We start from the raw sequence: 57671 nt of genomic DNA on the forward strand, positions 1-57671 counted from the left end.
CCGTCCCCGGATATCCAGCAACACTAAAATTGCCATGGATCTCCAAGTGTCGCGGGGTGGAGCAGCCCGGTAGCTCGTCAGGCTCATAACCTGAAGGTCACAGGTTCAAATCCTGTCCCCGCAACCATTCCAAACATACGATCGGCGCCTTCGGGCGCCTTTTGTTGTTTCCGGCCGTTGCGCCCCCCCGCAACCAACCCGAACATACGTTATTCCCGGCTCTCAGACGGATCGTCGGCGATGTCGGTCGTCTTCGGGTCTAACCCTCTCGCGGGACCGCCCTGACTGATGCCAGGTCGACCGTTCGCGATGTGGAGGATCTGCGCCAGGCGGCCGTGAACAATTAGGTCGAGACCACCCCCTTCGCGACGCGGCTCGGCAGTGATCAACTCGATCAGGTTCCGAATGGCCTGCCGGGCGTCGCCAGCCTCCATGTCGGTTTCGGTTAATGCCTTGGTGAGGCGCTCTACGTTCCGCCTATACGCTTCTGCCAGGTTGGGATGCATGGCAGCCTCGAGAACGACCGCACCCTCTTCGGCTTCGCGGTCGATCTCGGCACGCTCCGCGAGCGCCGCCGCGAGCCGCGCCTTGATCTCCGCGTAGTCGCCCACGCCGCCCTCCATCATGCCGGTCAGTCCCGACACGCGCCATGACCTTGGAACGCCTGCTCGCCGCGATCGCGCGCGCCTTCGCGGTCGCCGCCCTCTGCGCCTCGCGCTCCCGACGGTACTCCTCCACGAAAGCCGCGACGAAATCTGGCTGCAGCAGCCGCTCTCGCAGCGCGCCCAACACCCGACTCTTTAGCCTTAAGGTACTGATCGTCCGGCTGTTGTCGCATGTCCCGGAGGAACGCGCGGTGCTGCATCTCCAGCGCTCTGCGCCGACCACCGTGAACGTCCCGCCGCATTCGCCGCACCTGATCAGTCCGGACAGCAGCCGCTTGCCCGGGACTCGGCGAACGCTGGCGATCCGCTTCGGTGCAGATTCCACGGCCGCCACCGTCGCCCACGTCGCCGCGTCGACGATGCGGAGTTCCGGGACGTCCTGCATCTTCCATTCGGACTCCGGGTTCGGACGCGACACGCGGCGCCGCGTCACCTGATCGCGAACGAACCGTTGCCGATGGAAGACGATGCGGCCGGCGTTGAGTTCGTCGTTAAGGATGCCGGTGCGCCCCTTGCGACGTCCGCAAATCAAAGAGATGCGCCAGACACCGCCAGTCGGGTCGGGACGCCTTCCACGTTCAGGCGCTTGAGGACCCAGGACGCGCTTCGGCCCTCGATCCGCCAGTCGAAGATCCGCCGTACAACCTCGGCCTGCGCGGGCACGACACGCCGGCGTCCCTGCTCGACCTGACCGCCCGTCGTGACCCGGACGTCCGGCTCGAGCCGTAGCAGAGGCCGCCCATGATGCGTTCCGCGGCGACGCGTTCCACCTGACCTCGCCGCGTCTTGTCGCCGAGGTTCTTGAGAAAGACGGCGGATATCGCACTCGTGAAGCCGATCTGGATTTCTCCGATGGCATCCCCGATACGGTGTGCAGCCGACTGCCGGCGAATCCCACCCGCTTCGATATCGCGGCGACGTCCTCCTAGTCGCGGCTGATTCGATCGAGCGCCTCCACCAGGATGACATCGAACTCGGCTGCGCGTGCCAACATGGCGTTCAGCCCTGGTCTATCGCGCGGGGCAGCGACAAGGCGAAGTCGGGAAAGACGTCCACGATAAGCCAGTCCTCGTGCTCGGCGCGCGTACGGCAAAGTCACACCTGGCCCTCGATCGAGTGCTGGGACTGCCGATCGGAACTGTAGCGAGCGTAGATCGCCACCTTGGTCACCGCGGCAGCGCGGCTCCCCCTTCACTCGGACTCCCCCCCTGAACAATTTCGCGGCGCGCTGCCGCCCAGCAGGCTCTTCGGCCAGCAGGTCGTGCCGAATCCATTCAGCAGCTCGGCGAATGACGTCGGTGATCAACGCGAGCGGCTCGGTGGTCATCGCATCACATCGCCGCTTTGGTGCCTCTAATGCAAGCATACCGCTCGCTGTGGTGCGGTAGCGGCCATCCCCCGGTGCCCGGCTGCAGGCGCGAACGCATCGACATTCTCGTGTTTTGGGGCGGGCGGGGCCGCCATAGTCCGTCGTCGGTGGGTGGTGATGCGCAAATCCGCTTAGCGTTGGAGCGTGATGACCAGATGATCACCCGAGGCGGGCGGGGTGGTATCCCCTTGTGGAGCCAGAGCCGGAGCATAGGCGTCCGGGCGAGCCGCCTGGGACGCGGTCGTCGGTGCCATACTGGTCGCAACGCTTGCAGAAGTGGCATGGGCACTGCCGTGCGCGCGCAAGGCGGTGTGTAGCGAAGGGGCAAACAATGCCGCAAGCATCAGGGTGCCGCAGGCGATCAATAGGCTGACTTTGAGCATCGATGGCTGAAACCAGGCTGAGTTCAAGGGGCAGGTGGCGCAAAGCGGCCAGGGCTGTTCAAGCGGTATGCTTGTCGCAGGTCGACGGCGTCGCGCTTGGTGATGGATTGTAGATCTGCACGAAGCTGCGGTTATCGCGTACCAGGAAGGAGGCGGTGTAGTGGATTATCCGCGGCGCGACGAAGAATGATCCGAACAGCGGTTTGTACAGATAGTTGATCTCGACGAACATGACGCCGGAACTGGCAGGCGCGGAGACCATACGGTTTGGATCGCCGATCCCATTGGGAGCAGTGATCCCGGCATTGCCCTGCGTTCCGTCGCTGCCGGCGGATGACGTCACCGTACCATAGCTTGAATCGTATCCAGCGCCGCTTGGCACGCCGAGGCACCGCTGCCAATGGATGCGTTGCACAGGTTGCGTATCGTAACTTTGCTGCACGTTCTCAAGGCTGGTGATAGTGATCCGGCCGCGCGTCGTCAGCGCAATACCTGCCCCTTCCAGCTTGGCACCACGAAGCACGTCATTCGCATCGTTCTCGCGAAAGTTGGTCACCCCGCTGGAGGTTTGACCCACCCGCGTCGCATGATCGGCGAGGTTGAGAGCATATTGACTGACTCGAAGGTGGCAGAGGGCGAGGTTCGACAATTCCACGCCCCAGGCGCCGATCGCCAAAACAATGGGCAGCGAATAGGCGAATTCGATCAATGCAACGCCTCGCATATCGCCGCGAAGCGCGCGCAGCTTGCCCGACAGCTGGGAAGCCATGACCATCAATGCGGGCATATCTGAGTCGCCGTTTGCGCCGCTTGGGTGGCGTAGGGTTGGTTCTTGAGCGTCGTGGAGCCGGTCAAAGTGGCAGTGCCTGGCATTCCGATCAGGCCCGCAACCGGAAACAATCGCCGATAGGTGATTGTCATCGTGTACACGCTGACGTCACTTGCCCCGCCACCGCCCGCCGACCCCGGATCGGTGTCCCACGTGCCATTGCCGTTGATGTCGGTGAAACAGTCCTGCGCCTGATTGTAGACGCCCGTGCCGGCGGTATCGACGAACGGCTCTGGCGCTACACTCGAAAAATTGGAGTAGCTTTTGCGGGTCGAAACATAGGTGGCGTTGCGCACCACCTTCCAAACCTGTTGCATGACAGCCTGATCTAATTGCGTCGTGTCGGCTGCCTGAATCGTAGAGTTGCGACCCGCGCGCTGGATCGCGCCGGTCAGCACTGACTGAACGTAACCCTGATACGCAAGTTCGCCTAAACCCATCATCAGGATCAGCATGACCGGACAGACGATGGCGAACTCAACCAGTGTCGCGGCTCGCCGGTCACTGGCCAACGATCTCGTTGTTTTCCTGATCATTGGCTGATCCTCAGCATCGACACGCGCTGGGCGATTGTCTGGAATGCCGCGGTCAGTTGCTGTGTGCTGTATGCCGAAAACGATTGGCCGGGTGACGCGCAATATTGCAGGTCGCTGGTAATCGCCGTGCCAAGCGCGACAGTGTAGATGGTTATGCCGCGTGCCTTGGCCGCGTCGCATTCGGCGCGGAATCGGGCGGCATGATAGGCGCTGTCCCAGCTCGGCGCGCTTCCCATGTTGGCGGTGCTTCCATCCACGCGCAGGTCGAGCCGCTCCACGCCATACTGACCGTAGATCGAAGGATTGGGCGCCATGGAACCATCGGTCATGAAGACAATGGAGCGGGAGGGGGCCGGCCGGCCTGGCCACGCCGCCGTGTCTGCGGCAAACACCCCGTTAGGCGACAGCATGCGCGTTCCCCAGATCATGCCGGTGTCGTGATACGTGCCGCCGTAGGGCTTGAAGTCATTGTCGTTGACGTAATCTTGCACCTGCTGCGCGGTCATCGTCTGCAAGCGCTGGGCGCGGAAGGGGCAGGGCGCATAACCATATTGGTCATACGGGTTTCCCGCCTTCATCGTCACGTCGGTATAATATTGCGGATTGTATTCGTTTACCTGATCGTCGTTGACGTCGACGGTATTCGTCGACGAGCGCAGCCAGATCGCGTCCGGCCACATCGGCCTCCACATGTCGGATGCCGAGGTCGGGACGAAATCCGGGTTCAGGTCGTCCGGAAGGTTGGTCGGCGAAAATGACGCGGCGGCGACCGTATTGACCTCTTCGATGCAGCCCCGCCATTTCGACTGCGAACCGTCCAGCCGGCTCGGATTGGTGACCGCATTGCCGGCGACATATTGCGACAGCGGCAGTGAATAGGGCTGGTACCGCCATACGGCGCGCAGGGGTTGCTGCGTACCGGAGCAGGTGCCGCCGTTTGCCGCGCTCCACGTCAGATTGTAATAGTATTCAGCTTGATAGTAGCTTGTGTTCCAACTCGGGCCGGTCTTCGAATAGCCCGTCGCCGGATAACGTTGCGCCACGCAATAGCTCTGCGGGATACCGGTCAGGCTGACCGAGGTGGCGCCGCCATAATTGTAGTCGCGGTTGACCTGCCGGCTCTGGTAGGTCCAGCTCGTACTCTGCAGATATTGTGACGGTATCGAACTGCCGACGTTGACAGCGGAATTGTACGGCACGAAACCATAGCGGAAATGGCTCGACGGATCGGCGCTCGACCGCATCGTCGTGTCGAACAGCATCACGGCTTGGCGTAGCGACTGGAGCTTCGATGACGTGCTCCCGCTAGGGGCCTTTTCGGGGTTGTAATAACCTGTCGTACCGTCATTGCGCGTGAACGAAGACGTGGAGGTGGCGCAGCTGTCCGGATCACTTGGATAGCAGGACATCGAGCCTGTCACGTCGAGCACGAACATGACGTCATTGTCACCCGTGTCGTACACCGCTTGGCACGTCACCGCGATGGTGACCGGCGCCAGACCGAAGAAGCGCATAAGGGTCATCGGCACTTGCGCGGATGCTGTACCGTTTACTTCATTGGCGTAGTTGGCGTTGCCCTGTACCCCCTTTGTCGGGGTGAACGTCGCGTTGGTATTCTGAAACCAGCCAGACCGAAAGTTGTTGTTAAAGAACGAATTAGCTGTTTGCGTGGCGGTCGCGTCGAGCGGCGTTGATGGGCTGGTATCGGTCATCGCCTTGCGTCCGGCGAGCGCTCCGGCGTCGCACGCCTGCTGCAGCCGTGCCTTGACGACATAGATCCGGGCGGCATCGACCGCCGAACCCGACAGGCCAATCAACGGCACAAGGAATGCCGCCATAATCGCCATGGTGTTGCCGCGCCGATCGCGCGCCAGACGCGCAAGGAAGCTCGAGCAGGGCTGTCGAGACGCTGTTGAACGACGAAACATATTCACCTCACTGCTCGCGCAGCGGCTATGGATAGCAAGGTAAATGACGCGTAAAATGCGCCGGTTCAGTGCGTTAGCGCACCATCCTCACGACAGCAGAACCCCGCCGGGGTTGTTTATTTGGGGCGATGGGTCGAGGCGATTGCTTGGTTCGCCCAATGCTACTCAGGTGAACGAACGGCAAAAAGTGGGAAGCAGACGAGGCGCTCTGAGCGACCAATCGTGGGTCTTTCTTGCCAGCCTCAGTTGATCACAGCATTGCGCAGCACTGGTCACGAACCAAGCCGATGTCACAGCGCCATGGCCGCTGCTGGCGCAGCGTCGAGCCGTTCGATATCGGCGCGCGGAGGCGCACCGAACAGTCGCCTGTATTCGCGGCTGAATTGCGATGGGCTCTCATAGCCGACGGCAAAGCCGGCCGTGCTCGCTGTGGCACCCTCCGCTAGCATCAGGCGTCTGGCCTCCTGCAACCGCAGCTGTTTTTGATACTCCAGCGGCGTCATGCGGGTGACGGCCTTGAAGTGTACGTGGAGCGAAGAGGAGCTCATGCCGGCCTCGGCAGCGACATCGTCGATGCGGATCGGCGCATCGAAACGTCGGCGGATGGCGGCGATCGCGCGGCTGACCTGATTGAGATGGCTGCCAGCGGTTGCGACGTGACGAAGCATCGGGCCGTGAGGTCCGGTGAGCAGGCGATAGAGGATCTCGCGTTCGATCAGCGGCGCCAGCGCGCGGATCGTGTCGGGTCGGTCGAGCAGACCGACTAGTCGGCATGCCGCGTCGATCAGGTCGGGATCGCCGGGGTAGACGCCTAGCACCGGCAGATCCGTACGGGCCACCGCGCCGCCTTCGCTCGCCATGAGATCGGCCAGCATCGCGGCATCGAGATCGATCTTGCAGCAGAGATAGGGGCGCTCGGGGCTCGCATCGAGCACATGACCGACCAGCGGCAAGTCGACCGAGACCAAGAGGTAACGGGCCGCGTCATAGACCACGCTGTGCTCGCCGAGCGACACCCGCTTCGACCCTTGGGCTATTATGCAAAGGGACGCCTCGTAGACGGCGGGCGTGGGGGTGCTCGGCGCGTCGGCGCGGATCAGCGACACATGCGGCATCGCCGTGCTGCAAATGCCTGTGCCGACGACGTATCGGTCGATGAGGGCGGAGAGTTCGGCGATCCGGTCCATGCCGACGATCCTTCCCCAATCGCGCGCGGTGGGCAAGCGCCCGGCGATAATTCTGGAGGATTGTGCAAGCCATTCGGGCGATCGTTCTACCGCCCGAAATGGGCGATGGCCCATCTGCGTCCCGTCACCACAACGGAAGGGCTGCATCATGGCAGGAAATATCGACAAGGTCGTCCTCATCACAGGCGCGTCGAGCGGGATCGGCGAGGCAACTGCGCGCGAACTGGCTGAGACCGGCGCCCGGCTCTTCATCGGCGCGCGTCGTGGAGAGCGTTTGAAGGCACTGGCGGAGGAACTGGGCGAGACCGTCGCCTGGCGCGAAGTCGACGTCACCGACGGTACCGATTTCGACGCGTTCGTGGAGGCTGCGGAATCCCGCTTCGGACGTGTCGACGTGCTGGTCAACAATGCGGGTGTGATGCCGCTCTCGCTGCTCGCCTCATTGAAGCGCGACGAATGGAAGCGGATGGTCGATGTCAACATCCACGGCGTCCTCAATGGTATCGCTGCGGTCCTGCCGCGGTTCGTGGCTCGGCGGAGCGGCCATGTCATCAACGTCGCCTCGGTCGCGGCGCATATGGTGATGCCGACCGCCGCGGTTTATTGCGCCACCAAACACGCCGTGCGCGCGATCACCGAAGGGCTGCGGCAGGAGCATGACGAGGTCCGTTCGACGTTGATTTCGCCGGGCGTCGTCGCCACCGAGCTGGGTCATGACATCACCGATCCTGAGGTTGCGGCGGCACTGACCGGATGGCGGAAGAAGTCGCTGACGCCGGATGCGATCGCGCGAGCGGTTCGCTATGCCATTGAGCAGCCGGAGGGCGTCGATATCAATGAGGTGATCGTTCGCCCGACCGCGGCTGACATGTGAGTACTAGGGCGTGCCCGTGCCGTAGCGGGCACGCCCAAACGACGGGTTCGCTGACACAATCAGCTCTTCGGATCGCGATGAACGTATGTCCGGTTACGGGAGGCTGCTTAATGGACCTGAGTGGCGGATTTTGGGTCTACGCAGCGGCTGAGCGACCGATCGCGGCGTGATCAATCTTGGCCGCTCACCGTGCCGATCGCGTTTCAGACAGGTAGTACCTGGGGCGGTTGGGTTTCCCCGTTTCTCCGTGTTCACGTGGCGGTTTCGGGAAGATGCATTCGGGAACAGGTTTTAGAAAAGTGGAACCCGCAGGCGGCCGTCAGCGCGATCGGCGCGGCGGGATTCCCGTCACAGTTTCCCAATCGGGAATGCCCCCACCAATCGCTATCGCCGTGTCAACATGGCGACAAGCTTGGTCAGACCGAGAAGCTGCTCACGGCCCGACGACAGTCACACTCTTGCAATCGTAACGTACAATAAGTTAGTCTCTTCTAATAACAGGACGGGACCATGATTCGCGCTTACCGCCGGGCGCTGCTGCTCGGCTCGACTCTGATTCTGACATTTCCGCTGACCGCTAACGCGCAGGAGGTTTCGACAGCCCAACCTGCTGCCGCGTCTGATGGCGCCGACATCGTCGTCACCGGCACGCGCGCCTCCAATCAGAAGGCGGTGCGGATCAAACGAGCCTCCGACCAGATCATCGATACCGTATCGGCCAGTGAGATCGGGCAGTTGCCCGATTTCAACGCAGGCGACGCGTTGAAGCGCGTGACCGGAGTCAACACGCTGCTCTATCAGGGCGAGCCACGCTTCGTGATCGTGCGTGGGTTCAACCAGACCTATAACGACCTGCTGATCGACGGCTTCAGCCTTGCCTCGACGGACATCAACTTGGGTCAGAGCGCGGCAGGTGGGCGGCAGATCTCGATGGAGGTGCTGCCCTCGAACCTCGCCTCACATATCGACGTCGTCAAATCGCGCTGCCGTCCAACGACGCCAATTTCATCGGTGGCCTGACGAATTTCGTGACGGCCAGCGCCTTCGACTTCAAACGCGCCACGCTGACCGCTTCGGTCAAGGGCGGCGCGGCGCTCGACAGCAAGGGCAATGGCGGCAACCATTTTGGCGGCCAGGCGGAAATCGCCGGGGCGACGCAGTTCGGGCCGGACCATCAGTTCGGACTCTATCTGTCGGCGACCTATTGGAAGCGGCAGATCAACGTGCCGCAGGTCGAAACCGGCGGCACGCGCAACTGGTACACCGCGGCCAGCACGCTGACGACGCCCTATGGGGGCACAGGCTATGCAGTGCCGTCGCAGCGGCTCTATTACAATTATCAGAACGAGCGCGAGCGGCTGGGCCTGCAAGGGCGGTTCGACTGGAAGCCGAACGATGCGGTCTCCGCCTTCGTCAGCACCTATTATTTCGACCAGAGCGAGCGCTCGTTCCGCAACGACCTCAACGCGGCGGTCCAGTCCTCGGCGACCGTCGCCAACCAGACGGCGACGAGCGGGACGCTGTCGAATGTCACGCAGACCGCGCAGCTCGGTCGCTATCGCTGGCAGCGCGACGTCTACGGCGTCTACGCCCGCGCCGAGGGCGATCTCGGCAATGGCTGGCGCAGCGATGTCGGCGCGAGCTGGTCGCATAGCCGCGTCGACAATCCGCAGACGGTCGACGCCTTTGCGCAAGGTCGCTTGCAATATGCCTATGACACCAGTGGCAATGTGCCGCTCTTCACGGCGGTCAACCCGGCCGCTGCGGGCAATCTCGCGCTCAATGCCGCGAACCTTCACCGCGACGAGCGCTACCGGCTGAACGAGGATCGCTACGACCTGCAGGCCAATCTCGGCTACAATGGCGGGGCGGAGGATCGTGGCTTCGGCGCGATCACCGGCGCGCGTTTCACCGTCATCCGGCAAGGGGTGAGCCTGGCCCGCACCAACTATACCGGCCTGCCCTATACGTTGGCGAGCGCCGCCAGCGGCACGCTCTGTGGCTTCGTCTGCGACACGCCGATCCCCGCGATCGATCCGGGCAAGGTCGACGCCCTGTTCGCCGCAGCGCGTGCTGGTGCCACCGCGACCATCGACACCGCCGGGCAGGCCGGCGGTACTTATAGCACCAGAGAGGATGTCGCGGCGGGGTTCGTACAGGCGCAGTATCGCACGGACTCGCTGTTCGTCGCAGGCGGCATCCGTGTCGAGCATACCCAAGCCGGATCGAGCAGCACCCAGGCGACCAACGGCGTCTATACGCCGGTCTCAGCGAGCAACAGCTACACCAACGTCCTGCCGTCAATCTCGGCCGTGCTCAACACCAGCGACGCCAGCAAGTTGCGCGTCGGCGCCAGCATGACGGTCAGCCGCCCGAGCTTCGGCGCCTCGTCGCTGCGGGGCGGCGTGCTCAACACGATCAGCAATCCGCCGACACTGACCACCGGCAACCCGAAGCTGAAGCCGCGCCGCGCGACCAATCTCGACATCGGGCATGACTGGTATATCGATAATGGGCGCGGGATCATCAGCGTCGCCGCCTATTACAAGTGGATCAAGGACGACGTCTTCACCTTCGGCACCCTCGAGACGGTGCAGGGCGTGGGCGTGCCGGTATTGGTGACGCAGGCGCGCAACACCGATCGCACCGTGCGCGCTTACGGCGTCGAGTTCGGCGCATCCTATGATCTCAGCTTCCTGCCCGCGCCGCTCGACGGATTCGCGGTCAGCGGCAATGCCTCGTTCGGGCGCGCCTATTTCCCGATCACGCTGACCGATCAGTCGGTGCGGGTCTTCAACAACCTGCCCAACCAGCCCGCGCGGATCTTCAACGCGGCACTGTCCTACGACAAGGGCGCGGCGCACGGCCGCCTCGCCTGGAACCATCTCAGCCGGTTGTGGGACGATCGCTTCCCCAATTTCACCTCGACCGGCTTCTACGCCAATCGGTTCCAGCAGCCGACGAACAATGTCGATCTCCAGCTGTCCTATGACGTCACGCCGGGGTTCACGGTCAGCTTCGACGCGCTGAACCTGACGAGACAGGGGATCGAGCAACGCTACGGGCGGGATCAGGAATTGCTGCAATCGACCTGGAAGGTGCCGCGGCAGATTCTGGTGGGCGCGAAGGTGAAGCTATGACGACGCGGAGAATGATGTTGAAGGGGAGCGGACTGGCGCTGACGGGCCTTGCCGCTGCACGAGGGGGGGCGGCCGACCGGCAGCCACCCGATGTCGGCCGCAAGTTCGCCGCCGATGGCCAGGTGCTGCCGTTCGCGGGCAATACGATCATCTGCCACCTGCCCCAGCAGGGCGCGGGGGCGGAAGCGTTCGACGCGCTGCTCGACGTCTATCGCGCGCTGCCGGGCGAGCCATGGGCGCGCAAGGTAACCGCCTTGCCGCCGTCAAGTTATCACATGACGATTTTTGGAACCGCGAACGACAAGGCCCGGCGCTATCCGTTGTGGCCAGCCGGCGTGCCGCTCGACCTGCCGATGGCGGATTGTGATCGCATCCTGGGCGAGCGGCTACGTGCATTGCGTCTCGGCGACGAGGCAGGGCCGTACCGGATGCGGGTCAACATGGAGCCGCCACCCGCCGGCGAGACCCCGCTGACGGTGCGGCTGCTGCCCGCCGACGACGCGATGGAGGCGCGGCTGCGCCGGCTGCGAGACCGGCTGGCCGAGGTGACCGGCATTCGCGAGCCCGATCACGATCGCTACCGCTTCCACATTACGCTCGCCTATCAGGTCGCCCCGCTGACTCCGGAAGAGGTTGATGCCTGGCGTCGTTCGCTGGCGGCATGGAAAGTGATGATCGCACGCCGCGCGCCGATCATCACGCTGGGCAATCCCGAATATTGCCTGCTCAAGGACATGTTCGCCTTCAAGCGTCAGTTCTTCCTGTCATGATGCGCTCTGCCCTTTCGCTGCTGTCGCTGACGCTGGCCGGGGTGACGACGGCGCGGGCCGATCCGCCCCAGCGTTATCTGAGCGGTGACGGCGTCGATCTGCGCCGCTTCCTCCCGCCACCGCCAACGCCCGGATCACCCTGGAAACGCGCGACCGCGCAATGTTCCGCACCGGACGCCCTGACGTCGGCAGCGTGGGCTGGCGTATGGCGACCGGCAAGGTTGACGGGGACACGCAGGCGATGATGTGCCAGACGTCGCCGCTGCCGTGAACGCGGTCGAACCGGTCTATGCGCGACGACGTTCCTTCCGGCGCGACCTCGGTCCGGCGTGTGAGGACAAGGTCCAGCTGTCGCACAGCTTCGGTGATCCGTCTGGCCTTACCAGCTGAAGAACGTCAGTTGCGCCTGTCCTCGCCGACCAAGGCCCGACCACGCAGACGCAAAATATGGTAATAGCCGTGTCATCTGCGGGGCGCATAGCATGAGCGCGGTCTAGGCCGGGCGGCAGGCCGCCGCTGCGGTCGTTGCCGTGCTGCGTGGCTCTCCGTGCTTCCGTGCCGATCTGGAGGCGGCACGGCGGGAACTCGGCCCCGCAGGATTGGAGATGATTTAATGGAAAAACGTCGCGCGCTACCCGCCAAGGGCGCGACGTCCGACCGTGCGCTGGCCTGGACCTATGGCGCCGCTCACGGAGGCAAGACGCTCCTCTGGGCCGCGAGCGACCTCTACTTCACTTTCTTCATGACCGAAATCTGCAGGGTCGCCCCCTTATACGCCGGACTGGCGATCGGTTGTTCGTTGCTGTTCGCAGGGCTGGCGGACCTGGTCCTGGTGCGCTGGGTAAGCAATTCCCGCTCCGCCAGCGGGTCTGCACGGCTACAGGCCTGGGGCGCACTTGTCAGCGCCGGCGCGCTGTTGCTGTTTGCCGCCGTTGCATTTCTGCCGCCGACGATCAGGCTCGGTGCCGGGATCGTCACGCTGTTCAGCTTCCGTGCCGCCTATGCGCTGCTCGACGTGCCGCAGAATGGGCTGCTCGCGCTGGCGCCGTCGGACGACGAACAGCGACGACGGCTGACCGCCGTGCGCAACGCGGCGGGCGCCATCGCCCGAACGATACTCGCCATCGCTTTCGTGCCGGTCATGGCGGGCACGCGTCCTGACACGTCGTTTCTGCTGTTGGTCGTGGTGCTTGTAACGATGGCGCTTGGCGGGGCGGTCGTGCTGGCGCGCATCACGCCCGAACGTCCCCCGCAGACGGCTCGGTCGGCCCCTGGCCCGGCGCGCGCGACTGATATGCTCTACCTCACCGCGATGATGGCCGTCCTGACGATCGTGACGACGATCTTCGGTCAGGTCGAACCCTATATGGCGATGTACGGCATGGGCGGCGGGCTTTCCGCCGGCACCTTTTTGAGTACGGTCGCAGCCGGTGCCGTTCTCTCTCAAACGGTGTGGCTCAGGGCGAGCGACCGTGCAGGACCTCGATCGTTGCTTGGATGGTCGCTGGCGATGATGGTCGTCGGTAGCGGCCTGCTCATACCGGCACCGCGCGGGGTGCTAGCGGTCGGCGCGGCGGCAGCCCTGCTGTACGGTTTCGGGGCGGGCGGCGTGCTGTTCGTGCTGTGGTCGGGCATTGCCCGATTGGCCGCGCGGGGCAATGCGCTCGCGACCATCGGCCGCTTCACCGCGATCGCCAAGTCGGCGCAGGGTTGCGCGATCATCGCGGTTGGCGCGATGTTCGACGGAGGGTTCGCGAGAACCGATGGAGAAGCGCTGGCGATGATCATGGCCGCCGCGACGCTGGTTGGAGCGATCGTCGTCGCGGCGCTGACATGGGTCCACCGTGGACAGCACGACGCTATGCTAACATAGTCGCCATTACTTAAGGCGATCGGAGGACATTGGTGCGTAAACCGTCGGGTGCGGCGAACCCACGCTTTGGACGGGCGATGTGGCAGCACAATGCATTCCGTGCCCTCAGTTCCAACGAGCGCGATCTGCTCGGCGCGATCCGCCGTGATGCTCCGCTGTCGCGGGCCGAACTGGCGCGTCGATCGGGCCTGGCACTGCCGACCGTCAGTCGCCTCGTCGACCAGCTGCTGCGCGACGGTCTGCTGATCGCCGATGACAAAGTGATGATGAGCCGGACCGGCCAGCCCAGCCTGCCGCTGTCGATCGCGCCGCACGCTGCCTACGCCTTCGGCGTCGCGGTCCGTGCCGACATGATGACCGTCGATCTCGTGCATCTGTCGGGTCGCGTCGTCGCCTCCCGAACCGCGCCCACCGCTGGGGCATCGCGCGAAGAGGTAGTCGCGGCCATCGCCGGACTGATCGACCGGCTTGTCGAGGCTGCCGCCGTACCGCCCGACCGCCTCTGCGGCCTGGGTCTCGCATTGCCGGGCTTCTTCGTGCGTGATCCGCTGCGGATCAACGCGCCGCTCGGCATGGAGGATTGGGCCACCGCCGATCTCGAGCATGACCTGGGTAGGGCGCTCGGACTGGAGGTGGTCGTCGACAATGACGGCAATGCGGCGGCACTGGGTGAATATATCTATGGCCAAGGGGAAACGGCCTCGAGCCTCGCCTATCTCTATATCGATGCCGGATTGGGCGGTGGCATCGTTCAGGATGGGCAGCTCCTGCGCGGCAGTCGCGGAAATGCCGGCGAGTTCACCGGCATGCTACCGCCGGCCATGCGGGCCGATCGACCGACGCTGGCGTCTTTGCGCGCGATGCTTGCGGAAGACGGTCACGTCTATGACAGCCTGGCCGACATGCTGACGAACCTGCCCGATGCCGATGCGACGATCGAAAAGTGGCTGGAGCGATCGACCCCGACGGCTTCCGCCATCATCTCTGCGATTGGCGCCGTCATCGACCCGGACGTGATCATCATCGGCGGACGCCTCCCTCCTATTCTGGCCGACCGGTTGGCGGCGCGCCTATCCTTCTACAGCGTGCCGGTCCGCGGGCGCGACCGCCAATTCCCAGAAGTGCTGGTGTCGAAAGTGAGGGGAGACGCCGCTGCTCTCGGCGCAAGCGCACTCTGCTTTAATAGGGTGCTACTGTAACGGAACCTCCGTGATGGATCATATCACTCAGGGGAAGCCCAACGCCGCCCTCTAGATCGGGAACAAGCGCATATTTCTCGAAATACCATCGTATTTAAGACGGCTAATGACCGTCCGGCCTGCGCTGCTGCTAGCTGCATTACCTCCGATCCAAAAATGAATGAACGTCTGGAGTTGGGGAGCGACGAAGATGGCGCGAATGACCGGATGTGGGTCATTTGTCAGCAGCGGCAGACTTAGCTGAGATTGCAGCGGCGCCTACGGGTTTGACGTAGCGGTCGAGCCAATCGGTCATCTGCCAAAGTGTCTCCTCTGTGGACTCTAGTGCTCGGTAGCCGTGCGGCTCGTTCGGGAGGACGACATAGCGCACCGTCGCGCCATTGCCTTTTAAGGCGGCATACATCCGCTCCGACTGGATCGGGAACGTGCCGCTGTTGTCATCGGCGCCGCCATGGATGAGCAGGATCGGCGCCTTGATACGATCTGCGTAGGTGAAGGGCGACATCTCGGTATAGGTAGGCGTCGCCTGCCAATAGGTGCGTTGCTCAGCCTGAAAGCCGAAGGGCGTCAGGGTACGGTTGTACGCCCCTGATCGTGCGATACCGGCACGGAACAGGGTAGTATGGGCCAAGAGGTTGGCAGTCATAAAGGCACCATAACTATGGCCGCCAACCGCCATGCGTGAGGGGTCGCCTACTCCGAGCTTGGCCACCGCGTCGACCGCCGCCTGCGCGTCCAATTGGAGCTGTTTGACGTAGGTGTCGTTCGCTTCGGCGCTGCCTTCGCCAATGATCGGCATCGCCGGGTTGTCGAGGATCGCATACCCCTGTGTTAGGAGGAAGAGGTGGCTGATGCCTCGCGGACGGACGAAGCGGTTACCCTGGTCGACAGTCTGGCCCGCGACCTTGGCGTCTGTAAACTCGGCAGGATAAGCCCAGAGCAATGTCGGCAGCGGCCCGTCGCGCTTGGCGTCATACCCTGTGGGTAGATAGAGCGTTCCCGATAGCGGTACGCCGTCGGCGCGCGCGTAGGTGATCGTCCGCTGCGTCACCCCCGCGAAGACGGGCGCGGGATCGGCGAAGGCGGTGATCGGCTTGGCACCGCCGCCCTTGACGGTGCGGATGACATAATTGGGGGCGAGCTTAGCACTCTCGCGCCGAGTCAGGATCCGCCGGCCCTGGTCGTCGAGCAGCGCGACGACCGTCTCGTAATAGGGAGCCTTGGCGGTCCACCGGCGCACCGGCGCGCCACCTGCAAGCGGCATGGTCGCAAGAAAGGGGAAGGCGCCCGCTTTGGTCGCACCGTCACCTGTAACGAAGACGGCATCGTGTCCGGCCGTGAAGCGCATCACCGGCTTACCCGCGGCGTTTTCCTCGAGGATCGGCTCTCCGGGATCGCCATATTGGTCCTGGTAGTTGCGCGTCATCAGCAACCGGGTCTTGCCGGGCTGCGATGGCGCGACTGCAAGGCGATGCTCGGTCCGGGTCCGCCACTCGCTGTCGAGCACTAGCGCGAAACCGTCGTCGCCCCACATTGTCGTCGAATAGCGGGCAGGCGTCTTTGCGAGTTCGATCGGCGCCGCGCTGAAGGGTGCTGCTTGCATCATGACCCGGTCATGGAAAGCTACCTTGGCGCGCGGGTTGCCGCCGTCTAGCGCCTCGGCCCAGACCAGGGTCGCCGGAGCGTCCGAGCGCCACATTGCCTCCCGCGGGCCTTTGACCGTCGCGTCGAAGTCCACCGGCAGGTCATCGGCAAGCGGACGGTCGACGAGCGTCCTTACCGGCTGTCCATCGATCGTCGAGACGGCGATTTCGGTCGGGAAGAAGCGCGCCGGCAACAGATAGGAATAGGGCCGCTTGAGCCGCTCGGTCAGGAGGTAGCGGCCGTCCGGCGAGACGCTGAAGTCCGTGACAAGACCGGGTGTGCCGATCGGTCGAGCACTCCCGTCTAGAGAGACGCGGACCAGCTGGCCGGTGAAATAATAGTCGAACAGCGCCTCGTCATGGGCGTCGCCGAGCAAGTCCTCATATGTGCGCGCCGCAGACGTGCGGCCGGCGCTTTCTTGGACGATCGGCCCGGTCGGGGTCGTTGCGGCGGCGGGCGGTGTGCCACGGCCGCCGGGCACCGTGTTGACGATCAGCGCCTTGCTGTCGGGTGCCCAGACGAACGGCATCCCGAAGGTGCCGTTGAGCTCGGCGGCGACGGCGCGAGCGGTGCCGTTCCGTTCGGCGACCCACAGCGCCAGGGCGTTGGGCCCTTGCACGTAGAACGCCAGGCGGCTTCCATCAGGCGACCAGTCCGGCGCGGCGAACCGCGTCCCGGCTGGCAGGGCGACCCGCGTCGTGCGACCATTGCCGACATCCTTAAAGGTCAGTCCCGTCAACCACTGGACGCGCACCTCGGCTTGGCCATTGGTGGCGGGGTCGATGCGATAGCCGCCAAGACGCAAGATGGGTTTCGACAAATTGGCGATGGTCGGCAGATTTTCACGCTCAAAAATCGCCATCGTCCGATGATCGGGGCTGACCGCGACGGCGGGCGTCGGCGGCGTTTCGAGCACCTTTGCAATTGCCGTAGGGGCACGGTGATAGGTGCTGCCGGGCGTCTGGGCAGCAGCCGCAGAGGCGAGAAGCAGAGCAAACACACAAATACCGACGCGCATCAATGACCCCGTGTTTGTTATGGGAGCTGGTCTGGCACGCGGTGCCGGAGTTCGCCAGCGAATACGCTAGAGAGGCTGTTCAAAAAGCATCGAGCGTGTCGACGTGTAAACAGCAATTACAGGGCGGCAATAACAAGCGAGGTCATCTAAAAGCCTAAAACGTCGTGAGCGCCCCATCCGCTAAGGCAGTGCTAATTCGAAGGATAAAGCTCATTGATCATGACGATCTTGCTCAATGTGGCGGAGCGCATTTTAAGTAGCGACAATCTGAGCGGGGGAGGGGCTGAAAACACGCATAGTCGGCTGTCTTCATCGGCGTATCTGTAAGCGTCTTTTCGCCATAATCTAAGCCGTCCGAGCGGCCGAGTGGGGTTCGATAAAGCAGCCGATCCGCTCATATGAACGAGCGGCGGCTTCCGGAGAGCAAGGAATCGCGTGCGAGCGGCCGAGATTGGGTCAGGGTCGCTGGACAGGTAACGTAGTCTATAACCGCAAGTTGCCCATCCATAGGCCGCCGTTGACCCCACGTTTCATCCGGAAATCTCAATGAGGCTTTCCGGTGCTTCTGCAAGGAACATCGGGTGCAGTCCAGTCAAAGTCATAGGTCGCCGGCACCGTCTCACCGTTGCCAACCGACGCCTTCTTCCCAGCGGGATCATAGGAAATCCAGCCCATGCTATTGTCGAAGGCAGCGATGCGTGCATTATCTCGTAGCGCCGTCGCAATATTGACTTCGGGCTGTTCAACGCGCGATGCACGGACCATACGGACCGCTCCGTCCCGCATTTCCCAGGCTCGATGATAAGCACGGCCGAACAGCTGCGTGTCGAAGCTGCTCTTGGACGACCATTGCTTCGCCTGCGTCGAGGTCGGCACCCGTACGGTGGTCACGAAACAGGTGTACTCCGGCTTGGTGTAGAACGGCGCGTCACGGTTCTGGTCGGATGCTCGCACACGCCGCTCCGGCGGGCTGAACCCGCCGCCCGGAAGCGCAAGTGATTTGCCGCCCGCCCCGTCGTCAGACCAGTCAAAGGTACCTGTACCGCTAATGGTCAGGATGCTGGCACCTGCCGCTTGGTCGTAATGCCATTTGACGTCGTCGATCGTCTGGAACGTGTCGCCGATTGCGTTCTGACGGAAGGCGTCAAGTAGCTGTGCGGCGGTTGCCGGCGCGAACTGAACCTGCTTCTGCAGGCCTTTGATGCCACGGAGAATTTCGGTCGATACGATCCTGGCCGGTTTGTCAAAGCCCGCGCGCGCATCGATCTCGAACAGATTGATTTCGTCAGGCGTGGTCGATGGCTGCCACTGCAGCTTTTCGAGGGTGCTCCCCTTGGCGGTCAACGGTAGAACCCAACTCGCGGTGTAGACGAGCTGAGGACTTGGCGATGCGACTGCAGGGAGGGTTCCGTCCAGCCAGTAACTCTTGCCGTCGATGCGTGCACGGACGAGAACGTGATCGAACAGCTGCGGCAGTGCCAATCGCTGATCGAAGCCATCGTCGTTGCCGCTCGAGTTGACCAGTACTGGCTCCGCATCGATGCCCATCTCGGCCAAGAGCGCTAAGAGCAGCACGGTCTTGCCTTTGCAGTCGCCGTAACGGCGCTCCCAGGTCTCGTCGGCGGTGGCAGGGATGAGGTTGCCGCCATTCAGGCCGATGTAGATATAGCGTACGTTCTGCTGCACCAGCTTCAATGCCGCGGACGCACGATCCAGCGGACGCGGCTGCGCAGCGGCGATGCGGGCGGCTTCGAGCTTCACGGCCGAGCCTGCAGCCGGTGTCGCTGCCTTGGCGAACATCGGGGAAAAATGACGAGACACCGTCGGCCAGTCGGCGAATTGGCTGAATTCCACGGCGCGCTGCCACTGGTAGCGGCTCGGGGCGTCCTTCGGCGGCGAGAGGGGGGGTGGATTGTCGAACCGGAAGTCGACCGCCCGCTCATCCTTTGCCATCGCGCTCGCCATGTCGGCGGTGGGTTTGAGGTTGGGCTTACGACCCTGATCCCAGCTCAGCCCCAAGTGGTAGCGGCCAGGCGCTGGGCTCGGTCCGAGCACAAGGATGCCCGCCTCGTTGCGCCCGAGCCCCGGATCGCTGGAGAAGATTGTCATGTCTACTTCAAGCTCGTCGCCGACGCGAAGGTCAGGTATCCTGAGTACCGCGGTGAGCGTCCCGTCAAGCTTCGCCGCCTCCAGCTGATCCTCGCGGCGCAGGACGTCGAATCTAGCGTCCTTTAGGGCATCAACTACCTGACCGTCGCGGAAAACCTTGATCTCGTGAACGATGGGGGCGCCTGCGCCAGGGCTCCAAGCGATGGAAATGTTGCCGAACTGCAAGGCTGCCGAGTCGAGGAGCTTTATGCGGTAGCCGAGGTACTGCGCCTGACCTTTATCGCTGAGGTGAACCTCGACGTCCTGCCGCCGGAAGAAGACCGGACCGGTCGTGGTGGCCGGTAATGGCAGTAGAGTGGACGGCTTGGCCCAGATCGGCGCGGGACCGCGACGAACCTGCTCGGTCTGCGCGCAGACGGGACCTGCGGCGATCATCGACGCCGCAAGCAGCAATCCAGCACGCAACCTCATTTAACCCCCCATGCCTCTCTGTCGGCTGTCACTGTGACAGATGCGCCTCCGCGTTCAAGGTAGAACCATCCGCCGGCCTTACCATCATCGGCGAGCTTGAATCTAACCGACCGGACAAATGATAAGAAGCGATGCCGGGATGATGTCTCGCTGCTGCTCGATCATCTGCCCGAGCCGATCGATCTGGAGATCGATGCGGCGCGGCGCCAGCTCTACTGGACCGATCGCGGCGATCCGGCATCCGGCGGGAACAGCGTCAACCGGGCTGACATCACCGCCGACGGGCTGGCGGGGCACGTCGTCCTCGCCACCGGTTTCCACGAGGCCATCGGGCTGACGCTCGACCCCGACGCTCGCCGCCTCTTCGTCGCCGATCTCGGCGGAGCGATCCATGCTGTGCCGATGGACGGAGGCGACAAGCTGCTCGTCCATCGCTGTGCAGGACCGGTCACGGGGATCACGATCGCATGACCAACGATGGTAACGCGCGGAGGATTGGCGCGCCATCTGCCGTGCGACGCGCAGTCTTCTGGCTTGCGCTCAGATTGGCGCTGTCAGCGTGTGGTGCGCGGACAAGCAAGGACGAGCCGCCGCCGCCGCCAAACGCTTCCGATATGATCGTTGCTTTACCCGACAAGGCTACGATGGATGCGCCGACAGGCACGCTGGCGCGCCAGATCCTCGACTGGCTGGCGTCCGATACGGGTGACAGCAAGACGTTCGACGTCGCCGAGCGGCTCTTCATACCGGGACGTTCGCAACTGACCGCCGACGCGATCGGACGAGTGCCCAGGCTCGGTGCCATGCTGCACGCCTATCCCGATGCGACCGTCGAAATCTCATGCCCGGTCGCGAGCACCGGCGATCCTCAGCGTGACAAGGCGCTTTCAGAGGAACCGGAGCAGGCGATCGCCCTGCGCCTCGTCGATAATGGCCTCTTGCCTGACCGGATCGCCTATGACGACGTAGATCGATCAAACGCGCAACTTGAGGCAAGAGAAGGAGAGCATCCCCAGTTGCAGGATGGTATCGTCCTCCGCATCACGCGACATCGACCGGCAAACGGATGAGTCGAGGTGATGACAAGTATCGATCTACCGCGCAAGAACCTCATCGGGAGCCGAGGACGAACCTACCTCCGGCACGTGTCCCACGGAATGGTTCGTTGCGGGATGTCGAGCGGGGAGGAATGGGTTACCTATGCCGAGACTGAGCGGCGCGGCGGTTTAAGGGTGCGCTTGGTCTACACGCTTGATAATCATATTTGCGCTCGACCCGCTTGTCTGCCTGATCCAGGGACCTTGTCGTGGAGCCGTACTTAATTGAGGATATTCGGGCGAGGAGGTTGGAAACGAGCGCTGCAGGCCGCGGCCCTCGCAACCTAGCCGCGATATGCTCGCCCTTGAAGGATCGCACCGAGAAGGTCGGCTGGTGGGTTTCGGCGGCACTGGACCGACGCTGCCGATCATCGCCGCGACGGCCCACTGGGCATGCTCTCGCGTTCTCGCGTGGCTCAGCAGCGCCTCCTCGCCCGGCAGACGGGCATCAACGAGCGGCTGCTTTCATGCACCGCTTCCGGGGACGTAAGGGGCCGGAATGAAGACCCAAATGGTCGCGGGTTCACTTCCGTGCAGCGTCTGAAATCAACGCAACGGTGCTGCGAAGCTGTTGATCGATTAGGTTCCAGTTCACGTCGTTCCCAATAGCGTCAACCCGCGCATCTGTACTGGCCGATGCTAAGATGAATCAAACAACGGTTTCGCGTTTGCGGCTGGCCCGCGTCGAACCTACGCTCGTGTGTCAATCGCGGTGCTGAGGCATTGTCCCTGGTACGACGCTCTCTCGATCGGGGCCGATCCTTCACGACGGCCGGTTCGGATGGAAAGCCGGTCTACACCCACCGGCTCACCGAACAGGGATGGCTGAAACTCGGCAGGGCGGGCGAGGCACCGTGCCTGATCCGTCCGGCGGGGGAACGCGGCTTTGCGGACGGCGCCATCGTGCGCTGCCCCGGAGGGCAGGCGGTGCGGCTGGCTGTTCGGGATGACCTTGACACTGGCGTACTTTGCGTCGTGACCGGTCCTATCGTCGAGACGTTCCGCTACGCGATCGACAACGGACGGCTTCTGTCGCCCGATGTGGCACCTCCTGCCGCACCATCCGTACCACCATCGGGCTGAGCGCGCATCACGGGGGGCTTGCATGAACGAACGGCTGCTTCTGGGCTAAGTAAAAGAGGCCGGCAACGTCCACTTGTGGGTCCCCTAACTGAGATCTCAACCTCCTTCTCGACAGCAGGCGTTCTCTGTCGACCTGATCAAGTCGGCCATTGGCGTTTTCGAGAAGCGGCTCGGGCGCCCCGTCAGCGATGGTGAAGCCAGGATGTTACTGGGCCCGTCTGATCGACTTCGTTCGTCTGAGTGTAAATGAATCTGAAAGCTTTCCCGCTGGCACGGCGATCCACAATACGGCCGAGCCTGACGGGCAAAAGTGGAGCGGGGAACGCCAACCGGAAGGGAGATAGGCGGTGGCCGGACCTCGCAAGAATGTCGGTTCCCGGAGTTCTCGTCGCCAATCGCCTGACGGCTGACGTAAGCGCGTCGTACTCTGCGCGCGTGTCTCCACTCAGGAGCAGGAGAAGGAAGGCTTCTCGATCCCCGCACAGGTGAAACTCCTGCGCGCCTATGCCGACGCGCAGGGCATGATGGTCGCCGCAGAGCATGTCGATGTGGAGACAGCCCGCAAGACGGGCCGCACCGAGTTCGAGGCGATGCTGCGCTACGTCCGCAAACATTCCTCCGCCGGCACGATCCTCGTCGAGAAGACCGACCGGCTATATCGGAACATCAAGGATTGGGTGACGCGCGATGATGCCGGCGTGGAAATCCACCTGGTAAAAGAAGGGGTCGTGCTGTCGCGCGACTCGCGTTCGTCGGAGAAGTTCATGCACGGCATCAAGGTGCTGATGGCAAAGAACTACATCGACAACCTCTCCGAGGAGGCGCGAAAGGGGATGCAGGAGAAGGCGCAACAAAGACTCTGGCCCTTGCTTGCGCCGCTTGGATCTCTGAACGGCAGGAGCGTCGAGGGACGCAAGATCATCGATGTCGACCCTGAGAACGGTCCCATCATCGCCCGGCTGTTCGAGCGTTGCTCTACCGGCGCATATACCCTTCGTGAGTTGCGCGACATCGCCCAGGAAGCTGGACTTCGCTACCGGCGCAGCGGCAAGCCTGTCGGCGTCAGCACGATACACTACATTCTGCGCAACAGGATCTACTCGGGGCATTTCGAGTGGAACGGCCAGCTATGCCATGGCAGTCATATGCCGCTGGTTTCTCCTGAGACCTGGGAGATGGTCCAGTCGGTACTCGACGGGCGAAGCCTGTCGAATGTCCGGGCCGACCCGCACAAGTTCACCTTCACCGGCCTGGTCACCTGCGGTCATTGCAGCTGCGCCATGACGGCGGAGATCAAGAAGGGGCGGTACATCTACTATCACTGCACGGGGCATCGCAGAAAATGCGAAGAGCCGTACGTCCGCCAGGAAGCGATCGAGGCGCAGTTCGAAGCATCGCTGCGTAGGCTCCACCTCGATACCGAAATCTTCGATCTCATCCCACGTGCGCTGAAGGAAAGCCATGGCAGTGAGAAGCGAGACAAAGAGCAGGCTGGCGCTCGACTGCGGAGCGAGGCTGACAGGCTGCAGCAGAGGATCGACACGCTGTATGTGGACCGGCTTGATGGCCGGGGGACGTTGGAGTTTCACGACCGCATGGCAAAGCTGTGGCGCGAGGAGCGTGCCCGCTGTCTGCGCGATCTGGAGGCGCTTTCCGGTGCCAACGACGGCTTTGTAGACGACGGTATTGCACTGCTCGATTTTGCCCGAGCCATGCACAGCGGCTTCGCTCAGCGACCACTCGCGCAGAAACGAACCGCCCTAAAGTTGCTTGTATCGAACCCGTCCTGGGCGGACGGAAAGCTCTCCGTCGAGTTCAAACAACCATTTGCGATGCTTGAGGAAATAGCGCCGGTCTAGCCGGAGCTGAGGTGCCGAACCAGCCAATCCCAGTGGCATTTCCGAACTGGTGACCCCTACGGGACTCGAACCCGTGTTTTCGCCGTGAGAGGGCGACGTCCTAGACCGCTAGACGAAGGGGCCGTGCGCGGTGGAGGGGCGCGTCTACGGGGAAGGGGGCTTTCCGTCAAGCGGCGGGGCGGCTTTTTTCCCGCCGCCGCCCTGACGTCGCTCACGCCGCGACGCGGCGGCGCTCGGCCATTTCCTCGTTGAGCATCTCGGCGAGCAGGAATGCCAATTCCAGGCTCTGGCCTGCATTGAGGCGCGGGTCACAATGCGTGTGGTAGCGGTCGGCGAGCGTCTGTTCGGTGACGTCGATCGCGCCACCGGTGCATTCGGTGACGTTCTGACCGGTCATCTCGGCATGGATGCCGCCGGCATGCGTTCCCTCGGCCCGATGCACGGCGAAGAAGCCGCGCACCTCGGCGAGAATCCGCTCGAACGGGCGCGTCTTATAGCCGGTCACCGCCTTGACGGTGTTGCCGTGCATCGGATCGCAGCTCCACACGACCGGATGACCCTCGCGCGTCACCGCCCGCACCAGCTTGGGCAGCGCCGCCTCGATTTTGTCGTAGCCGTAGCGGGTGATCAATGTCATTCGCCCCGGCGCCCGTCCCGGATTGAGCGTATCGAGCATGCGCAGGAGCGCATCCGGGTCCAGGCTGGGTCCGCATTTGACGCCGATTGGATTGCCGATGCCACGCAGATATTCGACGTGCGCCGACCCTTCGAACCGCGTCCGGTCGCCGATCCACAGGAAGTGCGCCGAGGTGTCGTACCAGTCGCCGGTCAGCGAGTCCTGGCGCGTCATCGCCTGTTCGTAGGGAAGGTGCAGCGCCTCGTGGCTGGTGTAGAAATGCGTCTGCGCCAGCTGCGGCACGGTTTCAGGGTCGATCCCGCAGGCTGCCATGAATTCCAGCGCCTCGCCGATCCGGTCCGCGGTCTCGGCATATTTTTTGGCCCAGGGGCTGCGGCCCATGAAGTCGTGGGTCCAGCGATGCACCTGATGCAGATTGGCATAACCGCCCTGCGCGAAGGCGCGCAGCAGGTTCAGCGTCGCGGCGGACTGGGTGTAGCCGCGGATCAACCGCTGCGGATCGGGGATGCGCGCTTCGGGCGTGAAGGCGATGTCGTTGACATTGTCGCCGCGATAGCTCGGCAGTTCGACGCCGTCGACGACCTCGGTCGGAGCGGAGCGCGGCTTGGCGAACTGTCCCGCCATGCGGCCGAGCTTCACCACCGGCAGCTTCGAGGCGAAGGTAAGCACCACGGCCATCTGCAGAATGACGCGGAACGTGTCGCGGATGTTGTTGGGGTGGAATTCGGCGAAGGATTCGGCGCAGTCGCCGCCCTGGAGCAGGAAGCCCTTGCCCTCCGACACCTTGGCCAATTCCGTCGTCAGGTTGCGCGCCTCGCCCGCGAAGACGAGCGGCGGGAAGCTCTTGAGCTGATCGGTGGCGCGATCCAGCGCCGCGGCGTCCGGATAATCGGGGAGCTGGCGGGCCTCTGCCTTCGTCCAGCTGTCGGGGGCCCAATGCGCGGCCATGGTCGTCACGTCCTTCGGTCTGCTTGCAAGCGAAGGTCCATGCGCCCAAACCGGCCCCGACGCAACGCAGGAACATTGGGACAAGCTCAGCACTGCATAGGCCCCACCATCGGTTCGGCGTTGGGGACGGGCGGTCCGTCGCAGGGTGCGTTGCGGTCGCCGCGCGTTCAGGACGAGGCGACCAAGTTCATTTCCAATGAGAAATCCATTCATGCTTCTCCCGACGCGCCCGGCGCGGCCTGTCCGCTGGCGTCGTGCCGGCAGCGTGATCGCGCTTCTGGCGGGCACCGCGCCGATCGCCGCGCAGACGCAGAGCAACAGCGCCGCGCCGCAGACACAGCCGCAGTCGATTCCGGGCCTGAACGACTATCGCTTCCGTTTGCCGCCGACACCGCAGGCGACGCCGACGCCCGAGCCGACGATCGCGCCCCTGCCGCGCCCGACGCCGACGTCGGCTTCGACACCAGCGCCGGCCGTTGCGGCGACGCCGTCCCCGCGTACGACGCCGTCGCCGGTTGCGACGCCGCGTGCCATTCCGTCGCCGCGATCGACCCCGAGCCCCACGGCGACCTTGGAGGCGCCAGGCGAGGCGACGGTAGCGCCAGCACCGCCCGCGATGCCGACTGGGACGCCGACGCCTCTTCCGGTCGCGACCGCCACGCCCGCACCGGTCATGACCCCGACAGCCATCACCGGTGAGGCCAATGTTGCCGATGAGGGCGGGTTCAATTGGCTGCCGTGGCTGGCGGGTGTTCTAGTGGTTGGGGCCGCCGGTGGCGCGATCGTGTTGCGCCGCCGTCGTGCTACGTCGCAGACCGAGGTCGCGCCCGGCGCACCGGCAAGTTCACCGCTGGCTCCGACGATGCCGCCGCGAGCCATCGATCCGGCGCCGGCACGTGAGCCGGCCATGCTCGACCGCGCGCCGCCAGCACCGGCGCCGGTGCCGGCGGCCGAACTGACGCTGACGCTGACGCCGCGGCGGGCCGGCCTCAACCTGATCTCCGCCACTGCAGAGGCGGAACTGGTGGTCCGGAACGACGGCCCGGTCCCGGTCCAGGGCGTGCGGGTCGGCAGCGCCCTGCTGGAGGCCGGCAACGGTCAGGAGAGCGCCGTCGCCGAATATTTCACCGAAGCGATTACCCGTCCCGCGGTGGCGCCGTTCGCGCTGGAACCGGGGGAGGAGCGGCGCGTCCGCATCGTCGTCGCGCGCGCGCGCGACGCAATCCGCGGCGTGCCCGCCAACGGACGGACGATGTTCGTACCCGTCGTCGCGATCAACATCCTGTATCAGGCGAATGACGGTAGTGGCCAAGCGGCGCGGGCCTTCGCGATCGGCGTCGGTCGGGATGGCGGGTCGAAACTGATGCCCTTCTGGCTGGATCAGCCGTCGGGCCTGTTCGATGGGTTGGAAGCGCGTTCCTACGGACCGGCGATCGTCCGCTGATCCCCCTCCCAGGCGGAGAAAGCGCATGGCCAGGTAGCGTCGAGAGCCAGGACAGAAAAAGGGCGGCATCCCCGTGGGGAGCCGCCCTTTGTCTTGGCTGGGCCGTCATGGGAGCAAGTCCGATGACGTCGACGCTCGGCGAAGCCGAGCCCGGCCGGCCTCGGAGTGGTCCGGGCAGCCTGCTGCCCGCACCACCCTTGCCGCTTACTTGAGCTCGACGGTCGCGCCGGCTTCTTCCAGCTGCTTCTTGACCTTCTCGGCCTCGTCCTTGCTCACGCCTTCCTTGACCGGCTTCGGCGCGCCCTCGACGAGAGCCTTCGCTTCGGTCAGGCCCAGGCCGGTGATCGCGCGGACTTCCTTGATGACGTTGATCTTCTTGCCACCGTCGCCGGTGAGGATCACGTCGAACTCGGTCTTCTCTTCGGCGGCCGGAGCAGCCGCACCGGCGCCACCGGCGGCCGGAGCCGCAACCGCCGCAGCGGCCGAGACGCCCCACTTCTCTTCGAGCAGCTTCGAGAGCTCGGCGGCCTCGAGGACGGTCAGCTCGCTCAGCTGGTCAACCAGCGCGTTCAGGTCTGCCATGTTCACTTCCTTTTACGTGTCAGAGCGGAGCAAAAGCTCCGGTTAAGTCAAACAATCACGTTCCAAGCGCCTGAAGGATCAGGCGTTTTCCTTCTCGGCATAAGCCGACAGCACGCGCGCGATCTGCGCCGCGGGAGCCTGGGTGATGGTCGCGAGCTTCGTTGCCGGAGCAACGATGAGGCCCACGATCTTCGCCCGCAGCTCGTCGAGCGACGGCAGGGTGGCGAGCGCTTGCACGCCAGCGACGTCGAGAGGGGTCGCGCCCATCGCACCGCCCACGATTTCGAACTTGTCGTTCGTCTTCGCGAATTCCACCGCGATCTTCGCGGCGGCAACGGGGTCGACGGAGGTGGCGAGACCGACCGGACCGGTCAGCATGTCGCCGATCGAGCCATAGTCGGTGCCGTCGAGCGCGATCTTGGCAAGCTTGTTCTTCGAGACCTTATAGGTCGCGCCGGCGTCGCGCATCCGATTCCGGAGGGTCGTCGACTGTGCGACGGTCATCCCGTTATTACGGGTAACCACCACGACGCCGACCTCCGAAAAGGTGCGGTTCAGCTCGGCAACGGCCGCGGCCTTTTGAGCACGATCCATGCCATTCTCCACGTTCTGAACCCGCCGCATGGAAGCGGCAGGCCCGGTTACAGTCCGGCACGGCATGCGCCGCACCGGGTTGTCCAGCGATGGGGAAGGCACCCGGATAAGGGTGGCAGGCCGGACGCACAACGCGCAGGAGCGCGGACGGCGGCGGCGATAATCCTGTCCCCGTCTCGGCAGGGGATTAAGCCATGGCGAACCCGTGGCACCTGCTGTCTCGGACGGCGGCCGACGGACGAACCGCCGGCACCGGCGCGCCTTTAGCGGAACTGGCCGGGAAGTCAATCGCCGGGTCTGTGATGTAATAGCAGCGCGACCGTGACACGAGCACCGACAGATTGCTCGAAGTTATAGGTATTTGGCGCTGTCCTAAGCCAAAAATTAACGCTCCGCCTGTAATGTCCACGGCGGACCTAAGGGAGTGCGGGCCAGGATGATCAAGCAGCGCGAACCACGCAGGAAGGTGTTGGTGCGTGCGCGCATGCGTTCGGGTACCGAATGGCACGACGTGATCATCCACAATATGTCCTCGCGCGGCCTGCTCGCGACCTCGAAGGTGCCGTGCAAGACGGGTACGGTGATCGAGCTGCGCCGCGTGCACCACGTCATCGTCGGCCGCGTGGTCTGGGAAAAGGATCAGTATTTCGGCGTGCGCACGCAGGACCGGCTGGACGTCGACGCGATCGTCGATGCCAAGCCACCGGCGTTCAAGCCGGGAAGCGAGCCGACGCGGGACGACGAACGTCGCTCCGCGCCGCGCCGCATCACCGCCGCGTCGATCGCTGAGCGCGAGGCGCGCAGCCGCCGATTTTCCTCGGTGTTCCAGTTCGCCATCCTTGGTGCGGCGGCCTGTCTCGGTGCCGCTCTGGTCGCCGAGCGGGTCGGCCATGTCCTCTCGAGCCCGTTCGCGACAATCAGCGAGCATCTCGCCGCCAGTTGACGCACGTCGGTGGAACCGGGGCGGGGGCGGCGGCATTGGCGCCGTTCTCTCCTGTCAAAGGCTTCCGCCATGCCGCTTCCCGCCTCGCCCGTCTGGTTCATCACGGGTTGTTCCACCGGCTTCGGGCGCGACCTTGCCAGGCTGGTGCTCGATCGCGGCTGGTCGGCGGTGGTCACCGCCCGTGATGCGGCGCGGGTCGAGGATCTGGTCGCGGATGCGCCGGAGCGCGCGCTGGCCTTGTCGCTGGACGTCACCGAGGCAAAGCAGATCGCCGATGGCGTGCGCCGGGCGGAGGAGCGCTTCGGCCGGATCGACGTGCTCGTCAACAATGCCGGCTATGGCTATCAGGCGAGCGTCGAAGAGGGCGAGGAGGATGCGATCCGCGCTCAGTTCGACACCAACGTCTTCGGCCTGTTCTCGCTGACGCGCGCCGTCCTGCCCGGCATGCGCCAACGGCGCAGCGGTCATATCGTCAACTTCACCTCAGTCGCCGGCCTCGTCGGCTTCCCAGGCTCGGGCTATTATGCCGCGAGCAAGCATGCGGTGGAGGGCTGGTCGGACAGTCTCGCGGCAGAGGTCGGCCCGCTCGGCATTGCGGTGACCTGCGTCGAGCCGGGGCCGTTCCGCACCGATTGGGCCGGGCGCTCGCTGCAGCAGACGCCCAATCGCATCGCCGACTATGCCGATACGGCCGGCAAGCGGATGGACGCGACCAAGGGCTATAGCGGCACGCAGGCCGGCGATCCGGTCCGCGCCGGCGAGGCGATCATCGCGGCAACACAGGAGGCGCAGCCGCCGCGTCACTTGGTGCTCGGCCGGTTCGGCATCGATGCCGTGACCGATAAGCTGCGCGAGCGGCTGGCCGAGATCGAGGGCAGGCGGGAGCAGGCCATCGCGGCGGATTTTCCGGAAAGCGACTCCGCGGGATGACGGTTCGCCAGAGCCGAGTCTTGACAGAATTGACGCCTGAACGGGCCTGTCGGGTTCCTCGCCCGGCGAATGCAAGCTGACGATACGAAAGAGCGTTCGATCACTCTAGATCAGCTGCGCGCGTGTAGGACAGCGATAAGAACGCGCAAACAAAAAGGGCCGGGATCGCTCCCGGCCCTTGTCCTGTCACCGGAAGGCGAGGGCGTCAGGCGCCCGCGACCTCGGTGGTGTCAACCTTGATGCCCGGGCCCATGGTCGAGCTGATCGCGACCTTGCGGACGTACTTGCCCTTGGCGCCCGACGGCTTCGCCTTGACGACCGCATCGACCAGCGCATCGAAGTTGCGGCGCAGGTCTTCGGCGGCGAACGACGCCTTGCCGATGCCCGAATGGATGATGCCGGCCTTCTCGACGCGATATTCGACCTGACCGCCCTTGGCGGCCTTCACCGCTTCGGCGACGTTCATCGTCACGGTGCCGAGCTTCGGGTTCGGCATCAGGCCCTTCGGACCCAGCACCTTGCCGAGGCGGCCGACGACGCCCATCATGTCCGGGGTCGCGATGCAGCGATCGAACTCGATGGTGCCGCCCTGGACGGTTTCCATCAGGTCTTCCGCACCGACGACGTCGGCGCCGGCGGCGCGCGCTTCGTCAGCCTTGGCGCCACGGGCGAAGACGCCGACGCGGACGGTCTTGCCGGTGCCGGCCGGCAGCGTGACGACGCCGCGGACCATCTGGTCGGCGTGACGCGGATCGACGCCGAGGTTCAACGCGACCTCGATCGTCTCGTCGAACTTCGACGACGCGCCCGAGCGTGCCAGCGCGATCGCCTCGTCGACGCCGTGCAGCTTCTCACGGTCGATCGTGACGGCCTTCTGCTTCTTGGTCAGCTTTGCCATGATCTCAGCCCTCCACCACTTCGAGGCCCATCGCGCGGGCGGAGCCTTCGATGATCTTGGTCGCAGCCTCGATGTCGTTGGCGTTCAGGTCCTTCATCTTGATCTGCGCGATCTCGCTCAGCTTCGAACGCGCGATCTTGCCCGCCGACACCTTGCCCGGCTCCTTCGAGCCCGACTTCAGGTTGGCGGCCTTCTTGATGAGATAGGTCGCCGGCGCGGTCTTGGTCTCGAACGAGAACGAACGGTCGGCATAGACGGTGATGACGGTGGGCAGCGGCGTGCCCTTCTCGACTTCGCCGGTCTGCGCGTTGAACGCCTTGCAGAATTCCATGATGTTGACGCCGCGCTGACCCAGCGCCGGGCCGATCGGCGGCGACGGGTTGGCGGAGCCCGCGGGCACCTGCAGCTTGATGTAGCCGGTAATCTTCTTTGCCATGTCACTCTCTATTCCGGGCCGGCGAACCGGCCCATTTCAAGTCGAGCGGTCGTGACGGGCGCCGAGTTGTCCCGGACGCCCTGCCGCTTGGGTTTCCAGCCATTGGTTGGAAGCGCGGGCGCATAGCCGAAAGCGGCGGCGGGGGCAAGGGGCGGTGCCGGTGAGGGGTTTGCCGATCGGTTCTCAACGAACTTGCGACCGATCTCGACATGATTATGATTGGGATTTGGAACGACCGGGGGGTGAGATGAACTGGACAGCGGGTGTCTGCGCGCTGGCAATCGCCGCGTGTGGGGCAGGGCGGACTGAGGCCCAATCCAGTCAGGCCCACTCCCAGGCAGGCGCCGGCGCGTCGCCGGCTGCCCGGACGCTGGCGGAGCGGTTCGGCGCGCGCGAAACGGTGCGCGACATCAGCCTGTCCCCAGACGGGAAGCGGGTCGCGATCGTCGGCGCGGGCGCGACGCGCGATATGATCACCATCATCGACCTTGCGACGTTCAGACCATATCCGCTGAACGCGACGGCGGCGGAGAAGGTGCAACTGAGCGGTTGCGGCTGGTCGGCATCGGATCGGTTGGTGTGCCGCTATCGCGGCATCGCTGACGTCTACGGGCTGAAAGCCGCTTACACCCGCACCGTCGGGATGGACATCGACGGCGGCAACGTCCGCTATCTCGGCCGGCGCGTTGGAGTGGACGCGGTTCGTGTGAGCCAGTTTGCCGGGGAGGTCATCGACTGGCGGAACGGCGACGGATCCGTCCTGATGACGCACGATTACGTGCCGGAGGACGCGCAGGGATCGCAGCTGCATTCGTATAAAAACGGCATGGGTGTCGATCTGGTCGACACGCGCACGGGCAAGGCGGCAACGGTCGAAGCCCCGAATATGACGGCCACCGACTATATTGCCGACGGGTTGGGCAACGTGCGCGTGCGGGTGCTCATGCCGAAGCGGAACGATGGCCTGCTGAAGGGGCAGACCGTCTATCACTACCGCACCAGGAATGGCGGCGAGTGGAAGGAGTTCAGCGTCTCCACGCCGGACAATGACGTCTTGGAGCCGGTCGCGGTCGACGGCACGGCGGACGTCGCTTATGCGGTGCGTGGACTGAACGGGCGGCGGGCGCTCTATCGGGTCGCGCTCGACGGCACGATGAAGGAGGCGCTGGTATCGAGCAATCCGATGGTCGATGTGGGCGCGGTGGTGCCGATCGGACGCCGGGGCCGGATCATCGGTGCGACCTACGTGACGGACCGGCGCCAGGTCGATTATTTCGATCCTGAATATCGAAAGCTTGCCGCATCGCTGGCGAAGGCGCTGCCGCGCACGCCGCTGATCCAGTTCGTCGGCGCGTCCGCCGACGAGAGCCGCCTGCTGGTGTTCGCGAGCAGCGATGTCGATCCGGGCGTCTACTATCTCTACAACAAGGCCAACCGTCACCTCGATGCGATCACGCTCGCCCGGCCGGAGCTTGAGGGCCTGCCGCTCGCCGAGATGAAGGCGGTGACGTATAGTGTGGCGGATGGTACGAAGATCCCCGGCTATCTGACCTTGCCGCCCGGCGGCAAGACCCGGAACTTGCCGACCATCATCATGCCGCACGGCGGCCCGAGCTATCGCGACGAATGGGGCTTCGACTGGCTGGTCCAGTATTTCGCGCAGGCGGGTTATGCAGTGCTGCAGCCCAATTTCCGCGGCTCGAGCGGCTATGGGGACGCCTTTTTCGCCAGCAATGGCTTTCGCTCATGGCAGACCGCGATCGGCGACGTCACCGACGCCGGACGCTGGCTGATCAAGGAAGGGATCGCAGACCCCGCCAAGCTCGCGATCGTCGGCTGGTCCTACGGTGGCTATGCGGCGTTGCAGGCGAACGTTGTCGATCCCGATCTGTTCAAGGCGGCGATCGCGATCGCGCCCGTCACCGACCTTGCCATGACCAAACGCGAGGCGGTGGGCTTCGAAAACGAGAGGCTGGTGGCGATGCAGGTCGGATCGGGTGCGATGATCGCGGCCGGCTCGCCCGCGCGCCATGCCGACCGGTTCAAGGTGCCGGTGCTGATGTTCCACGGCGACCAGGACATCAATGTCGGCGTCGACCAGTCGAAGGCGATGAACACCGCCCTGCGCCGGGCGGGCAAAGACACCACTCTGGTCGTCTTCCCCAAACTCGATCACCAGTTGGACGATGCCACCGTGCGCGCCAAGATGTTGGCGGACAGCGACGCGTTTCTCCGCAAGGCGCTGAAGCTGGGGCAGTGAATCGCCACCGCACGTCTTGTCGGACAATTCTTTGCAATCGTTGTGGTTGTGGGTAAAGCTGTCACCGTGATCGCGGTCGGAAGCGACAGCATGGGAGGGACGGGATGCACACAATTCGATCGATCGTCGGGTTCGGCTTGGCCGCCACCATCGTGTTCCCGCTGATCGCCGGCGCGCAGACGCCCGCGGCGCATACCTTCACCACCGGCGGCGGCAAGTTTCTGAAGGACGGCAAGCCGTACCAGATCATCTCCGGCGAGATGCATTATGTGCGCATTCCGCGCGAATATTGGCACGACCGGCTGCGTAAGGCGAAGGCGATGGGGATCAACACGATCACCACCTACGCCTTCTGGAACGCGCACGAGCCCAAGCCCGGCGTCTATGACTTTAGCGGCCAGAACGACATCGTCGGCTTCATCCGCGCCGCGCAGGAAGAGGGGCTGGACGTCATCCTGCGCCCCGGCCCCTATGTCTGCGCAGAGTGGGAGCTGGGCGGCTATCCGGCGTGGCTGCTGAAGGATCGCAAGCTCGTCCTGCGCTCGACCGATCCGCAATACACCGCCGCCGTGGATCGCTGGATCAAGCGGCTGGGGCAGGAGGTGCAGCCGCTGCTGCTCAAGAATGGCGGGCCGATCATCGCGGTGCAGCTCGAGAACGAATATGGCGCCTTCGGCAGCGACCAGGCCTATCTGCGCGGGCTAGAGGCGACCTATCGACGCGCGGGCCTGGCCGATGGCGTGCTGTTCACGTCGAACCAGGCGGGCGACCTGGCCAAGGGATCGCTGCCCAATCTGCCATCGGTGGTCAATTTCGGCTCGGGCGGTGCCGCCAATGCCGTTGCCAAGCTGGAGGCCTATCGCCCTGATGGGGTGCGGATGGTTGGCGAATATTGGGCCGGCTGGTTCGACAAATGGGGCGAGGACCATCACGAGACCGACGGGCAGAAAGAGGCCGAGGAACTGGGCTTCATGCTCAAGCGCGGTTATTCCGTGTCGCTCTACATGCTGCACGGCGGGACAACGTTCGGCTGGATGAACGGCGCGGATTCGCACACCGGCAAGGACTATCATCCCGACACCAACAGCTACGATTACGACGCGCCGATCGATGAGGCGGGCAATCCGCGCTACAAATATGCCCTGCTGGCCAAGGCAATCGCCGCGGTGACGGGAACGCCCGCCGCGCCGACGCCGGCGCCGAACGTCGCCAGGACCTTCCCGGTCTCGACAATCCGCCGCAGCGCGTCGCTCTGGAACAACCTGCCCCAGCCGGTGCGCGCCGCGCAGCCGATGACCTTCGAGGAACTGGGCCAGAATTACGGCTACGTCCTGTACCGCGTACCGCTCGCCGCGGGGCAGGGCGGCACGCTGACGCTGAAGGGCATGCACAGCTATGCGCAGGTCTATGTCGACCGGCAGCTGGTCGGCACGCTTGATCGGCGGCTCGATCAGGAGACGGTGACGCTGCCGCGGACGGCCAAGGCGGCGACGCTCGACATATTGGTCGAGAACACCGGCCGGGTGAATTATTCGCATGCGATCCGTACCGAGCAGGCCGGGCTGACCGGGGCGGTGACGCTCGACGGGCAGCCGCTCAAGGACTGGAGCATGTACCGGCTGCCGATGGACGATCTGTCGCGGTTCGCGATGACGGCGGCGCCGTGCAGCGGCCCGTGCTTCTATGAGGCGGATCTGACGGTCGACCGGCCGGCCGACACCTATCTGGACGCGCGCGGGCTGCACAAGGGCCAGCTGTGGCTGGGCGAGCACAATCTCGGTCGTTTCTGGTCGATCGGGCCGGTGCACACCCTCTACGTGCCCGCGCCATGGCTGAGGGCGGGTGCGAACCGGGTGACGTTCTTCGACCTGACGGGCACGCCGGACGAGCGGCTGTCGACGGTGGCGGCGCCGGTGTGGGGCGCGATCACCCGGCAGCGCGAGGCGCAATAGCGGCTGTCCCATCCTTCGCCCCTTCTGCTTCACCGGCGAAGGCCGGATAGGCAGGGGAAGGGGCGAGGGTGGCGACTTACGCCGCCTGCCGGACCACCCAATCCTCGGCATGCGCGAAGGCGGGGGCGTCGTCGACATCGATCCACGACAGATCGCTGCAATCGACGATCCGGGCGCGGCCATCGGCAGCAAGGCGGCGGACGCCCTCGGTCAGCGAGGGGCTTTCCAGCGTGGCCAACGCATCGAAGAAGCGCGGGCCGACCGCGAACACACCGGTGTCGTAGCAATCGTGCGGGGCGAGTCCCTTGCCGATCGCGACGATCCGGTCGTCCGCCGTCGCAACGCAGGTGACGTCGAGCGGATCGACCCAGGGATGGCCCAGCCGCCGGTCGATGCCAAGCGTCAGGCCCGTGCCGGGGCCCGCTTCGGCAAGCCGACGGTAATGGGCGGGCTGGACGAGATGGTCGCACATCGCCAGCACCGCGCCCTCCTGGCCAACCCAGTCGCGCGCGGCGAGCGCGGAGACGCCGTTGGGCTGCTGCCAGTCGGTCATCACCACCGCAACCGCCAGCGGCCAGTGGCGCCCGACCAGATGCGCGGCGATCGCGTCGGCGCCATAGCCGAGCGACACCACCGCGCGGGTCAGCCCGGCCGCGGCCATGCCCTCCAGCGCGTGGTCGATCAGCGCCCGCCCGGCAACCGCGCAGAGCGGCTTGTAGGGCGCGACGCCGCGGAGCCGGCTGCCGGCGCCGGCGGCGAGCAGCAGGCCCGTGGTCAGCATCAGGCGGCCTTGATGAACGCCTCGACCTCGGCATGCGCGATGTCGTCGGTCATCTGCGTGCGCGGGTGCTTGCAGAAATAGGCGCTGGCCGGATCGATCACGCCCTTGAGGCCGCGATCCTTCGCAATCTTCGCGCAGCGGATCATGTCGATCGCGACGCCGGCGCTGTTCGGCGAATCCTCGACTGACAGGCGCAGCTCCAGGTTCATCGGCACGCCGCCGAACAGCTGGCCTTCCATGCGCAGGAAGCAGACCTTGTTGTCGTTCTGCCACGGCACATAGTCCGACGGGCCGATGTGGACGTTGTCGTCCTCCAGCCGTTCCGCTGCGACCGACTGCACCGCTTCGGTCTTCGACACCTTCTTGGAGGCGAGGCGGCGGTGGTTCGACATGTTGAGGAAGTCGGTGTTGCCGCCGGTGTTGAGCTGGTAGGTGCGGTCGAGCTTGACGCCGCGCTTGGCGAACAGGTCGGTCAGCACACGGTGGACGATGGTCGCGCCGAGCTGCGCCTTGATGTCGTCGCCGATGATCGGCACGCCGGCCTCTTCGAACTTCGCCGCCCATTCCGGGTTGCTGGCGATGAACACCGGGATGTTGTTGACAAAGGCGACGCCCGCTTCGAGCGCGCATTCTGCATAAAATTCAGTGGCTTCCTGGCTGCCGACCGGCAGGTAGTTCATCAGCACGTCGGCGCCCGAGCGCTTCAGTTCGGCGACCACGTCCGCCTTCGACGGCTGGGTGTCGTTGGCGACGATGAAGGTGCGCTCGTCCTTATAGTCGCCCATATGGTCGGCGACGCCGTCGAGCACCGCACCCATGCGCACGATCGTGCCGGTCGCCGAAACGTTGGGGGCGAAGATGGCGGTGCAGTTCGGCTTGGCGAAGATCGCCTCCGCCACGTCCTTGCCGACCTTGCGCGAGTCGACGTCCCAGGCGGCGACGACCTTGATGTCGCTCGGCTTATAGCCGGCGACTTCCCAATGCATCAGTCCGATCGTGTCGTTGGTGCCCTCGCGGTAATAGTCGAGGCCCTGCACCAGCGAGCTGGCGCAGTTGCCGATACCGATGATGGCGATGTTGATGGCAGTCATGAATGGCCCTGTTCACTGGAAAGGAAGGACGGTTGCGATGCCGCGCCGTGGACGAAACTGCGTTCCACGAGGCGGTGGCGATACAGGCCGACGGCGCAGACGGCGCTCAGCGGCAGGATTTCAAACCACCAAAACAGCGTCGGGCTGGCTATCAGACAGGCGATGACGATCGCCCAGACGCGGATATTGGCGGTGAGCAGCGATTGCAGCCGCATCACCGGCACCGCGCGGGTGGCATAAGCGGCGGCAAAGGCGGCGCGATCGGGCGCGGCGGCGAAGCGGCGTTCGAACGGCATGGCGGCACGGTCGACCGCGGTCGCTACCGTATCGTAGAGGCGAACGAGGAACGGACCGGTCGGCACCGGCGGCGCGGCGAGCGGCTCGCCGCGGACGCGACGATGGAAGCGCGCCCGCTCGCCCTCGTACAGGCTCGACTGGACGGCATGCGCGACGCCCGCGACGATCGCGAGCAGCCAGCCGCTCCAGGTGCCGACCGAGAAGGCGAGCGACAGATAGATCAGCGCGAAGACGCCGTGATCGCATAGGCCGTCGAGCATCCGGCCGAGCGCGCTGGCCGTCTTGGTCGCGCGAGCGATCATGCCGTCGAGCCCGTCGGCGATCAGCCAGGCGATGGCGAAGACCAACCCGATGAGCGCCGCGGCAGGATTGCGATATTGCGAAAAGGCCGCCGCGGCGACGCCGCCACAGATCAGCCCGGCGATCGACACGCTGTTCGCCGAGATCCGCCGCGCGAGGGCATGGCGCAGCAAGGCGTGCGCCGCCGGGTGGATCAGATAGAGGTTGGATGGGTCCTCGATCCGGCGATCGCGCGAGCCATCCCGGAGCGGGGTTGTCATCGGACTGTCACCTTGCGCTCACAATCGTATAAGCGCAAGAACCTACGGCAGCTTCGCTACCCGATCCGTCGCCGATCCGGCCGCTTCGATCGCCATCGCGTCACGGCACGTTGGTGCGCAATTCCTCGACCCAGATCGCCGCCGTGCCGTCGGACGGGGCGCGCCAGTCGCCGCGCGGGCTGACCGCGCCGCCCGCCGACACCTTGGGTCCGTTGGGCAAGGCCGAGCGCTTGAATTGGCTGGTCTGGAAGAAGCGCACCAGGAACCGTTCCAGCCAGTGCTTGATCGTCGCCAGATCATAGGCGGTGCGCGCATCGGCGGGATAATCCGCCGGCCAGGCGCCGTGGTCGACGTCGCGCCAGGCGTGCCAGGCAAGGAAGGCGATCTTCGACGGGGCCAAGCCGTGGCGGATCACGTAATGGGCGAAGAAGTCGTTGAGCGCATAGGGGCCGATCATCGACTCGGTGGATTGCAGCGCGCCCGTCTCCGCATCGGCGGGAACGAGTTCGGGCGAAATCTCCTGCGCCAGGATCGCCGCCAGCACCTGGTTGGTCGCCCCGTCATATTGGCCGGTGCGGATGCACCAGCGGATCAGGAACTGGATCAGCGTCTTGGGCACGCCGGCATTGACCGCATAATGGCTCATCTGATCGCCGACGCCATAGGTGCACCAGCCGAGCGCCAGCTCGCTGAGGTCGCCGGTGCCGAGCACCAGCCCGCCGCGCTGATTAGCCAGCCGGAACAAATAGTCGGTGCGCAGCCCCGCCTGCACATTCTCGAACGTCACGTCATAGACGGGCTCGCCGCGGCCGAAGGGGTGGCCCATGTCGGTCAGCATCCGCGTCGCGGCGGGGCGGATGTCGATCTCCTCCGCGGTGATGCCGAGCGCGCGCATCAGCGCCCAGGCCTGGCCCTTGGTGGCGTCGCCGGTGGCGAAGCCGGGCATGGTGAAGCCCAGGATATCGGCGCGCGGCCGGCCGAGCCGATCCATCGCCTTGGCGGCGACGATCAGCGCATGGGTTGAATCGAGCCCGCCCGACACGCCGATCACCAGCGTCCGGGCCCGTGCGGCGTCGAGGCGTTTGGCGAGCGCCTCGACCTGGATGTTGAAGGCCTCGTAGCAATCCTCATCGCGGCGGGCGGGATCGTTGGGGACGAAGGGGAAGCGACGGATATCGCGTTCCAGGCCGACATCGCCGCTGGCGGGGTGATGGTCGAAAGCGATCCGCCGGAAGCGCGTCTCGGGATGGCCGGTGAAGGCCGCAGAATCGTTGAAGGTGCCGGTGCGCAGCCGCTCCTGCGCCAGCCGCTCGAGATCGATGTCGGCGACGGTGATCCCCGGCTCGCGCGCGAAGCGATCGGATTGCGCGATCAGCTCGCCGAGTTCGTAGATCAGGCCCTGGCCGTCCCAGGCGACGTCGGTGGTGCTCTCGCCGGGTCCGGCCGCTGAATAGACGTAGGCGGCGGCGAGGCGCGCCGACTGCGCCGCGGCGAGCAGCATCCGCTCGCGCGCCTTGCCGATGACGATGTTCGACGCCGACAGATTGCAGCACAGCAGCGCGCCGGCCAGCGCCCCTGCCGTCGAGGGCGGGGTCGGCGCCCAATAATCCTCGCAAATCTCGGCATGGACGACGAAGCCGGGCAGATCGTCCGCCTCGAACAACAGGTCGATGCCGAACGGCACCTCGACATCGCCAAGGCGGATGGTCAGGCCAGTCAGCGCCGCGCCGCTCGCGAACCAGCGCTTCTCATAATATTCGCGGTAGTTCGGCAGAAAGGTCTTGGGCACGACGCCAAGGATGCGGCCGCGCGACACCGCCACGGCGCAATTGTACAGGCGGCCGGCGCGGACCAGCGCCGCGCCGATCAGGCAGAGCGGTTTCAGATGCGCGGTTCGTTCGGCGAAGGCGACGACCGCGGCGGCGCTGGCGCGCTGCTGCGCCGTCTGCAGATGCAGGTCGTCGAGCGCGTAGGAGGTGAGGTTGAGCTCCGGAAAAACGACGAGATCGACACCGCGCCCGTCCGCCTCTTCCGCCAGCGCGACTGCCGCGTCGAGATTGGCGGCGACGTCCCCGACGCTGGCGCGCGGGGTCGCGGCGGCGACGCGCACCATGCCGTGGCGGTGGATCGAGGCGAAGTGGCTGGCGAGGTCGGTCATTGGGATCCGGTGGTAGGGCGAGGGGGCGGGGCGATCAACTCGCCGGGCGCGGCGCGGGTCCGGTGTGGTTGGAATGGGAGCATTGTGGGGCATCCCTTCCTTCGTCATCCCCGCGGAGGCGGGGATCCAGAACCTTCGACGTCGCGGTTCAAGCGCGGTCTGCGCGTCTGGATCCCCGCCTGCGCCGGGGATGACAGAAGAAGACCGGGATGACGGGAAAACGGGGAGGGCATCGGGTGCACAACGCGGATGCGGGCCCCGCCCCGTGATGCTAGCGCGGCGGCCAAGGAGGCGCGGATGACGACGATCTACGGCATCAAGAATTGCGACACGATGAAGAAGGCGCGGGCATGGCTGGACGACCATGGTGCCGGCTACGTCTTCCACGATTACAAGGCGGAGGGCGTCGATGCCGAGCGGGTGCGGGGCTGGGTCGATCGGCTCGGCTGGGACACGGTGCTCAACCGCGCCGGCACGACCTTCCGCAAGCTGCCCGAGGCGGAGCGGATCGGGATCGACGCGGACAAGGCGGTGGCGCTGATGGTCGCGCAGCCGTCGATGATCAAGCGGCCGATGCTGGAGCATGGCGACACGCTGGTCGCAGGGTTCAAACCGGACCGCTACGCCGCGCTGTTCGGCTGATACCGCGAACGGCAGATGCCGTTGCATATCACGGGCGGACGGCGCACCATTCCCGATCGAAACAGGGGAGGGACGATGATCGTCACGCGAGCGCCGCACTGGTTCCGGATCGTCGCCTTGCTGCTGCTCGCCTGGGGCATGGTCGGCTGTGTCGCCTGCCTCCAGCAATTCCGCCTCGGCGCGGAGGCGATGGGGCCGGCCGACGATTACCAGCGCGCGCTCTACGCCGCGCTGCCGATCTGGTACAACGCGGTCTATGCGGTCGCGGTCGGTACCGCGCTGCTCGGCGCGTTGGCGCTGCTCGTCCGATCGGTGCTGGCGATCCCGCTGTTTGCCGTCTCGCTGGTCGCGGTGGCGATCCAGTTCGGCTGGCTGTTCGCGACGACCGACATCATCGCCCACCGCGGCGCCGCAGCGGTGGTGCCGTTTCCGCTGCTGATTGCCGGCATCGCGGCGGCGAGCCTGGGGCTGTCGCGTCATGCCCGTGCGCGGGGGTGGATCGGCTGAGCGCCCGCGCCTACAAGCCGCAGCCATGTCCACGACCTACACGCTCGATACCGCGACCAGCCGCGCGACGCCGACGCCGGTGCCGCTCAAGCGGCTGACCGTCCCCGCGATCCGCCGGCGCAAGGGCGGCGACCCCGACCGTGGCGGCCCGCTGGTGATGCTGACCGCCTATACCGCCCGCACCGCGCAGCTGCTCGATCCGCATTGCGACATGCTGCTGGTCGGCGACAGCCTGGGCCAAGTGATCTACGGCCTGCCGTCGACGGTGCCGGTGACGCTGGAGATGATGGCGGCGCACGGCGCGGCGGTGGTGCGCGGCAGCTATCATGCACTGGTCGTGATCGACATGCCGTTCGGCAGCTATGAGGCGTCGCCCGAACAGGCCTTTGCCAGCGCGGCGCGGCTGCTCAAGGAGACGGGCGCTGCCGCGGTCAAGCTGGAGGGCGGCGAGGCGATGGCGCCGACGGTGCGCTTCCTGTCGGAACGCGGCATACCGGTGTGCGGCCATGTCGGGCTGACGCCGCAAGCGGTCAATGCGCTGGGCGGCTATGGCGCGCGCGGTCGCAGCGAGGCGGAAGCGGCGAAGATCGTTGCCGACGGCCGGGCGATCGCCGAGGCCGGTGCCTTCGCCCTGGTGATCGAGGGGGTGATGGAACCGATCGCGATCGCGCTGACCGAGGCGGTCGGTTGCCCGACGATCGGCATCGGCGCGTCGGCCCGCTGCGACGGCCAGGTGCTGGTCGCCGAGGACATGCTCGGCATGTTCGAGCGCACTGCCAAGTTCGTAAAGCGCTACGACGATATCGCCGGCCGTATTTCCGCCGCAGCCGAAGCCTATGCGGGCGAGGTGCGTGCGCGGACCTTTCCGGGCGCGGAACAGGTCTACGTCGCCAAGGAGTAGGATGACGCGCGTCCGTCTTTCGTTTCGTGCCCGGCGCGGCTACAAGTCCGCGCTTTCATGCCCCCGTTCTGACCGGAGCCCGTCTTGGCGCTGACCCCGAATACCAATGAAGCGTTCCTGCGCGAAGTCGACGACGAGGTTCGTCGCGATCAATTGCTCTCCTTCTGGGAACGCTACGGTCGCTGGCTGATCGGCGCAATTGTGCTGGCGCTCGCGCTGTTCGGCGGCGTCCTCTACTGGCAGCATCGTCGGTCGATGGCGGCGGGGGTCGAGGGCGAGAAGCTGCAGACGGCGTTCGATTCGCTGGCGGCGGACCAGCCGGCCAAGGCTGGTCCAGCGCTGAGCGAGCTCGCCGGGTCGAGCCACGACGGCTATCGCGCCCTCGCCAAATTCACCCAGGGCGATATCCTTCTTCAGAAGAACGACCTGAAGAGCGCCGCGGCCAAGTTCGCGGAGGTCGCCAACGACAATGGCGTGGCGCAGCCGTTCCGCGATCTGGCCCTGGTCCGTCAGACCAGCGCCGAATTCGACACGCTGAAGCCACAGGTGGTGATCGAGCGGCTTCGGCCGCTCGCCGTCGCCGGCAATCCGTGGTTCGGCAGCGCCGGCGAGATGGTCGCGATCGCCTACATCAACAGCGGCCGTCGCGATCTGGCGGCGACCCTGTTCAGCCAGATCGCCAAGGGCCAGGACGTGCCCGAATCGCTGCGTCAACGTGCGGTTCAGATGGCCAGCGTATTGGGCAACGATGCGTCGGCCGCCGCCGATACCGCCAATGTTCGCGTGGTGAAGCCCGCCACCGTTAAGGAAGCACAAGCGAAATGACATCCAAGTATCGGGCGTCCGTCGCGCTGGCCGCGCTGATGGCGCTTTCCGCCTGCGGCATCTTCAAGGGCGGCGGGGCGAAGAAGACGCCGACCGTCGGCGAGCGCGTGCCGATCCTGTCGTCGGAGAACGGCATCGAGGCGGATCGCACGATCGCCGACATTCAGGTGCTGCTGCCGGCGCCGGCGGCGAACGACGCCTGGGCGCAGCCCGGCGGCAATGCCGCCAAGTCGATGGGGCAGCTGGTCCTCGCCGACAGTCCCAGCCGGGTCTGGCAGGCCTCGATCGACGGCGGTTCGAACCGCGAGCGGCTCGGCGCCGCGCCGGTGGTCGCCGACAACAAACTGTTCGTCGACGACGTCGCCGCCACCGTCCACGCCTTCGACGCGACGACCGGCGCCAGCCTGTGGTCGACCAGCCTGACCGAGGGCAAGGTCAACCGCGCGGCCCGCTTCGGCGGCGGCGTCAGCTATGACGAGGGCCGCGTCTACGCCACCGATGGCCTTGGCGACGTCGTCGCGCTGAACGCCGCGGACGGCAAGGAGATCTGGCGCGCCAAGCCGGGCGGCCCGCTGCGCGGCGCGCCGACGATCGCCAATGGTTCGGTCTATGTGCTGAGCCAGGACAATCAGATCTTCGCGCTGAACGCCGCCGACGGCAAGGTGCAGTGGGCGCAGTCGGGTACGCTGGAAAGCCAGGGCGTGTTCGGCGTCGCGGCGCCGGCATCGAGCCAGGGCACGATCGTCGCCGGCTTCTCCAGCGGCGAGCTCAACGCCTATCGCTACGAGAACGGCCGCGTGCTGTGGGGGGACGCGCTGTCGCGCACCTCGATCACCACCTCGGTGTCGAGCCTGTCCGACGTCGACGCCAATCCGGTGATCGACAACGGCCGCGTCTACGCGCTGGGCCAGGGCGGCCGCATGGTCGCGCTCGACCTCGCCACCGGCCAGCGGCTTTGGGAGCAGAATTTCGCCGGTGTCGCCAACCCCTGGGTGGCGGGCGAATGGCTGTTCGCGGTGACCGACGATGCGCGGCTGATCTGCCTGGCGCGCTCGAACGGCAAGGCGCGCTGGATCGTCCAGCTGCAGCGCTTCAAGAACGCCAAGAAGAACAAGGGCGCGCAGGTGACCTGGTTCGGCCCGGTGCTGGCCGGCAACAAGCTGGTGATGACCAATGCGCTGGGCGAAGTGGTGTTCGCCAATCCGTCCGACGGCAGCATCACCGGCAAGATCGAGGGCAAGGTGCCTTATGCCCTGCCGCCGATCATCGCCAAGGGCACGCTGTATACGCTGAACGAACGCGGCCGCATCACCGCCTACAAATGAGGGCTAGGGGCGGCTCGCCCCCCGCCAATTCGGCTTCACCCCGGCACGGCCCGAGGCTTCCCGAACGGGAGGCTCCGGCCCGTGCCGGGGTGACGCGTTATGGAGCGGTCGCGCCCGCGTGACCTGCCGTCCGTCTTGCCCTAAAGGCCCTGCATGTCCCGTCTTCCCACTGTCGCGATCGTCGGCCGTCCCAATGTCGGCAAATCGACGCTGTTCAACCGCCTGGTCGGCAAGAAGCTGGCGCTGGTCGATGACCAGCCGGGCGTGACGCGCGATCGGCGGGAGGGCGAGGCGCATCTGATCGGGCTCGACTTCCGCGTCATCGATACCGCCGGTTACGAGGACGAGGACCCGCAGACGCTGCCCGGCCGGATGCGCCGCCAGACCGAGGCGGCGGTCGCCGAGGCCGACGTCGCGCTGTTCCTGGTCGATGCGCGCGCCGGAATCGTGCCGCTCGACGAGGAGATCGCCCGCTGGCTGCGGGGATCGACGACGCCGGTGGTGCTGGTCGCCAACAAGGCGGAGGGGCGCGCGGGCGAACAGGGCGTGCTCGAATCTCTGGCGCTCGGCTTCGGTGACCCGGTCCAGCTCTCCGCCGAACATGGCGAGGGGATCGGCGACCTGTTCGAAGGTATCCTGCCGCACCTCGAGGGCAAGGAGGCCGAGGACGAGGAGGAGGACGAGGACAATCCGTCGGCGCCGTTGAAGCTGGCGATCGTCGGCCGCCCCAATGCCGGCAAGTCGACCCTGGTCAATCGCATCCTCGGCGAGGAGCGACTGATCACCGGGCCGGAGGCGGGGATCACCCGCGATTCGATCGCGATCGACTGGACCTGGCATGACCGCGACGGCCATCCGCGTGCGGTGCGGCTGATCGACACCGCCGGCATGCGTAAGCGGGCCAAGGTGCAGGACAAGCTCGAGAAATTGTCGGTCGCCGACGCCTTGCGCGCGGTTGATTTTGCCGAAGTGGTGGTGCTGCTGCTCGACGCAACGCTCGGTCTGGAGGCGCAGGATCTGCGCATCGCCGACCGCGTGCTGGAGGAGGGGCGCGCCCTCATCATCGCGCTCAACAAATGGGACGTGGCGGAAAATGCCTCGTCGCTGTTCAACGGCGTCAAGAAGGCGCTGGAGGACGGCCTGTCACAGGTCAAGGGCGTGACCCTGCTCACTGTCTCGGCGGCGACGGGCAAGGGGCTCGACGTGATGATCCAGGCGGCATTCGAGACGCGCGAGGCCTGGTCGCGCCGCGTCCCGACCGGCGAGCTGAACCGCTGGTTCGAGCGCGCGGTCGACGCCAATCCGCCGCCGGCACCGGGCGGCAAGCGGATCAAGATGCGCTACGTCACCCAGGTCAAGACGCGGCCACCCAGCTTCGTGATCTTCGGTACCCGTGTCGACCAATTGCCGGCGAGCTACGAACGCTATCTGGTCAATTCGATGCGCAAGGATCTGGGCTTCGGCGCGGTGCCGGTGCGCCTGACGTTCCGCGCGCCCAAGAACCCATTCGACCGCAAGGATTGATCTTCGGTCCGCGTCTAGAGTGTTGAGCGGATATCGACAAAGACTTGCCGGATCGGGCCCGTTGGCAACGGCATGTTTACACCTCGCAGCCTACAGTTCGCCGGATTGAGTTGCGAGGCGCTGGGCGCAGACCGGGGAGGTTCGAAGTGTCGTTCGAAGGCAGCACGTTGGTGGATTGGGCGGCATTCGCACAGGCCCGTAGCGAGCTGGGCGCCGGTTTCGTGCGCATCCTCGGCTATTTCCGTGAGGACGGGGTCAAGTCGGTCGCGGCGATCGAACAGGCGATGCGCGGCAACAATGCCGCGGCGATGGTGATCCCGGCCCATACGCTGAAGGGCGAATCGCGCCAGTTCGGCGCCGAACCGCTCGGCATGCTGGCGGAGACGATCGAGGAGATCGCCCGCGATTGCGTCGAGCGTCACGACACCTGCGAAGAGGCGCTGGAGCATGTCGTGCGCCTGCGCCCGCTGTTCTTCGAGACGCTGCAATTGCTCGAGCGTGAGGCCAATCCCCTCGTCGCGCGCAAGCCGCTCGGCAGCGGCGGCTTCGGACGCAAATTATCGTGAACCGCCAGGGTCGTCGCGCCCTGGCCTTCATCATGTCGTCGGCATGACTCACAGCCGGACAGGCCCCGGGGCATAGCCCCGGGGTCGTTGGACGATCCGTCCGCCCTCAGGCGTTCAGATAGGGCGCGGCGCCCGTTTTCGGCGCATCGTGTTCGCTGATCGAATTGAGCTGGACGTAATTGTGCAGCCCCATCCGTTCGATCATCTCGAACTGCCGCTCGAGCGTGTCGACATGCTCTTCCTCGCTGGCCAGGATGCGCGCGAACAGGTCGCGGCTGATGAAGTCCTTGACCTCTTCGCAATAGGCGACCGCCGCCTTCAGCTGTTGCACCGCCTCCAATTCCATCGCCAGATCGGATCGGATCACTTCCTCGACCGTCTCACCGATGCGCAGGCGGCCGAGCAGCTGGAAGTTGGGCAGGCCATCAAGGAACAGGATACGCTCCGACAGCCAGTCGGCATGCTTCATCTCGTCGATCGATTCCATCCGCTCATATTGGGCAAGCTTGTAGACGCCCCAATGATCGAGCAGTCGATAGTGCAGCCAATATTGATTTATCGCGGTCAGCTCGTTCTTGAGCGCCTCGTTGAGGAATTCGATGACCTTGGGGTCGCCCTTCATCGTCATAGCTCCATTGTCCGATGGAGCTTGTGTAGCCGCGCGACACCGATCCGAACAACGGGGGCGGCCAAAAAAAGTCCGATATGGTCCGGCCGGTCGATCAGGCGGCGGTGCGTTCCAGGTCGATAATGGCGCGCGCCACGACACTACATTGTCCGCATTTCGCCTGACACCCGAGCGCCTTATACGCCTGACAGGCGGTCCGGCAGCCTTGCCGCGCGACTTCGCGGACTTGGCTTTCCCGAATGGCATTGCAGACGCAGACGACCATAAGCGCTCCCTCGGCGACACGGGAATAGTAGCGCTATTGCGAGGCGATCGCAAGCTCGTTGCGTGTCGTTCGCATCTTCTGGTCGCAGTGGCACGCCGTCTCACCGTGCCGCCGCCCGGCCCACGGCCCGGCGGCGGCGGCGGAGCGATCAGGCGAGTGCGGCGTCGCTGCCCATCAACGTCGGGAAGAACGCTTCATGCGCGGAGCGCAAGGCGTCGAGCGTGACGACATCGTCGCGGTCGGGCCGTTCGAAGATCAGCCGCTTGCCGCCGGTCCGGCCGAGCGGCTCCGCCTCGACGCCGGCGGCATGCGCCTCGGCGAGGAAGTCGACCAGGGCGTGGTCGTGGACGGTGACCACATAGACGCCTTGATCCTCCGCGAAGAAGGAGCGGGCGCAGCCGAACGGTTGCTTGCGGTCGATCATCGCGCCGATATTGCCGGCCAGCGCCATTTCCGCGAGCGTCACCGCGATGCCGCCGTCGGAGACGTCGTGGACCGCGGAGAGCTGGCCCTGGTCGATGCCGCGGCGAATTAGATCGCCGGTGCGGCGTTCCGCGTCGAGATCGACCGGCGGCGGCCGGCCGGCGTCACGACCCTCGATGCCGTGGCATTCGCGCAGGTAGAGCGACTGGCCGAGGTGGCCGCCACGCGTGCCGACCGCGAGGATGACGTCGCCCGTGCCCTTGAACGCGATCGTCATGTTGCGCTGCCAATCGGCGAGCAGGCCGACGCCGCCGATCGCCGGGGTCGGCAGGATCGCCGAGCCGCCGCCGGTCGCCTTGGATTCGTTGTACAGCGAGACGTTGCCCGACACGATCGGGAAGTCGAGCGCGCGGCAGGCGTCGCTCATTCCTTCGAGGCAGCCGACGATCTGGCCCATGATCTCAGGCCGTTGCGGATTGGCGAAGTTGAGGCAGTTGGTCACCGCGAGCGGCGTCGCGCCGACGCTGGTCAGGTTGCGCCATGCCTCCGCCACCGCCTGGCGGCCGCCCTGGACGGGATCGGCGAAGCAATAGCGTGGCGTGCAGTCGGTGGTGATCGCCAGCGCCTTGTCGGTGTCGTGCACGCGCACCACTGCGGCGTCGCCGCCCGGGCGCTGCACCGTGTCGGCGCCGACCATGTGGTCGTACTGCTCCCAGATCCAGCGGCGGCTGGCGATGTCGGGCGAGCCGATCAGCGTCAGCAGATCCTTGGCGATGTCGCGGCTTTCCGGCAGGCTGCCGGGCATCGCCGGCGGTACGGTCGGCACATGCGGCCGGTCGTAGAGCGGTGCCTCGTCGGCGAGCGGCGCGAGCGGGATGTCGCACACCACTTCGCCATGATGCTTCAGCACCATGCGCCCGGTGTCGGTGACATGGCCGATCACCGCGAAGTCGAGCTCCCATTTGCGGAAGATCGTCTCGGCCTCCGCCTCGCGGCCGGGCTTCAGCACCATGAGCATCCGCTCCTGGCTTTCCGACAGCATCATCTCATAGGCGGTCATGCCGGTCTCGCGCTGCGGCACGTCGTCCATGATCAATTCGATGCCGACGCCGCCCTTGGACGCCATCTCGACGCTCGACGAGGTGAGGCCCGCGGCGCCCATGTCCTGGATCGCGACGATCACGTCGGTCGCCATCAGCTCCAGACACGCCTCGATCAGCAATTTCTCGGTGAAGGGATCGCCGACCTGCACCGTCGGGCGCTTCTCCTCGGCATCCTCGCCGAAATCGGCCGAGGCCATGGTCGCGCCGTGAATGCCGTCGCGGCCGGTCTTCGACCCGACATAGACGATCGGATTGCCGATGCCGCTGGCCGCCGAATAGAAGATCTTATCCTGGTCGGCGACGCCGACCGTCATCGCATTGACCAGGATGTTGCCGTCATAGGCCGGGTGGAAGTTCACCTCGCCACCGACGGTCGGCACGCCGACGCAATTGCCGTAGCCGCCGATCCCATGGACGACGCCACTGATCAGGTGGCGCATCTTGGGATGATCGGGCCGGCCGAAGCGCAGCGCGTTCATGTTGGCCACTGGTCGCGCGCCCATCGTGAACACGTCGCGCAAGATGCCGCCGACGCCGGTCGCCGCGCCTTGGTACGGCTCGATGTAGGACGGGTGGTTGTGCGACTCCATCTTGAAGATCGCCGCCTGGCCGTCGCCGATGTCGATCACGCCGGCGTTCTCGCCGGGGCCACAGATCACCTGAGGGCCGGTGGTCGGCAGCTTCTTCAGATGGATGCGGCTCGACTTGTACGAGCAATGTTCGGACCACATCACCGAGAAGATGCCGAGCTCGACCAGATTGGGTTCGCGGCCGAGTGCGCGCAGCACCGTCTCATATTCTTCCGGGGAGAGGCCGTGTTCGGCGACGATCTCGGGCGTGATCTGGGTCATGGCCCGCGCCTGTAGCGGCTGCGCGGCCGTTCGTCACCCTCACGCGGGCACGGATCAGAAGGTCGCCTGCAGGTTGATCTCCAGGAAGCGGACCGTCGCCTGATCGCGCGCCAGTGCGGCCGGCGCATCGCGCAGGAAGGGTCCCTTGAACAACACCGCCGCATTGCTCTCCAGCCGCAGGTGATCGGGTATCAGCCAGTAGCGGATGCGCCCCTCGACCTGCTGCCCGGCGAAGCGGCCCGAGCGCCCGGTCGCGTCGGTGACACCGAAGAAGCGATCGTAGCGCGACGCCAGCCAGATGGCGCGATAGTCCGCCAGCGCCTCGACCCGCTTGCCGGGCTTGGCTTCGAAGCGCACCCCCGGCGCGCTGATGTTCTCGCGGGAGATCGCGCCATAGGTGCCCGACGGGCCGAAATCGTCGCGCCGGCTGCCGTATAGCGAATCGAACCGGCGGATGGTCCGCGCATCGCGGCCGTTGCCGCTCGCGTGATCGTAGAAGAGGCCGAGCCGTGGCTGGATCGGCGCGTCCCACGTATATCCTGCCGCGGCATGGACGAGGGTGGCGGAGACGTCGGCATGACGCGCGCTCGCTTCGGTGGAGGCACTGGCGTCGCCGAATTGATAGGCGACCTCGACATCCGCATCGACCTTTCCCGCCTTGCTCTCACGGCTCAGCCGCCCGTCCAGCGTGTGCAGCCGGCGGTCGGCGGTGGCGAAGCCCGGCGCGTCATGCTCGGCCAGGCGAAGATAGGTGATCTCCAGCGCGCTACCGGCGATCAGCGCCTTGCGCCGCACATGTCCGCCGATCAGCACCCGGTCGAACGTCTCCCGGTCCATCACCACCGCATTGCGGCGCACTCGCGTCGGATCGTCGGGCAGCTTTTGCTGCGGCAGCACGTAGAACAGGGTGAGGACCGTCTGCCGATCCGGTTCCAGGTCGCCGCGAATGCCGGTAAAGCCGTTGACGGTGTTGCCATATTCGTCGGTCGCGACAAGCCGGCCGGAGCCGAGATTGATCAGGAAGCGGCCGGCGTCGAGCGTCAGGTGGCGGCCGCGGCCGAGCAGGTCGTCGAGACGGAGCTTCAGATAGGCCTGCGGCAGTTCCACCGCATTGACCTCGCTGTTGCTGATCTGCGTGGTGCGGGCCAGCGCGTAACCGCGACTGTCGATCATCTCCGCGCCGATCGCCAACGGCCCCGGGCCATATTCCACCGCGATACCGGTGCGGAGCAGCACCGCATCCTCCGCCGTCGCCGAACCGGGACGGGGACGGCCGGCGACTCCTTCGAAGCGCAGACGGCTCGACGCGGTCAGGATCAGCCCATTCGGGTCCTTCTCCGGCGCGGTGTCCGGTTTGCCGGGCTTTTCCGTCGATGACGCCGGGGAGGCGGGCAGCGCCTGTGCCGCCAGCATGGCCGGATCGCAAGCGAAGAGCAGGGCGCAAGCCGTTCGTAGTCCCGTCATTGCGGTTGATTCGCGCGGCGCTTGCGTCAGGGTGATGACGGTGGCCATCGGATCGGCCTCAGCTCCGCCGCATCAGCACGACGCCGCCGATCACCAGCGCCGCACCCAACAACCGCGGCAGTGTGACCGGCTCGGTCTTCAGGCCGAGCAGGCCGAAATTGTCGAGCAGCAGCGCAGTGGCGAGCTGGCTGGCGATCGCCACGGTCAAGGCGGTGGCGAGGCCGAGGCGCGGCGCCGCATAGGCCATCGCCGCGACGAAGCCGGCACCGTACAGGCCGCCCAGCCAGGCCCAGCCGGGCCCACCCTTCAAGGCGGCCGGTGCGGTGCGGTCAAAGGCCACCCACGCGACCGCGAGCACGACCGACCCGACCAAGAAGGACACCAGCGCCGCCAGCACCACCGATCCGGACGTCTTGGCCAGTGCGGCGTTGGTCGGCGCCTGCACGGCGATGCCAACCCCGGCGAACAGGACGGCGAGCAGCGGCAGTAGGGCGGCGGGCATGCCGCCTGTTACGCGTAGGGCGGCTGGGTGTATCCCTTGGGACTAAGCGTGAAGATCTCGCAGCCGTCCTCGGTGATGCCGATCGAATGTTCAAACTGCGCCGAGAGCGAGCGGTCGCGCGTCACCGCCGTCCAGCCGTCGTCCAGCAGCTTTACGTCGGGGCGGCCGATGTTGATCATCGGCTCGATCGTAAAGATCATGCCCGGCCGCAGCTCCGGCCCGGTACCGGGCCGGCCGACATGCACCACCTCCGGCGCGTCATGGAACAGCCGGCCGAGGCCATGACCGCAGAAATCGCGCACCACGCCATAGCGGTGCTTCTCCGCATGCCGCTGGATCGCATGCGCGACGTCACCCATGTGGTTGCCCGGTCGCGCCTGCTCGATGCCGAGCATCAGGCATTCGTAGGTCACCTCGACCAGCCGCTTCGCCTTCAGCGGCACGTCGCCGATCAGATACATGCGGCTGGTGTCGCCGTGCCAGCCGTCGACGATCGGGGTCACGTCGACATTGACGATGTCGCCCGCCTTCAGCGTCTTGTCGCCGGGTATGCCATGGCAGACGACATGGTTGATCGAGATGCAGGTCGAATGGGTGTAGCCGCGATAGCCCAGGGTCGCCGGCACGCCGCCGCCGGCGGTGACGAAATCGTAGATCAGCCGGTCGATCTCCGCCGTGGTCACGCCGGGGACCATGTGCGGCACCAGCATGTCGAGCGTCTCGGCGGCGAGCTTGCCCGCCTTGTGCATGCCGGCGAAGGCGGCGGGGCCGTGCAGCTTGATGGCGCCGGTGCGCGCCTCCGGCGCGTCGGAGGTGACGTTCACATATTCGGTCATCGCCATCATATAACGTGGCGGGCGCGGTTTTGCGAGGCTAAGGCAAGGGTCATGACAGCTGAGCGTATCTGGACCGCCGCGCTGGTGGTGATCGGCGACGAGATCCTCTCCGGCCGCACGCAGGACAAGAACATCGCGCAACTCGCCGCCTGGCTCAACGTCCAGGGCATCCGCCTCGCCGAGGTACGGGTGGTCCCCGACCGACAGGAGGCGATCGTCGAGGCCGTCAATATCCTGCGGGCGCGCAACGACTATCTGTTCACCACCGGCGGCATCGGCCCGACCCATGACGACATCACCGTCGATGCGATCGCCGCGGCGCTTGGCGTCGCCGTCGTCCACCACCCAGAGGCGATGGCGATCCTGGAGGCCTATTACCAGACGCGCGGCGGGCTGACCGATGCGCGCGCGCGGATGGCGCGGGTGCCGGAAGGGGCGACATTGATCCCCAACCGCGTCTCCGGCGCGCCGGGCATCCATGTCGGCAATATCTTCGTCATGGCCGGCGTGCCGCATATCACCGCCGGCATGCTCGACGCGCTCACCGGCACGCTGCAGGGCGGCCTTCCGGTCGTCTCCGGCACGATCGGTTGCTGGGTTGCTGAAAGCGAGGTCGCCGATCTGCTCCGCGACGCCGAGAAAACGCACGAAGGCGTCGCGATCGGCAGCTATCCCTTCTTCCGTGACGGCCGTACCGGGGCCAATTTCGTTGTCCGCAGTCCGGACGCTGCGTTGGTCGACGCCTGCCTCGCCGACCTGACGCAGGCCTTGGAGGCGGGTGGGCGCAGCGTGGTGCAGGGCGGAATCTGATAGGGGGCGACGCACCGTGCGGCGGTGGTCGGATGGCGAGCGGTGCGCAACGCCAGCGTCGGCCTGCTGCAACGGCGAGAAACGTCGATCGTGGTATCGGCGCACGACGTGGCGGGCTCATGATGGCGCGTGTTGCAGCCTTTCCGCACGGTTCGCTAGGTCGCACCTACGAGGCCAGGGGATCGGGCGCCCTTCGTCGGCAGTCAGGATCGGCACAGTGCGGTCTTCCCGCATGTGCCGATGCCGATATCGATGCCGTGTGATCAGGCGGGCGTGGCGCCCGCGGTGCCGCATTTGGCGAACTGACCTTTCGCATTCTTGCAGCGAACGGCCTTCGCCGGAGCCTTTGCCGCGCACTTGATGAACTTGCCGGTCTTGGGATCCTTGCACGGCGCGGCGAATGCCGGAGCGCCGGCAACGAGGCTTAAGGTTGCGGCGGCAAGCAGAATGGTGCGCATGTCAGGCTCCTCTTCTCATGGAGGGAGGAGCGTGCGCCGCCGAACGCGGCTCGTCAACCATCTGTTATGTCTGATATTTCATGGTTGGCACGATCGTCATCCATGGCCGCCCGCATGCCCTCGTCCGGTGCGATGACGGGGCGTCGGACCGGGTCGCAGAACCGGTTGTTACTGGGGGTGGGCCGCGGATTTCCGGTCTCGGGCGGCGTCGGCGTTCGTGCGCCTGCGACAGGTTTGGCTGCGGCCGGTCTGTCGACGTGGCAATGACGGCTTAACGGACGTGGGATGTGCGTCGGCCAGGGCTGGGGACACGCCGGCGCGGATGCCGTCGCAAGTGTAGCTCAATGGTAGAGCAGAAGCTTGCCAAGCTACACGAAGAGAACGTTTCATTATCTTTTGGATCGATCATGGATCCTGAGCCCAGTTGCCGCCCACCGTTCCTGCAGCATCACAAACTGCCGGTCGCGAGATTGTCGGTGGTGGTGCGAGAAGGCCGGTAATGGTCCATCGTGATGGCGCTCAGGCGAATGCCGGCGTCAACGACGAAATCCTCTCGCATGACAGAGCGGCTGCCATTGTCGCGATCGAGGCCGATAGCACCGGTGCGAACCACATTGCGCCAGGCGCTGCCTGTGCTTTCAATAGCTTAGCTAGTGTAACACAATGTCATTTTAAAATATTAATTCTTTGTTGGTGTGCCAAAATCGGGCATATGAACGGACAGAATCAAACGTTTTCTCCAACTATCAAAAACTTACTAGCTATTAGTGATCGTTTGGTTACAGAATCGAGACGCAAGTTCTGTTTCTCTTCTTGTGGACAGTAAATGTTAATTGGATTATTACCTTGTCCGTCCGCCAAAAAGGCTAGCAGGAGGTGTGAATATTATGTCTTTGTTCAAAGGTTTAGCAGTCTTCGCGGCTGCGTCGGCAGCACTCGTTGGTGCCGCATCCGCTGAGGCTGCCAAAGTCAACTTCCTTTATGAAGGCATTTTGGAGAGCAAGGGCACGGCTGTCGGCTCGTTCGACATCGCCGATAGCGAACTGGCGCGGCTCAACAGCGGCACCACGCCGCTGTCAAAGGCCGACTGGTCGGCGGTCAGCAACCTCGTCATGACGGTCTCGGGGGCGAGATGGGGCAATGGCACGTTCTCGACGGCCGATTTCACCGGGCTCACCTTCTATATTCCGGCCACGCTCGATCTGAGCAAGGATCTCGTTGGTCAGCGAATCGACAGCAATTATGTTTTCGGCCAGCCGCATAGCGGCGCGTTCGCGGGCGACCTGACGTTCAACCCGGTCTTCAAAAGCGATGCGTTGAAAAACGCGCCTTCGGCCGCGCGGACCTTCACGCTGCTCTCCTATGGCGGCTGGGACTATCTGCAACTCAAGTCGCTGACCGTCACTTCGGCGGTGCCGGAACCCGCCAGTTGGGCGATGATGATCGTCGGCATCGGCGCGGTCGGTTTCATGATGCGTCGCCGCCGGAAGGCCGGGATCAACACCAACGTGCGCTTCGCCTGACGCGCCCTTGTCAGGCTGAGTAAGGCCGTCACCCTGCACCTGGGGTGGCGGCCTCATGACGCATGTGGCCGAAAACCCATCGCAGCGCTGCCGCGCGCCTGCAGGTTTGTCGCCCACGTGATCAAGCTCGTATCGGTCCTCCCACGGCCAGCCAGGCGTCCGGCGACAATAGGCGGGGTTCGCGTCATTTTGTCCGCGTGACGATCGGGCGCGATAGGGCGACAGCGCGTGAGTTGCGGCCTCGTCAATCCGAATAGGGGCAAATCACCCGTTATGCGGGCGTGAATATAGGCAGCCGGACAAGCGGCAGCTTGCCGAGCTATCCAAGCGGGATACTTGTCGCCGTAGACCCGGATTCCGACGATCACCGCGAGGAGCGGATTACCCCGAATGTCCTCAGACTCGCTTTAGACTGCGGTTGCATCTCTCGCCGCCGTAGAGCGGCGTGGGATCAGGGTAGGGGCCACCATCTGTATCGGTTCGCGCGGTCTGCTCCTCCCGGTCACAAGCAGATCGAGCGCGGTCGAGGCGATCTGATCGAACGGGACCCGCAACGTCGTCAGCGGGGTGGGCAGGCAACCGACGATTGGGATGTCGTTGTAGCCTACAAGCGAGACGTCCTTTGGCACGCCGAGCCCAAGATTGATCAACGCGGACATGGCGCCGATGGCGGTGTTGTCGTTCACCGCGAAGATTGCGGTTGGGGGGGAGGCGAGCCGCATCAGCAAGAGGGCCGCATCCGTTCCCGCATCGATGCTGAAAGTCGATTCGACGATCAGCTCCGGATCCACATCGACGCCATGTTCGGTGAGCGCCCCGACGTAGCCGTTCCGCCGGCCGCGCGCGCTCGACGCATAATCAGGGCCAGCAATGATGCCAATGCGCCGATGGCCGAGATCGAGCAGATGGCGGGTCGCCAAATAGCCGCCCAGGCGATCGTCTCCGACAGAGGAGAGGCTTTTGCCGTCCGTCCGCAACGCCAATACGAAGGGGACACCCCGCTTGGTCAGCACGTCGGGCAGATCGTCCTCGTCGCGTGCCGTAGCGAGGACAAGACCGTCGACGCCGCGTTGCAGGAGGGACTCGGCGGCGCGCAGCTCATTCTCCACGCGGTCCTCGGTCGTCGCGACCAGGGCAATGCGCCCCGTACGGTCGCATGCCCGTGCGACCGCTTCGTAGAGCATGGCCATGACGGTGTCCGTTAGCCGGGGGACGATGACGCCTATCGTCATCGTCTGCCCCCGCCGCAGGCTGGCTGCAGAAACGTCGCGGACGTAGCCGAGCTGTTCGGCGACCTGCCGCACTTTTCGAGCGGATTCGCTGTCGGATGCCGGAAGACGCTCATCCAAAATGCGTGAGACGGTCGATTTCGACACCCCCGCAGCGGCGGCCACGTCGAGGATCGTCACCCGTCCGGTCTTGGCGCCGATTTCCATATCCCAATTCCCTGTAGCCGAACTGTTCGTTTGCGGTCGGAAGAGAGAATGCCTCAACGATCCGATTGACACCAGCACATTTCGGATCGATAACGGGAACGTTCCCGCCAACGTTCCAAGATGGCGGATTGACCTAGGAGAGACAGTCATGAGCCTGCACGATCCCGAGCCCCGCACCACCACGCGTGCCGCCCCCGAAAAGGTCATGGACCTGCGCGGTCTGAACCCGGCTCCTGTCACCGTGTTCACGAAGGACGGCCAGGTCGATTACGAGCAGAATGCCAAACTGGCGCGCTGGCTCGTCTCGGTCGAGGGCGTGAAGAGCCTCGTCATCCTGGGCCATGCGGGTGAGGGCACGTTCCTGACCCAGTCCGAGCAGGTGAAGCTGATCGAATGCTTGGTGGACGCGGTCGACGTGCCGATCATCGCCGGCATCACCGGCGAGGGTACTGAGGTCGCCGCCCAGGAAGCGCGCCGTGCCGCCGATGCGGGCGCGATCGGCGCTCTCGTCTATCCAAGCCATGGCTGGCTACGCTT

50 protein-coding genes, 2 tRNA genes and 2 pseudogenes (1 of these 54 running past the window's edge) are annotated in these 57671 nt (G+C 65.2%); 26 read left to right on the forward strand and 28 right to left on the reverse strand.

From position 1 onward, the window contains the following. Nucleotides 1–50: 50 nt before the first annotated feature. A tRNA-Met gene (locus tag ACU5AX_RS00005) sits at nt 51–127 on the forward strand. An 82-nt stretch (nt 128–209) separates the two neighbouring features. Here the strand turns inward: ACU5AX_RS00005 and ACU5AX_RS00010 are convergent. The 6 genes and pseudogenes from ACU5AX_RS00010 to ACU5AX_RS00040 form a co-directional block, all read right to left on the reverse strand. Next, the gene (locus tag ACU5AX_RS00010) at nt 210–644 is read right to left on the reverse strand and encodes a hypothetical protein (protein WP_446690498.1); all 435 of its coding nucleotides are present in this window, start codon (nt 642–644) and stop codon (nt 210–212) included. A gap of 190 nt (nt 645–834) precedes the next feature. Then, nucleotides 835–1524: pseudogene (locus ACU5AX_RS20710) on the reverse strand (recombinase zinc ribbon domain-containing protein); the annotation flags it as partial. Between the two features lie 951 nt (nt 1525–2475). Further along, complete coding sequence (locus tag ACU5AX_RS00025; RefSeq protein WP_446689149.1) at nt 2476–3204, reverse strand: TadE/TadG family type IV pilus assembly protein; 729 nt, start codon at nt 3202–3204, stop codon at nt 2476–2478. Continuing rightward, nucleotides 3192–3782, reverse strand: a complete 591-nt coding sequence (locus ACU5AX_RS00030; RefSeq protein WP_446689150.1) for a TadE/TadG family type IV pilus assembly protein — start codon at nt 3780–3782, stop codon at nt 3192–3194. Before ACU5AX_RS00030 ends, ACU5AX_RS00025 begins: the two co-directional genes overlap by 13 nt. Next, nucleotides 3779–5629, reverse strand: a complete 1851-nt coding sequence (locus ACU5AX_RS00035) for a Tad domain-containing protein (protein WP_446689151.1) — start codon at nt 5627–5629, stop codon at nt 3779–3781. Before ACU5AX_RS00035 ends, ACU5AX_RS00030 begins: the two co-directional genes overlap by 4 nt. Nucleotides 5630–6000: 371 nt before the next feature. After that, nucleotides 6001–6897: an AraC family transcriptional regulator gene (locus ACU5AX_RS00040; protein WP_446689152.1), complete on the reverse strand. Its 897-nt coding sequence runs from the start codon at nt 6895–6897 to the stop codon at nt 6001–6003. Between the two features lie 148 nt (nt 6898–7045). On the opposite strand from ACU5AX_RS00040, the gene ACU5AX_RS00045 reads away from it, so the two are divergent. From ACU5AX_RS00045 to ACU5AX_RS00070, 6 genes are all read left to right on the forward strand, one after another. Then, nucleotides 7046–7771 (forward strand): SDR family oxidoreductase, encoded by a 726-nt coding sequence (locus ACU5AX_RS00045; protein ID WP_446690428.1) that lies wholly within the window; start codon nt 7046–7048, stop codon nt 7769–7771. Between the two features lie 510 nt (nt 7772–8281). Continuing rightward, nucleotides 8282–8791, forward strand: coding sequence for a TonB-dependent receptor plug domain-containing protein (locus tag ACU5AX_RS00050; RefSeq protein WP_446689153.1), 510 nt, complete (start codon nt 8282–8284; stop codon nt 8789–8791). Between the two features lie 8 nt (nt 8792–8799). Further along, the gene (locus ACU5AX_RS00055; RefSeq protein WP_446689154.1) at nt 8800–10911 is read left to right on the forward strand and encodes a TonB-dependent receptor; all 2112 of its coding nucleotides are present in this window, start codon (nt 8800–8802) and stop codon (nt 10909–10911) included. After that, complete coding sequence (locus ACU5AX_RS00060; RefSeq protein ID WP_446689155.1) at nt 10908–11681, forward strand: DUF1868 domain-containing protein; 774 nt, start codon at nt 10908–10910, stop codon at nt 11679–11681. Before ACU5AX_RS00055 ends, ACU5AX_RS00060 begins: the two co-directional genes overlap by 4 nt. Nucleotides 11682–12294: 613 nt before the next feature. Then, nucleotides 12295–13554, forward strand: a complete 1260-nt coding sequence (locus ACU5AX_RS00065; RefSeq protein ID WP_446689156.1) for an MFS transporter — start codon at nt 12295–12297, stop codon at nt 13552–13554. 32 nt (nt 13555–13586) lie between these two features. Beyond that, a complete protein-coding gene (locus ACU5AX_RS00070) occupies nt 13587–14753 on the forward strand; it encodes an ROK family transcriptional regulator (RefSeq protein ID WP_446689157.1) in 1167 nt (388 codons plus the stop codon). 214 nt (nt 14754–14967) lie between these two features. On the opposite strand, the gene ACU5AX_RS00075 is transcribed toward ACU5AX_RS00070, so the two are convergent. From ACU5AX_RS00075 to ACU5AX_RS00085, 3 genes are all read right to left on the reverse strand, one after another. Next, nucleotides 14968–17259, reverse strand: a complete 2292-nt coding sequence (locus tag ACU5AX_RS00075) for a S9 family peptidase (protein ID WP_446689158.1) — start codon at nt 17257–17259, stop codon at nt 14968–14970. 699 nt (nt 17260–17958) lie between these two features. After that, nucleotides 17959–19995: a DUF3857 domain-containing transglutaminase family protein gene (locus ACU5AX_RS00080; RefSeq protein ID WP_446689159.1), complete on the reverse strand. Its 2037-nt coding sequence runs from the start codon at nt 19993–19995 to the stop codon at nt 17959–17961. A 102-nt stretch (nt 19996–20097) separates the two neighbouring features. Then, nucleotides 20098–20388 (reverse strand): hypothetical protein, encoded by a 291-nt coding sequence (locus ACU5AX_RS00085; protein ID WP_446689160.1) that lies wholly within the window; start codon nt 20386–20388, stop codon nt 20098–20100. Between the two features lie 74 nt (nt 20389–20462). Between ACU5AX_RS00085 and ACU5AX_RS00090 the strand changes: the two genes are divergently transcribed. The 3 genes and pseudogenes from ACU5AX_RS00090 to ACU5AX_RS00100 all read left to right on the forward strand — a co-directional run bounded on the left by ACU5AX_RS00090 (nt 20463) and on the right by ACU5AX_RS00100 (nt 24034). After that, a complete protein-coding gene (locus tag ACU5AX_RS00090; protein WP_446689161.1) occupies nt 20463–21065 on the forward strand; it encodes an OmpA family protein in 603 nt (200 codons plus the stop codon). A 1541-nt stretch (nt 21066–22606) separates the two neighbouring features. Then, nucleotides 22607–23365, forward strand: a pseudogene (locus ACU5AX_RS00095) (recombinase family protein); the annotation flags it as partial. Further along, nucleotides 23351–24034, forward strand: coding sequence for a recombinase zinc ribbon domain-containing protein (locus tag ACU5AX_RS00100; RefSeq protein ID WP_446690429.1), 684 nt, complete (start codon nt 23351–23353; stop codon nt 24032–24034). The pseudogene ACU5AX_RS00095 and the gene ACU5AX_RS00100, both read left to right, overlap by 15 nt. 47 nt (nt 24035–24081) lie before the next feature. Here ACU5AX_RS00100 and ACU5AX_RS00105 read toward each other — a convergent pair. Both ACU5AX_RS00105 and ACU5AX_RS00110 read right to left on the reverse strand, forming a co-directional pair. Continuing rightward, nucleotides 24082–24157, reverse strand: a tRNA-Glu gene (locus ACU5AX_RS00105). A gap of 88 nt (nt 24158–24245) precedes the next feature. After that, the gene (locus ACU5AX_RS00110; protein WP_446689162.1) at nt 24246–25619 is read right to left on the reverse strand and encodes a class II 3-deoxy-7-phosphoheptulonate synthase; all 1374 of its coding nucleotides are present in this window, start codon (nt 25617–25619) and stop codon (nt 24246–24248) included. Between the two features lie 120 nt (nt 25620–25739). Between ACU5AX_RS00110 and ACU5AX_RS00115 the strand changes: the two genes are divergently transcribed. Together ACU5AX_RS00115 and ACU5AX_RS00120 are read left to right on the forward strand one after the other, a co-directional pair. Next, nucleotides 25740–26318, forward strand: coding sequence for a hypothetical protein (locus tag ACU5AX_RS00115; protein ID WP_446689163.1), 579 nt, complete (start codon nt 25740–25742; stop codon nt 26316–26318). Continuing rightward, nucleotides 26293–27063, forward strand: a complete 771-nt coding sequence (locus ACU5AX_RS00120; RefSeq protein WP_446689164.1) for a hypothetical protein — start codon at nt 26293–26295, stop codon at nt 27061–27063. Before ACU5AX_RS00115 ends, ACU5AX_RS00120 begins: the two co-directional genes overlap by 26 nt. A 204-nt stretch (nt 27064–27267) precedes the next feature. Here the strand turns inward: ACU5AX_RS00120 and rplL are convergent, their stop codons facing one another. Beyond that, a complete protein-coding gene (gene rplL / locus ACU5AX_RS00125) occupies nt 27268–27645 on the reverse strand; it encodes a 50S ribosomal protein L7/L12 (RefSeq protein WP_198353275.1) in 378 nt (125 codons plus the stop codon). Nucleotides 27646–27723: 78 nt separating this feature from the next. Then, nucleotides 27724–28239, reverse strand: a complete 516-nt coding sequence (gene rplJ, locus ACU5AX_RS00130; protein ID WP_198353274.1) for a 50S ribosomal protein L10 — start codon at nt 28237–28239, stop codon at nt 27724–27726. A gap of 436 nt (nt 28240–28675) precedes the next feature. Between rplJ and ACU5AX_RS00135 the strand changes: the two genes are divergently transcribed. Then, nucleotides 28676–29182 carry a PilZ domain-containing protein gene (locus ACU5AX_RS00135; RefSeq protein WP_446689165.1) on the forward strand — a complete coding sequence of 169 codons (507 nt, stop codon included), beginning with the start codon at nt 28676–28678 and terminating at the stop codon, nt 29180–29182. A gap of 69 nt (nt 29183–29251) precedes the next feature. After that, nucleotides 29252–30112: an oxidoreductase gene (locus ACU5AX_RS00140; protein WP_446689166.1), complete on the forward strand. Its 861-nt coding sequence runs from the start codon at nt 29252–29254 to the stop codon at nt 30110–30112. A gap of 205 nt (nt 30113–30317) precedes the next feature. Here ACU5AX_RS00140 and rplA read toward each other — a convergent pair whose 3' ends face one another. Then, nucleotides 30318–31010, reverse strand: coding sequence for a 50S ribosomal protein L1 (gene rplA, locus ACU5AX_RS00145; protein WP_198353272.1), 693 nt, complete (start codon nt 31008–31010; stop codon nt 30318–30320). Nucleotides 31011–31014: 4 nt separating this feature from the next. Beyond that, nucleotides 31015–31446 carry a 50S ribosomal protein L11 gene (gene rplK, locus ACU5AX_RS00150; protein WP_198353271.1) on the reverse strand — a complete coding sequence of 144 codons (432 nt, stop codon included), beginning with the start codon at nt 31444–31446 and terminating at the stop codon, nt 31015–31017. Between the two features lie 247 nt (nt 31447–31693). On the opposite strand from rplK, the gene ACU5AX_RS00155 reads away from it, so the two are divergent. Next, the gene (locus ACU5AX_RS00155; RefSeq protein WP_446689167.1) at nt 31694–33706 is read left to right on the forward strand and encodes an alpha/beta hydrolase family protein; all 2013 of its coding nucleotides are present in this window, start codon (nt 31694–31696) and stop codon (nt 33704–33706) included. A 104-nt stretch (nt 33707–33810) separates the two neighbouring features. Further along, nucleotides 33811–35658, forward strand: a complete 1848-nt coding sequence (locus ACU5AX_RS00160; RefSeq protein WP_446689168.1) for a glycoside hydrolase family 35 protein — start codon at nt 33811–33813, stop codon at nt 35656–35658. Nucleotides 35659–35734: 76 nt separating this feature from the next. Here ACU5AX_RS00160 and ACU5AX_RS00165 read toward each other — a convergent pair whose 3' ends face one another. From ACU5AX_RS00165 to ACU5AX_RS00180, 4 genes are all read right to left on the reverse strand, one after another. Further along, nucleotides 35735–36439: a phosphocholine cytidylyltransferase family protein gene (locus ACU5AX_RS00165; protein ID WP_446689169.1), complete on the reverse strand. Its 705-nt coding sequence runs from the start codon at nt 36437–36439 to the stop codon at nt 35735–35737. Further along, nucleotides 36439–37530, reverse strand: coding sequence for an inositol-3-phosphate synthase (locus tag ACU5AX_RS00170; RefSeq protein ID WP_198353268.1), 1092 nt, complete (start codon nt 37528–37530; stop codon nt 36439–36441). Before ACU5AX_RS00170 ends, ACU5AX_RS00165 begins: the two co-directional genes overlap by 1 nt. Further along, complete coding sequence (locus ACU5AX_RS00175) at nt 37527–38387, reverse strand: CDP-alcohol phosphatidyltransferase family protein (protein WP_446689170.1); 861 nt, start codon at nt 38385–38387, stop codon at nt 37527–37529. Before ACU5AX_RS00175 ends, ACU5AX_RS00170 begins: the two co-directional genes overlap by 4 nt. 100 nt (nt 38388–38487) lie before the next feature. Then, nucleotides 38488–40545 (reverse strand): NAD(+) synthase, encoded by a 2058-nt coding sequence (locus ACU5AX_RS00180; protein ID WP_446689171.1) that lies wholly within the window; start codon nt 40543–40545, stop codon nt 38488–38490. Between the two features lie 297 nt (nt 40546–40842). Between ACU5AX_RS00180 and ACU5AX_RS00185 the strand changes: the two genes are divergently transcribed. From ACU5AX_RS00185 to ACU5AX_RS00215, 7 genes are all read left to right on the forward strand, one after another. Next, the gene (locus tag ACU5AX_RS00185; protein ID WP_446689172.1) at nt 40843–41187 is read left to right on the forward strand and encodes an ArsC family reductase; all 345 of its coding nucleotides are present in this window, start codon (nt 40843–40845) and stop codon (nt 41185–41187) included. A gap of 75 nt (nt 41188–41262) precedes the next feature. After that, nucleotides 41263–41694 (forward strand): hypothetical protein, encoded by a 432-nt coding sequence (locus ACU5AX_RS00190; RefSeq protein ID WP_446689173.1) that lies wholly within the window; start codon nt 41263–41265, stop codon nt 41692–41694. Nucleotides 41695–41719: 25 nt separating this feature from the next. Beyond that, complete coding sequence (gene panB, locus ACU5AX_RS00195; protein WP_446689174.1) at nt 41720–42595, forward strand: 3-methyl-2-oxobutanoate hydroxymethyltransferase; 876 nt, start codon at nt 41720–41722, stop codon at nt 42593–42595. A gap of 84 nt (nt 42596–42679) precedes the next feature. Then, nucleotides 42680–43420 (forward strand): tetratricopeptide repeat protein, encoded by a 741-nt coding sequence (locus tag ACU5AX_RS00200; RefSeq protein ID WP_446689175.1) that lies wholly within the window; start codon nt 42680–42682, stop codon nt 43418–43420. After that, nucleotides 43417–44745, forward strand: a complete 1329-nt coding sequence (locus ACU5AX_RS00205) for an outer membrane protein assembly factor BamB family protein (RefSeq protein ID WP_446689176.1) — start codon at nt 43417–43419, stop codon at nt 44743–44745. The genes ACU5AX_RS00200 and ACU5AX_RS00205 overlap by 4 nt, the downstream gene beginning before the upstream one ends. A gap of 153 nt (nt 44746–44898) precedes the next feature. Next, the gene (gene der / locus ACU5AX_RS00210) at nt 44899–46269 is read left to right on the forward strand and encodes a ribosome biogenesis GTPase Der (RefSeq protein WP_198353260.1); all 1371 of its coding nucleotides are present in this window, start codon (nt 44899–44901) and stop codon (nt 46267–46269) included. 146 nt (nt 46270–46415) lie between these two features. After that, nucleotides 46416–46835 (forward strand): Hpt domain-containing protein, encoded by a 420-nt coding sequence (locus ACU5AX_RS00215; RefSeq protein WP_446689177.1) that lies wholly within the window; start codon nt 46416–46418, stop codon nt 46833–46835. 106 nt (nt 46836–46941) lie between these two features. Here the strand turns inward: ACU5AX_RS00215 and bfr are convergent, their stop codons facing one another. From bfr to map, 6 genes are all read right to left on the reverse strand, one after another. Then, a complete protein-coding gene (gene bfr / locus ACU5AX_RS00220) occupies nt 46942–47457 on the reverse strand; it encodes a bacterioferritin (RefSeq protein ID WP_198353258.1) in 516 nt (171 codons plus the stop codon). Nucleotides 47458–47557: 100 nt separating this feature from the next. After that, entirely contained in the window at nt 47558–47728 is a 171-nt protein-coding gene (locus ACU5AX_RS00225; RefSeq protein WP_232473869.1) for a (2Fe-2S)-binding protein, read from the reverse strand. Nucleotides 47729–47876: 148 nt separating this feature from the next. Continuing rightward, on the reverse strand, nt 47877–50105 hold the full coding sequence (purL, locus tag ACU5AX_RS00230; RefSeq protein ID WP_446689178.1) for a phosphoribosylformylglycinamidine synthase subunit PurL: 2229 nt from the start codon (nt 50103–50105) through the stop codon (nt 47877–47879). 54 nt (nt 50106–50159) lie between these two features. After that, complete coding sequence (locus ACU5AX_RS00235; protein ID WP_446689179.1) at nt 50160–51518, reverse strand: alginate export family protein; 1359 nt, start codon at nt 51516–51518, stop codon at nt 50160–50162. Nucleotides 51519–51627: 109 nt separating this feature from the next. Further along, entirely contained in the window at nt 51628–52071 is a 444-nt protein-coding gene (locus ACU5AX_RS00240; RefSeq protein WP_446689180.1) for a DMT family transporter, read from the reverse strand. Nucleotides 52072–52079: 8 nt separating this feature from the next. After that, a complete protein-coding gene (gene map / locus ACU5AX_RS00245; RefSeq protein WP_446689181.1) occupies nt 52080–52907 on the reverse strand; it encodes a type I methionyl aminopeptidase in 828 nt (275 codons plus the stop codon). 51 nt (nt 52908–52958) lie between these two features. On the opposite strand from map, the gene ACU5AX_RS00250 reads away from it, so the two are divergent. After that, the gene (locus tag ACU5AX_RS00250; RefSeq protein ID WP_446689182.1) at nt 52959–53717 is read left to right on the forward strand and encodes a competence/damage-inducible protein A; all 759 of its coding nucleotides are present in this window, start codon (nt 52959–52961) and stop codon (nt 53715–53717) included. 263 nt (nt 53718–53980) lie between these two features. Here ACU5AX_RS00250 and ACU5AX_RS00255 read toward each other — a convergent pair whose 3' ends face one another. After that, nucleotides 53981–54175, reverse strand: a complete 195-nt coding sequence (locus tag ACU5AX_RS00255; RefSeq protein WP_446689183.1) for a hypothetical protein — start codon at nt 54173–54175, stop codon at nt 53981–53983. Nucleotides 54176–54623: 448 nt separating this feature from the next. After that, nucleotides 54624–54788, reverse strand: coding sequence for a hypothetical protein (locus tag ACU5AX_RS00260; protein WP_446689184.1), 165 nt, complete (start codon nt 54786–54788; stop codon nt 54624–54626). Nucleotides 54789–55062: 274 nt separating this feature from the next. Between ACU5AX_RS00260 and ACU5AX_RS00265 the strand changes: the two genes are divergently transcribed. Continuing rightward, a complete protein-coding gene (locus ACU5AX_RS00265) occupies nt 55063–55698 on the forward strand; it encodes a PEPxxWA-CTERM sorting domain-containing protein (RefSeq protein WP_446689185.1) in 636 nt (211 codons plus the stop codon). 407 nt (nt 55699–56105) lie between these two features. Here ACU5AX_RS00265 and ACU5AX_RS00270 read toward each other — a convergent pair whose 3' ends face one another. Further along, the gene (locus tag ACU5AX_RS00270) at nt 56106–57134 is read right to left on the reverse strand and encodes a LacI family DNA-binding transcriptional regulator (RefSeq protein ID WP_446689186.1); all 1029 of its coding nucleotides are present in this window, start codon (nt 57132–57134) and stop codon (nt 56106–56108) included. Between the two features lie 148 nt (nt 57135–57282). On the opposite strand from ACU5AX_RS00270, the gene ACU5AX_RS00275 reads away from it, so the two are divergent. Beyond that, nucleotides 57283–57671, forward strand: the 5' portion of a protein-coding gene (locus ACU5AX_RS00275; protein WP_446689187.1) for a dihydrodipicolinate synthase family protein. It continues 574 nt past the right edge of the window; the window shows 389 of its 963 coding nt (coding positions 1–389); its start codon is at nt 57283–57285; its stop codon lies beyond the right edge, outside the window.

This window comes from Sphingomonas benefaciens (assembly GCF_052907485.1).

Bases quoted from the DNA above. Each gene is read 5' to 3' on its own strand.
- ACU5AX_RS00265 (WP_446689185.1), top strand. From the start codon at position 55,063: ATGTCTTTGTTCAAAGGTTTAGCAGTCTTCGCGGCTGCGTCGGCAGCA.
- ACU5AX_RS00065 (WP_446689156.1), top strand. From the start codon at position 12,295: ATGGAAAAACGTCGCGCGCTACCCGCCAAGGGCGCGACGTCCGACCGT.
- ACU5AX_RS00025 (WP_446689149.1), bottom strand. From the start codon at position 3,204: ATGCCCGCATTGATGGTCATGGCTTCCCAGCTGTCGGGCAAGCTGCGC.
- ACU5AX_RS00240 (WP_446689180.1), bottom strand. From the start codon at position 52,071: ATGCCCGCCGCCCTACTGCCGCTGCTCGCCGTCCTGTTCGCCGGGGTT.
- panB (WP_446689174.1), top strand. From the start codon at position 41,720: ATGTCCACGACCTACACGCTCGATACCGCGACCAGCCGCGCGACGCCG.
- ACU5AX_RS00180 (WP_446689171.1), bottom strand. From the start codon at position 40,545: ATGACCGACCTCGCCAGCCACTTCGCCTCGATCCACCGCCACGGCATG.
- ACU5AX_RS00135 (WP_446689165.1), top strand. From the start codon at position 28,676: ATGATCAAGCAGCGCGAACCACGCAGGAAGGTGTTGGTGCGTGCGCGC.
- ACU5AX_RS00085 (WP_446689160.1), bottom strand. From the start codon at position 20,388: ATGGATCGCTCCGCCGAGATCGGCGACGAAGAGGCGGCGAGCGTCGGG.
- ACU5AX_RS00075 (WP_446689158.1), bottom strand. From the start codon at position 17,259: ATGGCGATTTTTGAGCGTGAAAATCTGCCGACCATCGCCAATTTGTCG.
- ACU5AX_RS00270 (WP_446689186.1), bottom strand. From the start codon at position 57,134: ATGGAAATCGGCGCCAAGACCGGACGGGTGACGATCCTCGACGTGGCC.
- ACU5AX_RS00090 (WP_446689161.1), top strand. From the start codon at position 20,463: ATGACCAACGATGGTAACGCGCGGAGGATTGGCGCGCCATCTGCCGTG.
- map (WP_446689181.1), bottom strand. From the start codon at position 52,907: ATGACCGAATATGTGAACGTCACCTCCGACGCGCCGGAGGCGCGCACC.
- ACU5AX_RS00035 (WP_446689151.1), bottom strand. From the start codon at position 5,629: ATGGCGATTATGGCGGCATTCCTTGTGCCGTTGATTGGCCTGTCGGGT.
- ACU5AX_RS00050 (WP_446689153.1), top strand. From the start codon at position 8,282: ATGATTCGCGCTTACCGCCGGGCGCTGCTGCTCGGCTCGACTCTGATT.
- rplK (WP_198353271.1), bottom strand. From the start codon at position 31,446: ATGGCAAAGAAGATTACCGGCTACATCAAGCTGCAGGTGCCCGCGGGC.
- ACU5AX_RS00255 (WP_446689183.1), bottom strand. From the start codon at position 54,175: ATGCGCACCATTCTGCTTGCCGCCGCAACCTTAAGCCTCGTTGCCGGC.
- ACU5AX_RS00170 (WP_198353268.1), bottom strand. From the start codon at position 37,530: ATGACTGCCATCAACATCGCCATCATCGGTATCGGCAACTGCGCCAGC.
- ACU5AX_RS00140 (WP_446689166.1), top strand. From the start codon at position 29,252: ATGCCGCTTCCCGCCTCGCCCGTCTGGTTCATCACGGGTTGTTCCACC.
- ACU5AX_RS00155 (WP_446689167.1), top strand. From the start codon at position 31,694: ATGAACTGGACAGCGGGTGTCTGCGCGCTGGCAATCGCCGCGTGTGGG.
- ACU5AX_RS00185 (WP_446689172.1), top strand. From the start codon at position 40,843: ATGACGACGATCTACGGCATCAAGAATTGCGACACGATGAAGAAGGCG.
- ACU5AX_RS00060 (WP_446689155.1), top strand. From the start codon at position 10,908: ATGACGACGCGGAGAATGATGTTGAAGGGGAGCGGACTGGCGCTGACG.
- ACU5AX_RS00030 (WP_446689150.1), bottom strand. From the start codon at position 3,782: ATGATCAGGAAAACAACGAGATCGTTGGCCAGTGACCGGCGAGCCGCG.
- purL (WP_446689178.1), bottom strand. From the start codon at position 50,105: ATGACCCAGATCACGCCCGAGATCGTCGCCGAACACGGCCTCTCCCCG.
- rplA (WP_198353272.1), bottom strand. From the start codon at position 31,010: ATGGCAAAGCTGACCAAGAAGCAGAAGGCCGTCACGATCGACCGTGAG.
- ACU5AX_RS00235 (WP_446689179.1), bottom strand. From the start codon at position 51,518: ATGCTGGCGGCACAGGCGCTGCCCGCCTCCCCGGCGTCATCGACGGAA.
- ACU5AX_RS00080 (WP_446689159.1), bottom strand. From the start codon at position 19,995: ATGAGGTTGCGTGCTGGATTGCTGCTTGCGGCGTCGATGATCGCCGCA.
- ACU5AX_RS00225 (WP_232473869.1), bottom strand. From the start codon at position 47,728: ATGGTCGTCTGCGTCTGCAATGCCATTCGGGAAAGCCAAGTCCGCGAA.
- ACU5AX_RS00160 (WP_446689168.1), top strand. From the start codon at position 33,811: ATGCACACAATTCGATCGATCGTCGGGTTCGGCTTGGCCGCCACCATC.
- ACU5AX_RS00165 (WP_446689169.1), bottom strand. From the start codon at position 36,439: ATGCTGACCACGGGCCTGCTGCTCGCCGCCGGCGCCGGCAGCCGGCTC.
- ACU5AX_RS00190 (WP_446689173.1), top strand. From the start codon at position 41,263: ATGATCGTCACGCGAGCGCCGCACTGGTTCCGGATCGTCGCCTTGCTG.
- rplJ (WP_198353274.1), bottom strand. From the start codon at position 28,239: ATGGATCGTGCTCAAAAGGCCGCGGCCGTTGCCGAGCTGAACCGCACC.
- der (WP_198353260.1), top strand. From the start codon at position 44,899: ATGTCCCGTCTTCCCACTGTCGCGATCGTCGGCCGTCCCAATGTCGGC.
- ACU5AX_RS00120 (WP_446689164.1), top strand. From the start codon at position 26,293: ATGACCCCGACAGCCATCACCGGTGAGGCCAATGTTGCCGATGAGGGC.
- ACU5AX_RS00110 (WP_446689162.1), bottom strand. From the start codon at position 25,619: ATGGCCGCGCATTGGGCCCCCGACAGCTGGACGAAGGCAGAGGCCCGC.
- bfr (WP_198353258.1), bottom strand. From the start codon at position 47,457: ATGAAGGGCGACCCCAAGGTCATCGAATTCCTCAACGAGGCGCTCAAG.
- rplL (WP_198353275.1), bottom strand. From the start codon at position 27,645: ATGGCAGACCTGAACGCGCTGGTTGACCAGCTGAGCGAGCTGACCGTC.
- ACU5AX_RS00040 (WP_446689152.1), bottom strand. From the start codon at position 6,897: ATGGACCGGATCGCCGAACTCTCCGCCCTCATCGACCGATACGTCGTC.
- ACU5AX_RS00100 (WP_446690429.1), top strand. From the start codon at position 23,351: ATGGTCCAGTCGGTACTCGACGGGCGAAGCCTGTCGAATGTCCGGGCC.
- ACU5AX_RS00250 (WP_446689182.1), top strand. From the start codon at position 52,959: ATGACAGCTGAGCGTATCTGGACCGCCGCGCTGGTGGTGATCGGCGAC.
- ACU5AX_RS00175 (WP_446689170.1), bottom strand. From the start codon at position 38,387: ATGACAACCCCGCTCCGGGATGGCTCGCGCGATCGCCGGATCGAGGAC.
- ACU5AX_RS00205 (WP_446689176.1), top strand. From the start codon at position 43,417: ATGACATCCAAGTATCGGGCGTCCGTCGCGCTGGCCGCGCTGATGGCG.
- ACU5AX_RS00045 (WP_446690428.1), top strand. From the start codon at position 7,046: ATGGCAGGAAATATCGACAAGGTCGTCCTCATCACAGGCGCGTCGAGC.